This is a genomic window from Flavobacterium sp. P1_E4 (assembly GCF_056405915.1).
This window is the reverse complement of the sequence record NZ_JBFUBE010000003.1, coordinates 115344-173014: the sequence shown is the minus strand read 5'-3', so window position 1 is coordinate 173014 and position 57671 is coordinate 115344. Positions and strand designations below refer to the sequence as shown.

The window sequence follows — 57671 nt, the reverse complement described above, 5'->3', positions numbered from 1 at the left end:
CTTTAGCTTTAGCGACTGCATCTTCTACAAGTGCTTCCGCTTTTTCAACATGAGGAGTTGCAGTCTCTTTTGCTTTGGATATTGTCTCTTCAACAAAAGTTTCGGCTTTTTCTATTATTGGAGCTGCGGTTTCTTTTACTTTAGATACAGTTTCTTCAACAATTGTTTCAGCTTTTTCTATATATGGTGTCGCTGTTTCTTTTGCTTTTGCAACTGTTTCTTCTATAATTTCTTCCGCTTTTTCAATAAATGGTTCCGCCTTTGTTTTGGTTTCTTCAATAATGGTTTCTGCATGTTCTGCAATTTCGCTTGCTGTTTCCTTGGCTGTGCCAAATAAGTTTTTGAAAAATGATGATAGTCCCATGGTTTTTATTTTTAGTTAAGGAATCAAAAGTAACTATTTTTTTATAATTTCTAAATGAAATAAAATGTAAAATATTGAAAATCAATTAATTTTATGTCTGCTATTTGGGTTTAATTAAAAATGAGTGCAACTTAAATTTGTTCTTTTGCATAAAAAAAGCGTTTCCATTTTGGAAACGCTTTTAGATAAAACCTTTATAGTTTTTAAAATTAAACAGCTTCTACCTTAATTCCTTCATCATTTAGCATACTTTTCAGCATGTTTTCGATACCACTTTTTAAGGTAAAAGTAGAAGATGGGCATCCATTACAAGCCCCTTGCATAATTACTTTTACAGTTTTGGAGGATTCATCATACGAATCAAAAAGAATATTACCACCGTCTGCAGCTACAGCAGGTTTTACATATTCTTCCAAAATATTGATGATTTTTTGAGAAGTTTCGTCAAGTGAATCAAATGATTCGTCTTTGGTTTTCTCATCTTTAATAATTGATTGAATTAAAGTTTCGTCAAGAACAGTTCCGCCGTTTTCAATAAATTGTTTGATGAACGTTCTTAATTCCATCGTGATGTCTTGCCATTCATTGATGTCATATTTGGTAACCGAAATGTAATTTTCATCAATAAAAATTTCTTTTACATATGGGAATTTGAATAATTCGGTTGCCAGTGGAGACGGTGCACTTTGGTCAATGTTTTTGAATTCAACAGCGTTTTTTGTTATCATTTTATTGACAACAAATTTTAGCGCTGATGGGTTTGGAGTAGATTCTCCATAAACAGTAATAGGCTGTTTTTTGGTTTTGTTTTCATCAACATTGATTATAACCCCTCCTTTGTTTACATAGGATTCAATTTGCTCCGCTACTGCTTCTTTTACATCGTCCCATTCTACAATGCTGAACCTTTCGACAGCTATAAAATTACCGGAGATATAAACTGTTTTTACAAATGGTAAATAAAAAAGTTGTTGTGCGAGTGGAGATGATTTGGCTTCATCTATATTTTTGAATTCAAAACTTTCATTTTGAGTGATAAAATCTTGAAATTCAAATTTTATTATCGTTGGATTTTGAGTTTCCTTTATAGTAACTTTTGTCATGATTTTTGTGATTTTTTACAAATTTAGTAAAGTTATTTTCTACGTTTAACTATATTTGGTTTTTTAATGAATAAATTAACAAAAGTTTTTTTTTCGTGATTAATTTTATAAAATAGCCCCCCAAATGTATAATAAAATCAAGTTTGCAGTAGTTCTTTTTCTTATTACTTTTAATAGCTTTTCACAGGAGGGAATACCTGTATATTCTGATTATTTGTCGGATAATTATTATTTGATCTTCCCATCTATGGCGGGAGCTTCCAATTGTCATAAAGTAAGGCTTACAGCCAGAAAACAATGGTTCGATCAAACGGATGCACCTGCACTTCAAACCTTAAGTTACAATGGTAGAGTAGGAGAAAAATCTGGAGTAGGAGCTATTGTTTTTAATGATGTCAATGGGTATCATTCTCAATTTGGTTTTAAAGCTACTTACGCCCATCATATTATGTTTTCTAGAGATGAAGTTGATTTGAATCAATTATCTTTCGGTGTGAATGTAGGTGTCAACCAAAGTCAATTGGATGAGACGGATTTCAGGAATTCTGGCGATTACGACCCAGTTCTTGGGGATGTAGTTCAACATGCATCCTATTTTAATTTGGATATTGGAGCCTCATATAATTTACTTGATTTTAGTTTTAATGCTGTGGTTAAGAATGTTTTGGAAACGAGACAGACTATTTATACAGAATATGAAAGTGATAACTTGCGAAAATTTATTGTTAGCGGTGGTTATGTTTTTGGTAATGCCGACAAAATTTTATTCGAACCTTCGCTTTTGTATCAATTTGTTGACAAAACGAAAGAGAGCTCATTGGACATGAATATGAAAGTATATAAAAACTTGGATATGGGGCAATTATGGGGAGGTTTGTCTTATCGAAGAAGTTTTGACGGAGCAGAATACAGTAATGGAAGTGGGACTAATAGCCAGAAATTACAATATATTACACCAATTTTAGGATTTAATTATAAAAACTTTATGTTTGCCTATACTTATACACATTTATTGGGAGATGTTCAATATGAAAGTGGAGGATTTCATCAGCTTACTTTAGGAATTAACTTTTTGTGTAAACCTGAAAAATACGATTGTAATTGTCCAGCAATTAATTAGTTAAAAAGAAAATGATAATAAAGGCTGTTAACGGAAAATCACCGGCTATTCCAGAAGATTGTTATGTAGCCGAGAATGCTACCATTGTTGGTGATGTTACTTTTGGTTCACAATGTAGTGTTTGGTTTAATGCTGTTATTCGTGGAGATGTTCATTTTATTACAATTGGTAATAAAGTAAATATTCAAGATGGAGCGATTATACATTGTACTTATCAAAAACATCCAACCATTATTGGAAACAATGTTTCAATAGGTCATAATGCGATTGTGCATGGGTGTACAATTCATGACAATGTATTGGTAGGAATGGGGGCAATTGTTATGGATAATTGCGTCATTGGGAGCAATTCAATTATTGGAGCAGGATCTGTGATTACTCAAAATACAATAGTAGAACCTGGCACCATTTGGGCTGGTGTTCCTGCCAAAAAAGTAAAAGATATTGACCAGTCAAATTTTGCTGGAGAAATAGAGCGTATTTCCAATAATTACGTGATGTATTCGAGTTGGTTTAAAGAGGAATAAACCATTCAAAAATCGACGATTTAAAATCAAATGTTTATTTTTTCGAAGAAGGATGTTTTATAACTTTCGCTGATAGGAATTCTTTTTTCGGAGATTAAAACTTTATTTTTCTGAATGGATTTAACGTGTTTGATATTGATGATATAGGAACGATGAATTCTTGCAAAACCTTTGGAAGACAAAAGATTTTCTAGTTTTATTAAACTGATTAGGGTTAGCGTATATTTATTGTCGGTGGTGTATATTTTGACATAATCTTTCAATCCTTCGATAAATAAAATATCAGCAAAATTAATTTTTACATTTTCATATTCAGCTCGAACAAACATGAAATCATTTTCTATTTCTGGCGTATTTGCGGCTACAGTCTCTATTGGTAGGCTTTTTGGAGCAAAGATTTGTTGTGCCCGTAAAACAGATTTAAGAAAACGGTTAAAAGGAATGGGTTTTACCAAATAATCGACTGCGCCAAGATTAAATCCTTCGACTGCATAATTGGAATAAGCAGTTGTGAAGATGATTAAAGGTTTTTTCTCGATAGCATTGATGAAATCAATTCCAGAAAAATGAGGCATTTCGATGTCCAAAAAAATCAAATCAATCTGGGATTGGTTTATTTTGGATATAGCATCGATTGCGTTAGTAAATGTGGTAACTAGTTCAAGTGAATCGACTCTACCAACAAATTCAACCAATAAATCTACTGCTAATGGTTCGTCGTCTATAATGACACATTTCATATTTTCCTAAGTTATGATGTTGGTATAAAAGCTTAATTTGCTTGTAGTTGAATTTGATCCAATTGTAAAATCAAATGTACTGTATATTTCGTATCAGTAGCCGATAGATTTAGCTCATGTGCGTTTGGATAAAGCAAATTAAGTCTATTTTTAATATTTGACAATCCTATTCCTGAGTTTTCAGGATCTTTTTTGTTGTTTTCTATTTTATTTTCTACCCAAAAAGTCAATATATTTTCTTCAATTGTTATGATAATTTTTACATAAGCAGTTCCTTTATAATCGGTTCCATATTTGAACGCATTTTCAATAAATGAAATCAATAGCATAGGTTCAATAAACTTATTTTTAGTATCACCGTGAATATTTATACTAATGTTTTCAATGTTATTGAGTCTTAATTTTTGTAATTCAATATAATTTTTAATGTAATCGATTTCCTTTTCAAGTAAAACCGTTTTATTATCCGTTTCATAAAGCATATATCGCATCATTTCGGATAAAGTGACTATGGCATCGGGTACCAAATCAGATTTTTTATGAGCCAAAGAGTAGATACTATTCAGTGAATTGAATAAGAAGTGTGGATTTGTTTGTTTTCTTAAATAGTTTAGCTCGGTAGAAGTTCGTTGACTTTCGGCAATTAATTTGTTTTGTTGGTCATCGTAAAACTCAGATAATGTTTTGATTATGGTACTAATGGCGACGATTAAAATATAAAAGAAAGAAGGGACAATCTTAAAGAAAAAAGGTTGGTTTCTTCTATGCATTTGATGGTCTATATTTTTATCTGCAAGCGGTATTTTGAGATTATTTATTCCATTCGGTGGTCTCATTTCTCGAATTTCAGGCATAAAAAACTGAAATCTGAAGAACATAAAAATCACGATAAGAACAAGTAGAATTGCAATATAATATCCATATCTTTTTTGCAGAAGCAAATGGGGAACAAGGTATATATAATTGAGATAAAATAGTATTATTCCGGAAATCCATTGAATGTAGAAATCGGTATTGATGTGAAATGGACTTTGATAAAATTGAATAAGTGAGGTACTAATAAAAAAACACCAAATAATACTGTGGATAAGTATTTTGTTTGAGTCGTTATTTTTTATTGATACAATATCCATCTACAGTCTTATTTTTAATAAAATTAATTCATTTTTTGTAATTGTTGGCGATTTATTGGTGCTCAATTTTTTTATTACCAATTGCCCAACTGCAATAGCTTCTTTTTCTGTTTGAAAACTTTTGTATTCACTGATAACAGGGATAACTGTTTGTTTTATGATTATTCTGTCGTTGTTTGTAATAGTATATCCCCAACCTTGATTCACTTTTATAGTTTCTAGACTTAATCCTTTTTCCTTTTGACAAAAAATAAAAATTAAGAGTCCGATTAAAAATGAAATTATGAATAAATTGAATATATAAGACGAATTCTTCCGGAGTTGTTTCCGGAAGAATTTGCTTTTGCTGTTAGTTGTCATCGTCATTTTGTTCCTCGTTTGGTTTAAATTCCCATACATCATCAAAATACGAAGTTCCTGCTTTTCCTAGCATAACGAAACCTTTTTGTCCGCTGATTGTTACTCCTATCGCATCCGATCTTCCTGAACCCTCGAGGGCCGTTTTTTCTTTCCAAATGTCCGTTGTGGAATTGTATTCCCAAATGGTATTTCCGCTTTCACCACAAGTAACATATCCTAAACCATTTATTGAAAAACTTGATGCATTGGCTCTTTTAATAGAGTAGGTATCGTGATCACTCTCATCATCATCTAAATCTCTTTTTCTTGTCCAAACATCGGTGCTTGGGTCAAATGCCCAAAAATCAACTTGATTAACACCACTGTTTATACCTGTTCCTAAATAGGCTATGTCGTCAATAACGAAAACAGTTGCATTTCTTCTTTTGTTACCACTAAATCCATTGACTTGAGTCCAAGAATTATCGGTTGGGTTGTATTGGTAGAAATCTTTTAAATAATTACCATCATATCCTGTTCCCAGAAAGGCTTTTCCTCCTACTTGAAAACCTACGGCTCCATATCGGGCAGTTCCTGCAAAATCTGCCTTTTGTGCCCAAGTATTAGTATCTGGATTGTATTCAAAAAAGTCTTTTAATTTATTGGTTCCATCATAGCCAAGACCTACATACCCTTTTCCACCTAATTCAAATCCTGATCCTGAACTTCTGGCAGCACCTATAAAATCGGCTTTTTGTTCCCAATAATCTCCATCAGAATTGTAAGCCCAAAGATCTTTTAGATATTCGTCTCCAGTATAACCAGTGGTTACATAAGCATAAGTGCCAATAACGAAACTTGTCGCACTAGATCTTGCTGGCCCATCAAATGCTGATTTTTTTATCCAGTTTCCTAGTTTGTCTTCATCATCGTCATTGCTGCAGCTGATGCAAATTAAGGTAATAAGTAGAGTACTAAGAAATATTCCTTTTTTTAAATGTTTCATAATGTGCATGGTGTTTATTAAAGTTTGTATTTTATGCTTACGGAAAATACGCCTCCGTTTTTTAAAGATTGATTCATTTCATTCGTTCTGTTTTCATCAGAAAAATTAAATTCTTTGTTTGATGAATATCCTCCTTTGAGGCTGACGTACCAGGAAGTGTCCATATTCCTTTCAAATTGCAGTGTGGTTTCCATTTGAGAGAATCCAATTTTTGTTATAGTATTTAAATCATCTGTTACAATTGGTGAATTTAGATTGTAACTGCTTCCACTAAAGTCATTGTTTAGGCTGAATTTATTTCGAATTGAATTGGAGTAGGATAGTTCTGAATTTGGGAATCCTAATTTTAAATACGCTTCATTGTTGAATTGATGGTTAAATGAAAATGTTGGTAGTATTTCTGGTTTTCCAAAAACAGTCATTCTTTTTATTCCCAGATCAATGCTGTTTTTTTTGTTTAACGTTTGATTAAATTCAATGCCTCCTAAAATACTTATATTCGAAATTTCAAAATTACTTTCATAATTAGCTGTTGGTTCTATTGCAATATTCAGCTTTGTTTTTTCTGTCATTTGATGAGAAAATTCAAAAATGTTTTCAAAACTATTAAAGTGAGTGTTACTGTAATTCGTGACATAATTTTTTAATAAATAGGTTTCAATTTCATCAGTAACAGTCGTGTTTTTATATTTAAAAGTATTTGTCAAATTGTTTTTAGTTCCAATATCTTTAAAAAATAATACTCCAATCCCAGTTTGGTTTATGGAACCATTTTCTATAGGTTCTGTTTTTATGTTCAAATCAATTGTGAGCCCTTTTTGTGCATAAACACTGAATATTGGAATCAAAATCAAAAGCTTCGTAAAGGTGTTTATTCTCATTATTTAATTATTGGGCCAAAAGTAGTTGTGTTGCCAATGAATAAAAAAGAATATATATGCATGGGTTTATTCTATAGACAAACGGGCTATTATTAAGGGTGAATCTGGATTTGAAACTCTATAGTGAGTCATAGACAGTTTATCACTTTTTATAGATCGAATAACCCGAACAGTATATGTTGTTAGGACTGCAGCCACGAGCACTTATATATTTGCTCAAAAAATTAAGTATGTACAAGTTTTTGATTTTGATGTTTTTTGGTTTATTGATATTCTCCTGTGATTCTGATGTTGATGCTGGAGAATTTGTTGTAGGAGCAGATTATTTAGCCTTAAAAAATAAAGTGGTCTCAATAGATACAGTCACAATTGATGTTTCTACCATAAAGCTAGACTCTTTGGTTACTTCAAGTGAAAGTAGAATCTTGGTAGGAAATTATGATGACCCACTTTTTGGAAAAGTGAAATCGGACAGTTATTTCCAAGTTACGCCATCTTCATTTAATCTTTACAGTGAAAATTCAGATACTGATGCAACAGGATATGTGTTTGATTCTATTGCAATGATTTTAAGATATGACGATTACTATTATGCCGATACTACCAAAGTTCAGACTTTGAACATTAACAGGGTAATCAAAAAGTTCAAACCCAATGTTAATGATGATAGCTTTTATAATAATTCTACTTTGGATTATAATGGTACGAGTTTAGGTACGATAACTTATAGGCCAAAGCCAATAGGTAGAGATAGTATTAATGTTAAATTAGATAATGAATTTGGTTTGGAACTTTTTAATAAGTTCAAGAATAATGAAATCACTACAGCTAGCGAGTTTACAGAATACTTAAAAGGGTTTGTGTTAACATCAGCTTCCAATACTTCAGGGAGTATAGTTGGATTTAATTTGTCAAGTGTACTTCGATTATATTATTCTAAAGGGAAAGGTGATGCTGAAGATTATTATAAAAAGGATTTTACCATTTCCGATGCCACTAAGCAGTTTAACTCAATTTCATCAGATAGGACAGGAACTTTAATTAATGACTTGCCATTGTCTAAAATGAGTTTGTCCAGTTTGTATACCGGTAATGCAGGATTCATTCAATCTGGTACGGGAATAGTTTGTCGAGTGGATTTTCCAAATATAGAACAACTAAAATACCTCGCAGACAAAGGAGCCATAGTCGATGCAAAGTTAATAATGAAGCCCGTCAAGAATTCATATTCGAAAATGTTTCCATTGCCTGAGACATTAAGTGTTTATGTTGTTGACAAATTGAATCGAATAAAATCAACGCTTACAAATTCCAGTGGTACCAGTTTAGTTGCAACTTTAAATAATGCAAATGACGAATTTGATGAAAATGTGGAATATCAATTGTCTCTAGGTTCTTTTTTACAGAAAGAAATGTTGAAAGAATCGGATTCAAAGAGAGGCTTAATGTTTACGTTGCCAACTTTATCCAAAGTTGTAGATAGAGTTGTATTGGGTGACCAGACCAATAAAGAAAGTGAAATGAAATTACAAATATATTATATAACGTATTAAATGAAAAAGAGTCACCCTTTTTTGGTTTTAGTGTTTTTTGCTTCTTTTATAACCTACTCTCAAAGTATTGCTACTTCGCCATATTCACTTTATGGATTAGGAAGTTTGTATGAAGCAAATTTTGGATTAATACCATCACTTGGTACCGCAGGTATAGCATTGCCTTCGGATGATTTTATTAATAATAAAAATGCTGCCTCTCTTGTGAATATTCCAGAGAATAATTTCTTTTTTGAAGTTGGAGGTAAAGGGATTCAATCTTCTTTTGAAGATAATTTAAAAAAAGAAAACCGAAACAATTTTCAGTTTTCCCATTTTGCTTTTGCCTTTCCGATAAATAATAAATCGGCAGTTAGTGTAGCTATGATGCCTTATTCCAGTTCTTCTTTTAAAATTTCAGAATTAAAAATACCGATACTAGATAGTAGTAATGAGTATTATTATTTGGACGTAATGGGTACAGGTGGATTGAATAATTTAGATTTATCTTATGCTTATAAATTAAGTAATAAATTATCTTTGGGTTTTTCTGCCTCTGTTCTTTTTGGGAATACTACTGATGAAAGAACCTACGAAATCAATAACTCAGTTACTAGTATAGACAAAAAAGTAAATTATAGTGGTATTCGGCCAATTTTGGGGTCGCAATTCAAAATGAACCCATCATTGACTTTTGGGTTAAATGTAAAATCTCCAACACGAGTAAATGCTACCAAAATTCAATCTGTTACTGTTGTAAATGGTACAGATACATCTTCTTTGGAGACTGATGAAAAATCCGATACTGATGATTTTTATTTGCCTTTAGAAATAGGCTTAGGTTTCAATAAAGCCTTTAAAAACAAACTAAACATAGTTTTTGATTATGAGAAAAGATTTTGGGATGCTACCAATCAATCTGATATGTATGGTAATTTTTCCAATCAAGAAAAGTTTGCATTGGGATTGTCTTATCAAAAAGCAAAAACATCCAGAAGTTATTTTGATAGAATAAAATATGCGGCTGGTGTTAATTACGATACGGGTTATTTAGAAGTTGATAATAAAAAAATTGAGGATAAGAATTTTTCTATTGGAGCTTCATTACCCTTGGATCATTTATCTTCAGCTTTGTTTATTTCCTATACTTATGGGCAAAAGGGGCAAATAACGAATTCATTAGTCCAAGAGAATTATCATAAATTGACATTAAACCTTAATTTAGACGGGATCTGGTTCATTAAGAAAAAACTAGATTAATTTAGAAATCCTTTTCTTCAACGTTGTATTTATTTTCTAAAATTTCGGTTAAAACCTTTGGGTTGGTGTTTGTATAGAAAATTGGAGTGTTGGTTTTGGCAGTTGAGAAACCAACCTTGTCTCTAAGTATATTTTGGGTTTGTTTAGCAACAGCTTCTCCAGAATCAATAATATGAATATGTTCTGGAAGGATTTTTTTTATTTGTGGAATTAAATAGGGGTAATGGCTGCAACCCAATACGAGGTAGTCAATATTGGCTTCAATCATTGGGGTGAGATAAGAATAAAGCAATTGGGTCATTTCAAGAGAATTGATTTGACCATCTTCGATTAATTGAACCAATCCATGGCCTATTTGCTCGATGATTTTGATGTCTTGATATTTCTCCGTAGTCTTATTAAAAAGTTCACTGTTTAAAGTTCCTTTTGTAGCCAGGATTCCTATAGTTTGAGTTTTAGAATGCGTTGCTGCAGGCTTTATGGCAGGTTCTATTCCAATAAACGGAATGGAATATTTAGCTCTTAATTCCTGGATAGCGTTGGTTGTTGCGGTATTGCAGGCTATCACAATTAGCTTACAGCCCATTTCAATCAATAAATCTGTGTTTTTCATGCTTAAAGCAATGATTTCAGCTTTTGATTTTTGCCCATAGGGAGCATTTTTGCTGTCCGCTAGATAGATTGTTTGTTCATTTGGCAGTAAATCATGAATGGCTTTCCATATGGAGGTTCCTCCAATTCCAGAGTCAAAAACGCCAATTGGGCTATCGTTTGTCATGGTTGCAAATTTAAAATCTATAGTTTAAATGTACTATATTTTTTTTGGTAAAAAAAAACTGCTCACCCCAATATTTTGGAGGAGCAGTTTGTAATTGATTTATTTTAGATTAAAAACCTAAGTCTTTTTTCACGTCAACAGTGATGTTTGTTCCATCAGCAAGTAAAAGTGTAGATCCGTCAAGAACATATTGAAATCCTTTTGCTTTACCTACTTTTTGGATAGAAGCTTTTACTTTTTCCATAATTGGCTTAACAATTTCTTCTTGTTTTGTTTGTAATTCTTTTTGAGCATTGTCTCTAAAATCAACAATTCTTTTTTGCATATCTTGAACCTCTTTAGAACGTTCTTGATTTACTGCTTCAGTAACTGTTGCTGATTCAGCTTCGTACTTTTTTAATTTTGCTTGGTATTCTTCAACCATCTTTTTGTAGTCAGCATCATAAGTTCCACTCAATTTCTCTAATTGTTTTTGAGCATCAAGCATAGCTGGCAATTTAGACATGATTTCATTTACATCAACGTGAGCTACTTTAGTTTGAGCATTAGAAATTTGAGTTGCACCTAAAAATAGTATCGCAGCAATTAGTAAAGTTTTGAATTGTTTCATTGTTTTAAAATATTTAATAATTAGAATTTGTTTAGTTGTTTTCTTTTAATTTTTCTTCATTAGCTTTTTTCAAAGCTTCTCTATCTTGTATTTCCTTTAATCTTTTTTCTTCCGCTGCTTTTTTGGCAGCTTCTCTTTCTTCAAGTATTTTTTTTCTTTTTTCTTCTAAAGCTTTTTTGCGTTCCTCATATACGTTTGGTTTAACAGCTTCTGTTGTTGTTTTTGAAGTTTCTGTTTTTTCTGTTGTATTTGGGGTGAAAGTATTTGCTCCTTCGGTTTTAGCTGGTGCAACAACTGTGCCATTTTTTTTGGCCTCCCTTTCAGCTAGTAATTGTTTTCTTTTTTCTTCGTAATTTTTTTTAGCTTCTTCTTGTGCGGCTTTTTTATCGGCTACTAATTTTTCTCTAGCTGCCTTTTTATCTAATAATGCCTTTTCTCTTTCGGCTAGAACAGGATTCTCGTCTAATTCGTCTTCTTTGTTCTCTTTAGCTTCTTCTTCCTTTTGCTGTTTTTTTGTTAATTGTTCTCTTTTTTCTGTTCGATTTAATATCCGAATCACTTGATCACTAATATCAAATCTTTTTGCTGCAAAAAGAATGGTTAAATGTGAGGATTTATCAAATATAAAGTCATATTTTTTTGCTTCAGCTATATCTTGAACAGCTGTGAAAACTTGATCTTGAATCGGTTTAACTAATCCGGCTTTTTGTATTATTAAATCTCCATTAGGGCCAAACCTTTTTTGTTGATAATCTAATTTTTCAGATTCAAGGAACTTTATTTCCGTTTCTCTTTCTTCAATTAATTCGGCTGTCAATAATGGTTTTTCAGCTTTTAAAGCCTCAGTAAGTTTATTAATTTCTATTTTTTTTGCCTCAATTTCTTGTTTCCATTTCTGTGCTTTTTGCTCTAATTGAGCTTTAGCCTCAATATAGTCTGGTACATTTTGTAATATGTATTCCATATCAATGTAACCTACTTTATTTCCTTTGGTTTGAGCCTTTATTGTCGTTACAACAATAAGCGATAAAATTATAAATAAAAATTCTTTTCTCATAATTTTTAATTTTAGAAATTTAAACCAAATTTACTTAAAATTGTTGACCTATGATGAAATGTGTTTGCCATCCACTTGGTTGTATTGCTCCAGGAACAGCATCGAACCCATAACCAAAATCAATTCCTAATAGACCAAATGCCGGCATGAATACCCTTAAACCTACACCTGCTGAACGAGCCAAATTAAACGGTTGATAGTCTGATAATGATTCATACGATTGTCCCGCTTCTGCAAAGGTTAATGCATAAATAGATGCTGATGATTTCAACGTAATTGGATAACGTAATTCTAATGAAAACTTATTGTAAACAGTGGCACCATAAGCATCTCCAGTTGAACTTGCAGGTGTCAAAGCCCCATTTTCATATCCTCTTAGCTGTATATTTTGTCTTCCGTCAATCGAACTTCCAGCCATACCATCACCTCCTAGATAATACCTTTCAAAAGGAATAACACCTCTGTCTTGATTGTAAGCCCCTAAGAAGCCGAATTGCATTAAAGTACGTAATACTAATTTTTTATACAAAGAAGTAAACCAGTCTCCTGTAAATTGTACTTTGTAATATTCTAGCCATTTGTATTTTTCTTGATCTACTTTTGCAGGATCTGCAACAGCTTCTTGATAATTGTCTACTTTATTTGGAATTGTGCCGCTAGAAGGCAGTTTGTCTAAATAATCGCCGGACTTTACTTCCCTGTTGTTATTATCTGTATAGGAAGTTCCAGTGTAAATATATTTATATTTTTGTTGATCTCCTAACGTTGCATAATCTACACCATTAAAAAGGGAATATGGAAGTGTAAACTCACCGGTTATTCCAAATTCGGCGCCATAAGTTGGGAATATAGGATTGAATCCTTTACTGTTTCTTGTTAAGCCAACAGTATAGGATAAATTTCTAGATGTTCCATTTGCAAAGGTAAACAATCCGTAAAGATAATTATGCAAATCGTATTGTTGGTAACTGATCGATTGTGAAAGCGTGAAGAAATCATCAGGCACTGTTAACCTTTTTGCCATTCCAACAGACAACGAGGTGATGTTAATGTACTTTGATTTGTCTACTTTTTGCATTTGGTAGTTAGAACTATATTGCTGACTAAATGCGAATGAACTACTAAATTGGATTGGTTTTTTTCCTCCAAACCATGGTTCTGAAAATGATAAACTATAAGTTTTGTAGTAAGAACTCGCTTGAAGGCGTAAAGCTACTTTTTGGCCATCACCCATAGGTAGTGGATGATATGCGTCTTTATTGAATATATTCCTTGCCGAAAAGTTGTTGAAAGATAGCCCCAAGGTTCCTACAAAACCACCTCCACCATATCCTCCTTGAAGTTCAATTTGGCTAGCTCCTTTTTCTACTACATGATATTCGATATCTACAGTTCCAGCACCAGAATCAACATTTTTGAATTGGGGGTCAATTTTTTCAGGGTCAAAAAAGCCCAATTGTCCAATCTCTCTGATGGTTCTCACTAATTCTCCTTTGTTGTATTTCTCTCCAGGTTTAGTTCTTAATTCTCGGTAGATAACTTCATCGTTAGTTTTATCGTTTCCAACAACTGTGATCTTATTGAAATATGCAATGGGACCTTCGGTAACTCGGATTTCAAAATCAATTACGTTGTCAGCTGTTCTTGTTTCTACAGCGTTTATGTTTGAAAATAAGTATCCGTTATTTTGGTATAAATTTGTAATGTCATCCCCATCTGGTTTTGATTTGTCTGCAATTCTTTCTTGAAGAAGTACTCCATTGTATACATCTCCAGGGCGGATTCCGAGCATACTTCTTAACCCTTCGTCAGAGTAAACAGTGTTTCCGATAAATTTAATATTTCCAAAATAATATTTAATTCCTTCCTCAACTTTGATTTTTATGTATATAGCATTTTTTTCTTTGTTATATGCAACAGAATCCCCTAATATACGGGCATCACGATATCCAATTTTTTTATAATCATTAACTATTTTTTCTAAATCTTCTTGGTATTTATCTTCAATGTATTTTGATCTCTTCAAAAAGTTAATCGAATTTTTAACCTTTGTGTTTTTCATAGAACTAAGCAATTTGCTGCTTGGAACATTTTTATTGCCTTCGAAATCAATTTTGTAAATTTTGACTTTGTCGCCAATGTCAACTTTTACAAGCATATTTACTTGATTTGAAGTTAGAGTAGAGTCTTTAGAGGTAGTTATGTAAACTTTAGCATTGAAAAAACCATCTTTTTTGTATTTTTTTTCAATGTAGTTTTTTGTGGTAGTGATTAAGTTTTCAGTTACAATTTTACCATTGGTTAGTCCGTTGTCTTTAATAAAAGATTCCGTTTTACTTTTGGATACACCAACAAATTTTACTTCGTTGATTTTTGGTAATTCTTTAATGTTCAAGTCTAGGTAGATACTATCATTTTCTATTCTATTTACATAAAATGAAATTTCATCAAAAAGACCAAGTTTTCCTAATTTTTTTATTGAACTACTGATTTGTTCTCCTGGAATTGTAATTTCTTGTCCTTTTTCCAAACCAGCAAAAGTAACGACAGTTTGAGGGTTGAAGCTTATATCTCCAACTACTTTTACATCAGCTAATATGTATTTTTTACCTTGATCAAATGGTACTCTGTCTTGTGCTTTAATTTGAGTAAATGTTCCTAAAATTAAAAAGGTAAGGACTAGTTTTATGCTTTTATGTAACACTAAAAAATTATTTAATTTGTTCACTTGTTTTTCCAAATCGACGTTCTCTTTTTTGATAACTAATGATAGCCTCATGTAAATCTTGTTCTTTAAAGTCTGGCCATAATACATCAGTAAAGTATAATTCTGCATAGGCAATTTGCCATAGCAAAAAATTACTTATTCTATGTTCCCCACTAGTTCTTATTAATAAATCAACATCCGGTAAATTATGCGTGTAAAGATGCTCATTTATAATTGAATCGTCAATACTGTCTATTGAAATTATATTATTTTTAACTTTATTGCTTATTATTTTTACAACATTTACTAATTCTTCCCTAGATCCGTAGCTTAAGGCAAGAGTTAGTGTCATTTTCGTATTGTCTTTTGTTTTGTCCAGTACATCAAATAATTGCTTTTGAGCGTTCTTTGGTAGTTTTTCTAAATTACCGATAGCGTTCATCTTGATGTTGCCTTCCTGCATTGTTTTAAGCTCTTTCTTTAATGAGTTGATTAAAACTCTCATTAAAGTATCTACTTCAAGTTTGGGTCTATTCCAGTTTTCTGTTGAAAAAGCGTAAAGAGTTAAGTATTCTACACCTAAATCTAAGCACTCCTGGATGATTAATTTTACAGATTTTGAACCGCTTTCATGTCCAAGGGTTCTGATAAAGCCTTTTTGTTTCGCCCAACGACCATTCCCGTCCATAATAATGGCCAAGTGTTTGGGGATATTGTTTGTGTTTATTTTGTCTTTTAACATCTTATTTTAATCTGCGCAGTAACATGGTTTGTCTCCAAAAGTATACGTTAATGTTATACCGGTGAAAACATACCAATCATTATTATTTATATTACCAAATTTGGGTAAACTACTGTTACTTGGATTACTCCCGTCAATATTGTCAGTAAAAGTATATCGGGCTCCAACTTCTAAGCCTAAAACGAAATCCCTTAAGAAATTTGTTTTGACACCAACCGTCATTGGTATGGCAATACTACTGTTTGTGTTGTTTTTATGTGTAACTCCAGAAGTTACATATAATTCATCGTAAAGAAAATAGCTTAATCCTGAATATACATAAGGAGTGAATTTTGGTTTTTCCTCATGTAAATTGAAATCAAAAAAATTAAACTCTAATCCAGCAGAAAGCTCCTTTATATTGTTTACAAAACGATATCCTCTATTGTGTCTACCAGATTCTTTTGAATCATGGTCATTTCCTGAGATTTGCGATTGAGTATATGAAAATCTATAAGCATGTCTTGGACTTTTATTCCATTTGTATAGAATACCAAATGCAGGTTCATTTGGAGCAATGTAAGTTGTTGAACCCACATCTCCTATGTAATTACTGCCACCTAGAAAAACTCCTATTTCATTAATTTGGGAATGAATAGAAGAAAAGGTGAAAAAGCATAAAAATGAAATGAAAATTTTACTCATAAATTATAAAATTGCGTGCAAATATAATAATTATCAATAGGATTCAATACGTATCTTGGGAATACTGTCTTTTTTTAGACCAGCTCCCTTTTTTTATATACAAAGGATGTGTTATTAACGATTAAAAAGGGATAATTCGTATATGAAGTTTTAATTCCTTCTGTCCTCACCCCAAAGTAGTTTTGTTCTTAGGGTTTTCAAAAAAGTTTCTTCCGGAATCTCCACCATATTTATTTCGAAATTCGTTTTTTTTATGGTCAAAATCGAATCATTTGCCACACTTGTTATTCTAGAATCCAAGGATACTAAGTATTGCTGTTCTCTTCCAGAGACTTTTAGACGAATTTCGGTTGCATCTGGAACCACAAGAGGTCTTGCGTTTAGATTATGAGGAGCAATAGGTGTGATGACTAAGCTTTTTACGTCAGGTGTTAAAATAGGTCCTCCGCAACTCAAAGAGTAGCCTGTTGTCCCAGTTGGGGTTGCAATAATTAAACCATCTGCCCAATAGGAATTTAAAAACTCATCGTTCAAATAAGTGTCTATAGTTATCATCGATGTAGTCTCTTTTCGGCTCACCGATATTTCATTCATGGCAAAATTAAGACCTTCTATTGCTTTGTTTTCTGGTGAACAGGTAAGACTTAATAGGGTTCTCTTTGAGATTTTATATTTTTTATCAATGACAAGTTGCATGAATGCTGCTATGTTTTCTTTTTGTACTGTTGCCAAAAAGCCTAATCTTCCTGCATTTATTCCTAAAATAGGAACTCCCGAATTGCGAACCAGTGTGACCGCTCTGAGAATAGTTCCATCACCACCAATGCTAATCAACATATCATAACTGGAATCCAAATCATCATGAGAGGAAAAGGTGTTGTATTCGTTTTCTATGATTTTTTTTTCATACAGCATTTTCAAGAAATCGGATTCAATAACCATTTCTACATTATTATTGTTGAAAAACACAAAAATGTCTTTTATGATAGGTTCTGTGCTTACTAAATAATATTGGCCGTAAATAGCTACTTTCATTTCTTTTGGGTTTGATATTTTGTTATTGTTCTTTTGGGTTTTAAATGATTTAATCCAAAAAAATCACATATTCAAATATTTATCTAAATAGTCTGAACGTTCTTTTAAACTTTTGATGTAATTGTCTTCGTTGTGTTCTGAAACGATGTCGTAGTTATATCTTCTGAAAGTTTGAATTATCTCATTCAATGAACCAACACTAATTTTAATTGTGACTTCGACTGTATTTACATCTGAATTTGAAATGAAAAGACCTAAAAGTTTACCATTGTTGCTCTCTACAATTTGTACAATTTGACTCATCGAATAATCAATAGTGTTTTTACTCACTATTATGATGGCTCCCTGTTCTTTTAGAAAAGGAGTTTCATGAAAAAATTTAATGACATCTTCAATTTCATAATACCCAACATACTTGTTGTTTTCGTCCAAAATAGGAACTAAGTTAGTATGGTTTTTGGCAAAAACTTCCAAAACGTCTAACCAAATCATATCGGTTCTTGCAAAAAAATGTTCCAGAACATATTTATATTCATTGACTTTTTTATCACTGTCAAAAGTTTCAATGTCATCAGCGGCGATACTTCCAATGAAAATTTCCTCTTCGATGACAGGAAAGTGTGAAAAGGTTAAGTCACCAAAAAAATCTTGAACCGCGCCAATAGTTTCTTGAGCATCAATTGCTTTGTAGTCGTTTGTTATGTAGTCTTTTAAATCTGTCATAAATCTATCCTCAATAATCGATGCAAAATAATCAAAAATATACAAAATATGCTAGGTTTTACTTTGTATTTTTGTCTTATCAAATATAATAACTTACCTATTAATATCTATTCTATGACAAAACTTAGCGTTAATATAAATAAGATTGCCACTTTACGTAATGCTCGTGGAGGAAATGTGCCTGATTTGTTGAAAGTGGCTACTGATATTCAACGGTTTGGAGGCCAAGGAATAACGATTCACCCGCGTCCAGATGAGCGTCACATTCGCTATCAAGATGCAAGAGATTTAAAATCAATTGTCTACACGGAATATAATATAGAGGGTAATCCTCAGCATAATTTTATCGATTTGGTTTTAGAATGTAAACCAGATCAAGTAACCTTGGTTCCAGATGCTATTGGAGCAATTACTTCATCAGCAGGTTGGGATACTATAAAAAATCAATCTTATTTGTTGGAAGTTATTCAAGAGTTTCAACGAAACGGAATTAGGACTTCGATTTTTGTTGATCCAATTTCTGAGATGATTGAAGGTGCCAAAAAAACGGGTGCAGATAGAATTGAATTATATACCGAAGCTTTTGCGCATCAATACAGTTTAGGAAATGAAAAGGGAATTGATCCTTATGTGAAATCTGCCGTTTTGGCTAACGAATTAGGTTTAGGGATTAATGCGGGTCACGATTTAAGCTTGGATAATATTCAGTTCTTTAAACAAAACATTCTGGGATTATTGGAAGTGTCAATTGGTCATGCACTTATTTCTGAAGCGCTTTATCTTGGTTTGGATAATGTGGTAAATATGTATTTGCAAAAATTAAAATAGTTTTAAATTAAATTTTTTAGAGGATTGAAGAGTCAATAGTTAAAAGGATTGGTTTTGAATTATTCCTTTTGTTGCCTTAATAAATGTTGTATTTTGAAACCAATTCTTCTTCTTTTTTTATTTTGTTTTTCTAATTTAATAGCACAGTCAAAAGCGACAATTAATGGTTTTGTGAAGGATAATTTTGAAAAAATAATTATTGGTGCTAATGTGTCTTTCTTAACGAGTGAAAATCTAAAATTTGATATTGCAACAGATTCAATAGGAAGATACTCAATTGAGATTCCAATAGGATCTGTCAGAGTTGAAGTTAGTCACTTAGGTTTCGTAAATAAGTCATTTGATTTAGATTTAAAAAAAGACGTTTTTCTTTCTATTGTGTTAGACGAAAGTAATTTTGAATTGAAAGAGGTGGTTATTCAGAATGAGGAAAAGAAAGCGATGGCAATTGCTTTAGGAGGTAAATTGGCATTCAATCCTCAAAAAATCGGTAATGTCCCTACACTTACCGGAACTCCCGATATTATAAAATTGTTGCAATTAACTCCCGGGGTACAGAATTCTGGAGATGGTAATAGTTATATCTATGTGAGGGGTGGTGATCCTGGGCATAATCTAATGCTTTATTCCGATGCGACTGTTTATGGCATGGCTCATTTATTAGGTGTTTTTCCTTTTTATAATGCCGATCATATTACCGAAGTTCAATTTGACAGGTCAAATTCGAATTCAAAGTATGGTGGTCGTTTGAGTTCTACAGTTTCGGTTTTACCTTATCAAATGGCTCCCAAAGATTTTTCTGTAAAAGGAAATTTAGGTTTGTTATCATCTCAAATAACTTTTTCTGTTCCTATTACCGACAAAACAGGTTTTTATATTTCTGGAAGAAAAACTTATATTGACGAGATAGTGGGGCCACTTTTAAAATCAACGGAGGAAACTTCTAAGAAAGAATCTGAAGATTATAGATATGGGTTTTATGATAGTAATTTTACTTTTATTACTGAAATAAATAAAAAAAATAGTTTGATTATAGACTCCTTTTTGAGTGGAGATAAGTTCAGTGTCGAGGATTTAAAGACTTTCTTGAATATGGATTTGAAATGGAGTAATATGGTGGTTTCTTCAACTTGGAAGTGTTTGTTGTCTGATGCCATAACAATGAAAAATTCTGTTTTTTATACTCGTTATGAGAATAATTTAGAAATGAAACAGGCCGATGTTAATATTGGCTTTTCATCCTATATACGAGATTTAGGTTTTTCTAGTGCTATTCAATATTATGTTAGAAATATTCCTTTTGAGTCTGGATTTCAATATACAATGCATGATTTATTGCCCCAGAGATTTGAAGTTTCAAATCTAGGAACTATTGCATCTGAAGAAGAAGGGACAATTCACGCCAATAATGTTGCCGTTTTTGTAAATGCTAAACCAAAAATATCTGAAAGGTTTAGTGCGGATTTAGGTTTAAGGGTAAACTATTATGCAGCAGATTCTAATACTTCTTATCTGCATTTTGAACCTCGAGTGATGATTTATTATTTTCCTAAAAAAGATCTTTCTTTTTTTGCGTCATATACAAGGCAAAATCAATATATTGATTTAATTACTGCATCGAGTGTAGGTGTACCGACAGATTTTTGGGTAGCAGCTTCGGATGGAATTCCTTCTCAATCTTCTGATAATTTTTCGATAGGAAGTAATAAAGTAATTTCAAAACAAATCAGCACTTCTTTAAATGGATACTATCGTTCTATGAAAAATTTGACTGAATATCCATATGGGCTTACTCAGTTTAATGAGATTACTTCCTTGAAAAATGACATATTAACAGGCAATGGAGAGGCGTATGGGTTGGAATGGATGCTGAAAAAAGATAATGGAAAATTTAATGGGTGGATAAGTTATACGTTAAGTTGGTCTGTACGCCAATTTGATGGGCTAAATAATGGTGAGCCGTTTTATTCGAAATATGATAGACGACATAATCTAGCTTTGGTTGGGACGTATGATTTTAATGAGAAATGGAATGTTGGTTTGACTCAACTTTTTAGCTCTGGTAATCGTTTTACTTTGCCAACTTCGTGGTATTTTATCAATAATACGCCTGTAAGGGAGTTTGATAGTTATAATAATGCGCAGATTCCTAATTATATACGCACTGATGTTTCTGTCAATTATTCTTTTTTTAAAACATCCAAAAAAGAAAGTATATTGAATTTTTCAGTATTTAATGTGTTTAATATATCTAATCCGATTTATGTGGTGTTGCGGGTGACAGTTGATGGCAAAAAAATAAATGTTAATACCGATGAGAAAAAATTGTATTCAATTCTGCCTTCAATTAGTTGGCGATTTAAATTTTAAATTATGAAACGTTTTTGTGTATTATTAGTGTTTTTTTTGTCCATCTGCATGATTTCATGTAGTAGAGAGGATTATGTGAAGAGCGTTGATGGTGAATCAAAAATTGTTGTAGAAGGGTGGATAGAGCAAGGGGATGTTCCTCAAGTGATTTTGTCGAGAAGTATCCCGATTAATGCCGTTATTGACTCCACAACCATTTTTGATTATTTTATTCGGTCTGCAAAAGTAACAGTAACAGATGGTGTAAATGAGGAGGTCTTAAGTTTGAGGAGTGATAATGCCAGGGTGCCTCCTTATGTGTATTATGGATCTAAAATGATAGGTGAAGTTGGTAAATCTTATTCATTGAAAATAGAGTATTTGAATAAAATAATAGAGGCGAAAACGAGTATTCCCGCTGTGGTTTCCATAAAATCAGCTGAGTATAGAAAAGTGAATGTAAGCGACACAACAGGGTTTGTTTATTTGGAGTTTAATGATCCTGATTTTGAAAAGAATTATTATCAAATTGAGACAAGAGTGGATGACGTTGAGCCTATTTTTGTACCAGCATTATATGGGAATTTAAATGACGACAATTTTATTTCATCATCGGTTTCATTACAGGTAACTCGCGGTATTTATGTTTTTTCTAAAACTAAATATAAGCCTTATTTTACAGATGGCGATTTGATTTATGTAAAGTTAAGAACGATGAGTAAATCCGGTTTTGATTTTTGGAATAGCTGGCAAAATGAGATTGTTAACGGCAGAAATCCTATATTTCCAGCAAATACTAGTTTGAAGTCTAACATTAAAGGGGGGTTAGGTATTTGGGAAGGTTATGGACAAAGTACGGTTTCAATTCAGACAATAAAAAAATGAGGCTATCCCAAAAAGGTAGCCTCATTTTTTTGAAAATTTAAAATAGATTTAGTTTCTTTCAAATGATGTTAAGAAATCTTCGAATTTTGTGTTTAAATCATCAAATCCAGTCGAAAAGTAAGTGCTCATTTCAACTTCAGTATTGTCATTGAATTTCAAGTATAATACTTCGTCATATTCTTGTACTAAAGCCCCAGCAATACTGTAATCCCAATTCCAGTAGCCACCATAATCGGCTACAGTATTGTCGTCTACCCAAACACTATGAGAGTCATAAATATTAGCTTTTTGAGATTTTTGGATTACATCTGCAATTTTTGTTCCATCTTTTTTTGAAACAAGAATCATTTTTACATTTTTATTGTTTGCAAGAACATCACCCTCTGAAAAGTTTTTGTTATAAGTGCTTAAATCCGTATAATATGTTTTAGAGCTGTAATCTTCTGGGTATATTAATGATTGATCTAAAGATGCTTCATCATTAGCTAGTCCTTCAATATTTATATCAGATACTATAACAAAATTGTCCATCAACCTAATAAGGCCGTTAGCTTTGCCTCTATATGATACAAGTGCATCTTCTTTTAATAGTTCGTCTATATTAGCAGTGCTACCAGAATTAAATTCAATTATGTTGTTTCCGTTAAATGTGAATGCTGATTTAGCTTCTATAGGTGATTTTTTACCACTGATTTCCCAAGCGTAACCATCATTTAAAGCCATTTTGAAACCAGATTCATCTGGAGTATTTTTTCCGTTTGAATATTTTGAATTTACAACAAATGTAGCCGCTTGCGCATTGTCAATAGTTAAAATTGCAGAAACAGAGGTTGGTAGGTAGATCTGGTCTATATCGGAAAATGGTACTTTTATGTCAGATGAAGTACTATTAGATGATAAGCTTGCGTTATTTGTTGTTTGGCTCTTTTTTGCAGGGAAAACAAATTTCAACTCTTTCGTTGAGGGAGTTTTAATCCAAACTTGGTTTGCGTTGTCCCAAGTGTAGATGCCATATACCCCTGAAACATTTAGGATGTCTTCAATTTGATTGTCACTTTTTCCGTCAAAAATGTCAATAGAATTTATACTTAGTAAATCTCCAAGATTTTCAATAGCTTCAATAGCTCCAGATGTTTTTGATTTGTCCATTTGAAGCAACATGTCATTTGCTTCTGCTTCAAGTTTTACTTTTTGTTGTTCTGGTTTTAGTGAAGAATAAGGTAGCTTTACGATTTCCGCAATTTGAGTGTCTAAATTTTGTTCGCTAGGATCTGTCGGTGTGTCTTCTTTACTGCAAGAAATTGTAAGTTGAGAAATAACTACTGAAAGTAAAAGGAGTTTTTTAATCATTTTTTTAGATTTAATATTAATAATGTAAAGTTTTTGAATATTTATTTTTTTGTATATCTCTGTTTAATAGCTTGTTGTGTTTGAGAGTATTTTTTTGTTATTTTAATTTAAAAGAATGGGGCATTACCATCGATTTTTGGCTAAAATAGATTGTTTTATTTGGTTATGCAATACCCACTTTTAGTGATATTTTTCTTAAAAAACACATTAAAATTGTTAGTTGTTTGAAATTCCATTTTTTATATCTTTGCTTAGTCTTTTTGCTAATAAAATAGTTTTATAAATTGATTATTGAATTGGATCTGATGAAATCTAAATTCTATAATCTAAATCCTTAAATTATAATGCTCTACTCAAAAACAGAAGGTTCTGGAAAACCTTTACTCATACTTCATGGTTTTCTTGGGATGTCTGATAATTGGAAAACATTAGGAACTCAATTTGTTGCCGATGGTTTTCAAGTGCATCTGTTGGATTTGCGTAATCATGGACGCAGTTTTCATTCGAATGAATTTAGTTATGAAATTATGGTTCAGGATGTTTTTGATTATTGTGAAGCAAACGGCCTTGAATCGATTGATGTAATAGGTCACTCGATGGGAGGAAAAACTGCCATGCTTTTGGCAACATCTTATCCTGATTTAGTTGATAAGTTATTGGTAGCCGATATTGGACCTAAGTTTTATGCTCCACATCATCAGGATATATTGGCGGGATTGAATGCTGTAGATTTTTCGGTTAAACCAAGTCGGAATGAGGTTGAAGAAATAATGAAAAATTATATACCTGATTTTGGGACACGTCAATTCTTGATGAAAAGTTTATACTGGCAAGAACCGGGACAATTGGCTTTCCGATTTAATTTGGATGTTTTCAATAGAAAAATTGATGAAATCGGAAAAGCATTAGCTTCAGATTTGATTTTTGAAAAGCAAACACTTTTTATACGAGGTGGAAATTCCAATTATATACTTGATAGCGATTTTGATGAAATAAAAACTCATTTTCCGTCTTCAACAGTAGAGACAATTCCAAATGTTGGTCATTGGTTACATGCCGAAAACCCTACAATGTTTTATGAATTAGCAAGTGCTTTTTTAAAATAATTTAATATAGTATAGAAAATTTGTTATATTTATTGAAATTTTAAAAGACGAGACTATGAATTTGATTATTAGAATAATTGTTACTGCAGGATTAGTTTTTGGGATTGCTCATTTTTTGCCAGGTGTACATGTAGCTGGTCCTTTTACCGCAATGGTAGTAGCGGTTGTTTTGGGGCTACTTAATATTTTTATTAAGCCTATTATGGTACTACTAACTTTGCCTTTTACCATAGTGACTTTAGGACTGTTTTTGTTGGTGGTAAATGCTTTGATAATTTTATTATGCACCAAAATAGTAGGAGGATTTACTGTAGATACATTTTGGGTTGCTATGTTTTTTAGTATCATATTGTCGTTATCACAGTCTATTATTTATTCTATTATAGGTAATGATAAATAGGTTGGTTTTTTTAAAAACTGAAATATCGTTTCTTTTTCTGAAGTTAAAATAATGCAATTTTGTTCTAAGATTTTAATCGAATGAATATGAAATTCTTGATATAAATACTGACTGTATTTGGTTCCTTTGGAATACCAAATGCAGTTTTTTTTTATGGATTATTATTCAGATAAAGATTTTCAACTTCCAAACTAAAAAAATAATTCAAAAAATGTATAATCAAAAAATAAAATCATGAAAACATTAATTATTGCATTAACGGCATTCCTTGCTATGGGAGCCACTGTATCAGCTCAAACGACTGCTACAGCTCCTAAAAAAGAAGTTCAAAAAATAATGTATACTTGTCCTATGCATCCCAAAGAAATGAGTGACAAAAAAGGGAAATGCAGCAAGTGCGGAATGGATTTGGTTGCGAGTAAAGAAACTACGCATACTACAACTACAAAAGAAAGTAAAACTACTACTGCCGCAAAAAGCAAATACGTTTGTACTATGGATGGCTCTACATCTGATAAACCTGGTAAGTGCCCAAAATGTGGTATGGCTATGACAGAAAAAAAGAGTGAGAAAAAATAAATAAATCTATAAAAAGATTGATTTTAAAAACAGCCTTTTCTTAAGGCTGTTTTTTTTGTTTTAATTTTGGGAAACAACAATGAAAATGGTCTTATGAAGTACTCTTATTTAGTAATCAAGATTTTAAAGTAAATGAATAGTAATTTAAAGGAACTTGCTCGATTGTTTTTAAAATTAGGATTTGTTGGTTTTGGAGGGCCTGCTGTGCATATTGCAATGATGAAAGAGGAAGTAGTTGCCAAGAAAAAGTGGATGACCGAGCAGCATTTTTTGGATCTAGTAGGGGCTACCAATTTGATTCCGGGACCAAATAGTACCGAAATGGCCATTCATATTGGGCAAGAAAGAGCAGGTTGGAAAGGATTGTTAGTTGCTGGGCTATGTTTCATTTTTCCGGCGGTATTGATAACGGGATTTTTTGCTTGGATTTATAAAAAGTATGGACAGATTCCAGAAATTCAGCCGTTTATTTATGGGATTAAACCGGCAATAATATCGGTAATCTTTTTTGCTGTTTTTCCCTTGGCTAAAAAGTCATTAAAAACAGTTGAGCTTTATTGTATCGGAATCTTAGTTTTGATATTGTCATTATTGAAATTTAATGAGTTGTATTTGTTATTTGGTGCCGGTTTTTTTGCTCTGTTTGTTTTTGGAATAAAAAATAAACTGTTTCAAAATATTGATCAAAATTTACTGTCTATTGCAATATTTCCTCTTTCTCCTAATACTTCGATATCCAATGGGAGTTTGTTTTTGATATTTCTAAAAATTGGAGCTATTCTCTATGGAAGTGGTTATGTTTTGTTCGCTTTTTTGGATAGTGAGTTAGTTACAACGGGGTTTTTATCGCGCCACCAATTGATGGATGCGATTGCAGTGGGACAGTTTACGCCTGGTCCGGTGTTTTCTTCCGTTACTTTTATTGGGTATCAAATTAATGATTGGACAGGAGCTTTATTGGCAACTGTGGGAATCTTTTTGCCTTCGTTTTTGTTTGTCGCTTTGTTGAATCCGTTAGTGAAGAAAATGAGGAGTTCTAGACTATTCGCTGTTTTCTTGGATGCAGTAAATGTCGCGTCGGTGGCAATTATCTTGTCAGTTTGCGTAGATATGGGGATGACAACAATTTCGGATTGGAGAACAATTTGTATTGGTTTGACAAGTATTGTGATTGCTTTTTGGTTTAAAAATATCAATAGCAGTATTATCGTAATTGGTGGTTCTGTTTTGGGGTATTTATTGACTCTTATGTAAAAGTTTAATTTGTAGATTTGAAAAAAAATAATGTTATGTTGGAACTTTCAGAAATCTGGGTTTATCCTGTAAAATCGTTAGGCGGAATTTCAATGCAAGAAGCCCAAGTTACGGATCGTGGTTTGGAATTGGATCGTCGTTGGTTGTTGGTAGATGGCAGTGGACGATTTTTGTCTCAACGCGAATATCCTGAATTGGCTCTTTTTAGTCCGGATATTGTTGACGGATTTTTGACAATTACACACAGAGTTAATATGGAATCTGTCGATATAGAACTTCATCCTGTTTTTTCGGACGCGAATTCTAAAATTGAAGTTACAGTTTGGGATGATACTATTGATGCTTTTGAAGTAAGTTCGGCTATTTCTAAATGGTTTACAAGGCTATTGGGGTTTTCGGTTCGATTGGTTTATATGCCAGAAGAAAGTGAACGAAAATTAGATCCGGATTATGCGATTAGTGGTGATGAAATTAATTCTTTTTCGGATGCGTATCCTTTTTTGATTATAGGGCAAGCTTCGTTGGATGATTTGAACGGACGTATGGAGGTTAGGGTTCCGATGAATCGATTTCGACCAAATTTTGTTTTTACCAATGGTGATGCTTTTGAGGAAGATGCTTGGCGAGAACTCAAAATTGGTAACGTTTCTTTTGTTGGGGTGAAACCTTGCGATCGATGTGTGATGACGACAGTAGATCAAGAAAAGGGAGTGATCTCAGGGAAAGATCCATTAAAGACATTGGCGAAATATAGAAATTTCGGGAACAAAGTGTTGTTTGGTCAGAATTTAATAGGACTGGGATTGGGGACGGTGAAAGTTGGAGATACCGTTCGGGTTTTGAGTTTTAAAAAATAGATTGGACTTTTAGTTATTCCAGTATTATTTTGTCTATTTTCTTTATCAATAGATTTGTTTCTGATAATGCGAGTTTTATTTTTTGCTGATAAGTAATAGAATCTTTTGTTTTTAGATTTTCAAATAAATGAATTTGTTTGATTTGGGATCCTATTTCAGCTAATTTCCAAAAGATTTCAGCATTTTTTGGGTATGGAAAATTTGTTTTTAGGATTTTTTTTTCTGCAGAGCGGAAGTTAGATGAATGTAAAGTGGCATAAGCATAATCGAGAATATCGGTTGGGGTGAAAGTTTGTCTAAATTCGGGGCGAACTTCTTTGTTGTTTGCCATACAAACGTTGCCTTCGGGATCTTTTGCCAGTATAAAGTGTAAACCTGTTTTGTGGGCTATTTGATTGATTATTTCTTCGGTTAGATTTGGGATTTTCCCTTCATATAATTCAGTTGCAATACCGTCTTTGTACGCTGTGCTTATGCTGGCAAGATATTGGTCTAGAGTCATTGTGCTTTATTTTAAAGCATTGATTACTACAAAGATAAGGTTTATTTGCGTTTCTTATGATGTTTTTGTTTGGTAAATCGATTGCACAGTAGCTGGCAATGCTGTTGTATTGCATTATGTTTCTCGTTTTGCACATGCGAGAGGGATAGGAGCAAGCTACCGAAGTAGCGTGGATAGCCCGACCGGATTTTGGGAAGGGCCGTATAAGCGTAAAGTAGATTTGGCCCTTTCCAAAATGCGGTCTCGCCCATATAAAATTTAATGAATCTGATGAAGTAAATGTTTTTTTAATATAATAGGATTTGCTCTTGATTTCATTAAATAATTGTCTAAAATTCAAAATCTTAAAATACTTGTTTGGGTTGCAAAAATTTCATAATTTTGCAACCCAATTTTATAATGTAAATTAAAGAAGAAGATGGATATCAAAAGAGTAGCAATAGACGCTGTGAATGAAACGATTGTAATGACAGTTGTTCACATGGATTACAAAGGACAAGTAGCAAAAAGAATAAACGAAAAAATGCCTTTGGCAACTGTAAAAGGTTTTAGAAAAGGTGCTGTGCCTAAAGACCTTGTTGAAAAACAATATGGTAAGGCTATCAAACAAGAAGAAGTAAAGAAAGTTGTTGATTTGGCTTTGGAGCGTTTTGTGCAATCTGAAAGATTGAACCTTTTGGGAACTCCACTTCCTAAAGTAAACGAAGACTTCAACTGGGATGCTGAAGAATTGGTTTTTGAATATGAAATTGGTTTAGTACCAAGTTTTGAATTAGACCTTGAAGCTAAAAATGATATCGTAAAATATATCGTTACTGCCGATGATAAATTAATTGACGGTCAAGTAGCGCGTATCCAAAAACAATTTGGTACTCCAATTCCTCAAGACGTTGTTGTAGCTGACTCTGATATCACTGGAACTTTCTCTAATGAGGCTGAAGGAATCAACAATGCAACTACAATTGCTTTGGCAATTTTTAAAGATAAAGCAACTGCTGATAAATTCATTGGTAAAAAAGTAGGTGACGTTGTTACTGTAAACACTAAAGGTTTATTTGAAGATGACCACCAATTGATGGATTATTTGAAAGTAGGTCACGATAATGTTCACGGTTTAGAAGTAGATGTTGACTTCACTATTGAGGCTATCAACGGAGCTGAATTGGCTGAATTGAATCAAGAATTATTCGACAAATTGTTCGGAGAAGGAAAAGTAGCTTCATTAGAAGACTTGAAAGCAAAAATCAAAGAAGATGCTGAATCTCAATTTGCTCAACAAGCAGACCAAAAATTATTGGCTGATGTTCAAGAATTTTTGATTGAAAATACAAAATTCGATTTACCATCTGAATTCTTAATCAAATGGTTGCAAACTGTAGGAGAAAAGCAATTGACTCCAGAAGAAGCAATCGTAGAATATGCAAGATCTGAAAGAGGTTTGCGTTTCCAATTGATCGAAGGAAAAGCAATGGCTACAAGCAATATCCAAATTACTTTTGAAGATTTGAAAGCGTTTACAACAAATGCTATCAAAGGACAAATGGCTCAATTTGGACAAACAAATCCAACTGACGAAGAAGTTCAAGGAATTGTGGCTAGAGTATTGTCTAACCAAGAAGAAGTGAAAAGACTTTCTGACCAAGTTGTTGCAGCTAAATTACTTGAATTATTCAAGGAAAAAGCGAATCCAGCTACTAAAGAAGTGACTTACGAAGAATTTATTGCTGCTTCTTACGGAGAATAATTTATAAAAAAATAAGTATATTTGAGCGTCAAACATATTTGTTTTGACGCTCTTTTGTTTGAATTGGGTACTGATAAATGGAAATGATTTAAAAAGAGAGTTGTATTTGTCCATTAAAGGATGAAAAATGAGACAGTTTGTCACAAAAAACAAAAAGGAACAACCTTTGCTTTACCATTTAGACAGAAAAACATTAGAAACTATACCTTATAAACTTATAAACTTTTTAAAATGGACTACGGAAAAGAATTCAAAAAATTTGCTATTAAGGGTCAAGGGGTAAATGCAATGTACTATGATAAAATAGTGGCTGCAATGAATCCAAAAAATATGACTCCTTATATTATAGAAGAGCGTCAATTGAATATTTCACAATTGGATGTTTTTTCGAGATTAATGATGGATAGAATTATTTTCCTAGGTACAGGAATTGATGATCAAATTGCAAACATCGTTCAGGCACAGTTATTGTTCTTGGAAAGTGCTGATGCTTCCAAAGATATTCAGATTTATTTGAATTCACCAGGAGGAAGTGTTTATGCAGGTTTAGGAATTTATGACACAATGCAATACATAAAACCAGATGTAGCTACAATTTGTACAGGAATGGCCGCTTCTATGGGAGCAGTTCTTTTGTGCGCGGGTGCTGCAGGAAAACGTTCGGCTTTGCCTCATTCACGTGTTATGATTCACCAACCATCTGGAGGAGCACAAGGTGTTGCTACCGATATGGAAATCAACTTACGCGAAATGTTGAAATTGAAAGATGAGTTATACCAAATTATTTCTCATCATTCAGGACAAACTTTTGAAAGAGTTCACAAAGACAGTGAGCGCGATTATTGGATGATTGCTGACGAAGCCAAAGAATACGGAATGATTGATGAAGTTTTAAGAAGGGTTTAAATTAGTTTAAAGTTTCATGTTTTAAGTTGTTAGAATTGACTTGAAACCTGAAACTTGAAACTTGAAACATGAAAAATGGCAAAACAAGTATTACAATGTTCTTTCTGCGGAAGGAAAAAACCGGAAACCAATTTATTGATTGCAGGAATCGATGCTCACATTTGTGATAAATGCATCGAGCAAGCGCATGGAATTGTTCTGGAAGAATTAAAAACGAATAGAGGTTCTAAGTTAGTTGGTGATTTAATTTTAAAGAAACCAAAAGAGATCAGAGCTTTCCTTGACCAATACGTTATAGGACAGGAACAAACCAAGAAAGTGATGTCCGTTGCGGTTTACAATCACTACAAACGTTTGATGCAACAGCAATTGGACGATGAGGTAGAGATTGAAAAAAGTAATATCATCATGGTAGGGCAGACTGGAACAGGAAAAACATTGGTAGCCAAAACAATTGCCAAAATGTTAGACGTGCCACTTGCTATTGTTGATGCAACAGTACTTACCGAAGCCGGTTATGTGGGAGAAGATGTAGAAAGTATTCTAACTCGTCTTTTGCAAGCTGCCGATTATGATGTAACCAAAGCTGAAAGAGGAATTGTTTTTATTGATGAAATTGATAAAATTGCCCGTAAGAGCGATAATCCTTCTATCACTCGTGATGTTTCGGGAGAAGGAGTGCAACAAGCTTTGTTGAAATTATTGGAAGGAACTGTTGTTAATGTGCCGCCAAAAGGAGGTCGTAAGCATCCTGACCAAAAATTTGTTGAGGTAAACACGCAAAATATTTTGTTTATTGCTGGTGGTGCTTTTGATGGAGTGGAACGTATTATTTCAAAACGTTTGAACCGTCAGGCAGTAGGTTATTCTACTTCTAAAAATGTAGATAATATTGACAAGGACAATTTGTTGCAATATATTATCCCAAAAGACATCAAAGATTTTGGATTAATTCCTGAAATTATTGGCCGTTTACCCGTTTTGACACACATGGATCCATTGGATAGAGAAACATTGCGTGCCATTTTGACTCAGCCTAAAAATGCTTTAATCAAGCAATATCAAAAATTGTTTTTGATGGATGAGGTTGAATTCACTATTACTGATGAAGCTCTTGATTTTATTGTAGAAAAAGCATTGGAATATAAATTAGGCGCTCGTGGATTGCGTTCGTTATGCGAAGCTATCCTTACTGATGCGATGTATGAATTACCAAGCTCCGATGATAAAAAATTGGAAATTGATATGGAATATGCCAAAGAAACATTGAACAAAAATTTATTGAAGCGTCTGGAGATAGCTTCTTAAGTTTAATTAAAAATAATTGTATAAAACCTGTTCGGTCATTCGAGCAGGTTTTTTTATGAACAAAAAGGAAAAATCTGCGTAAATCATTTTGAATCTGCGAGCCGTTTTTCTTTAGGTTCAATATTTATTTTCAGCATAAAATTGTCCATTGATTTTAAATAAATTGTAATTTTAAGTTTAAAAAAAATTAGATAAAATGATAACAGTGCAAACTACAATAAATGTTCCAATAAAAATAGTTTGGGCATGTTGGACAGGTCCGGAACATATTACAAAATGGAACAATGCTTCAGATGATTGGCATACGCCCTATGCCGAAAATGATTTAAGGATTGGGGGTAAATTCAAATCCACGATGGCTGCTAAAGATGGATCGATGAGTTTTGATTTTGAGGGAGAATACACTTTGGTGGAACAAAATAAAGCGATTAAATATGCAATGGCCGACGGCAGAAAGGTTGATGTATATTTTACAGAAACTCAAACTGGCGTTGAGGTTATCGAAAGTTTTGATCCGGAAACAGTAAATCCAGAGGAAATGCAGCGTGATGGCTGGCAGGCAATTTTGGATAATTTTAAAAAATATGTGGAGAGTCTTTATGTCTAAACATAGAAAGGATTTTTTTTAACTTTATATAATCTCCTAAAATCTTATTAACTTAGTTTCTTAGAATCTTAGTAACTAAAAAAATCAAAATATTATGGCAACAATTAATCCGTATTTAATTTTTAATGGAAACTGCGAAGAAGCTTTTATGTTTTATCAGTCGGTTTTTGGGGGCGAATTTCCTTATGTAGGAAAGTTTAATGATATGCCCGCTGATGCAGCTGGTGGAGATTCAATATCTGAAGAGGATAAAAACAAAATCATGCATATTTCCCTGCCGATAGGAAAAGATCATGTCCTAATGGGAAGTGACAGTAATGAAGCTAGTGGTGCGGTTGCAATTGGTTCGAATGTTTCGATTTCGATTAATGCCGAAAGCAGGCAAGAAGCTGATAAGCTTTTCAATGGACTATCCGCGGGAGGAAATCCTTTTATGCCTATGAGCCAAACTTTCTGGGGGGCTTATTTCGGAATGTTTGTGGATAAATTTGGAATCCACTGGATGGTTAATTTTGATGAAACCCCTAATAAATAATCTGATATTTTATGAAAATACTAAAATTTATAGGTTTAGGAATCGTTAGTCTGATAGTATTATTGCTAATCATCGCACTTTTTATCCCAAATGATTATACGGTTTCGGTTTCAACGACCATAAACAAACCAAAACAAGTGGTTTTTGACTATGCAAAATTGATTAAAAACCAGGAAAATTATAGTATTTGGGTCATGCAAGATCCAAATGTAAACATGGACTATAAAGGTGTGGATGGGACTGTTGGGTTCAAAGCTTCTTGGGACAGTAAAGATGATAATGTAGGAGCGGGGTCGCAACAGATTACAGCTGTTTCAGAAGATAGAATCGATGTCAATTTGCATTTTGAGCGACCGATGAAAGGGGAGGCTAAGGCAAGTACTTTATTGGAATCAATATCGGAGAACGAAACAAAAATTACCGCTGAGTTTTATGGGAATTCGTCATATCCAATGAATTTGATGAACTTTATGGGAGCAAAATTTATTACTGATGCCGAAACTAAAAATCTGGCTAACCTGAAAAAGATATTGGAAAAATAGTGTGAGTTGTCACTTAAGGTGATGATGAAATAAAAGTAAAAGTCATTCAAAAATCTAATTTGAATGACTTTTACTTTTATATAGAAATAGAAACTTGTTTCTAGGTGTCAAGAACTTTATTGATATTTGTTTTAGGAGTAGTTTTGACGCATGTTTTTCCACCACTTCCGCCGCAAACATGACTGGAGGAGCTGCAAGAAGTAATCATTATAACAGTTAATAGAAGTAATATTCTTTTCATAGTGGTTTAGTTTTGCATTTTTTTCAATTGTTCAAGATAATCTCTTTTGTTGGATAATCTAGGAATTTTGTGTTGACCTCCTAGTTTATCACTTTCTTTAAGCCAATCATAAAACAATCGTTCTCTAGCTACGTTAATCACAAGTGGATTAAGAGTCATATTGTTGTAGCGTTTGGCTTCGTAATCGGAGTTTAAAGACTGCAGGGTTTCATCCAGTGCTTTTTGAAAAGCAGCAATGTCTTTTGGTTTTTTCTTAAATTCAATCATCCATTCGTGGCCACCTTTTTCTTTGTCTTTCATGAAAATTGGGGCAACGGTATAATCGACAACTTCAGTTTCGGTGATTTGGCAGGCTTTGGCAATTGCCTGATCGGTATTTTCAACCATTAATTCTTCTCCAAAAACATTGATATGATGTTTGGTACGACCCGTAACTCGGATGCGGTAAGGACTTAAAGATGTAAAACGAACGGTATCACCTATTAAGTACCTCCACAAACCACCATTGGTAGTAATCACCATAGCATAATTCTTGAACAATTGCACATCCGACAATCGAACGGCTTTTTGGTCAGGAGTGCCAAAAGTATCCATCGGGATAAATTCGTAAAAGATTCCGTAATCCAACATTAGTAGCAAGTCACTGGAATTATTCAAGTCCTGAATGGCAAAAAAACCTTCAGAGGCGTTGTAAATTTCGTAGTATTTAAATTGATTATGTGGCAGTATTTTTTGGTATTGTTCCCTGTAAGGATCAAAACTTACGCCACCATGAAAATATACTTCCAGGTTAGGCCAAACTTCCATTAGGTTTGTTTTTCCTGTTTCTTCCAGTATTTTGTTCAACAAAACCAACATCCAAGAAGGAACGCCGGCAAAACTGGTTACATTTTCATTTTTGGTTTCATTGATGATAGCACCTATTTTGGTTTCCCATTCGCTCATCAAAGAAATTTTGCTACTGGGAGTACTGCTGAATTCTGCCCAAATTGGCATGTTCTCTATCAAAATAGCCGATAAGTCGCCAAAAAAAGTATTGTTGTTTTCATAAATCTGTGAACTTCCTCCCAAACGAAGGCTTTTACCCACAAACATTTCAGATTCCTCATTGTTGTTCAAATACAGACACAATAAATCTTTGCTTCCTTTGTAATGACAATCTTCAAGCGCTTCGTTACTTACTGGTATAAATTTACTCTTGGCATTTGTGGTGCCACTTGATTTGGCAAACCATTTTATAGGGGTTTCCCAAAGCACGTTTTGTTCGCCTTTTCGGGTGCGTTCTATCAAGGGTTCCAAGTCTTCGTAGGTCGAAATCGGAATTCTTTCGGTAAAGGTTTGGTATGATTTTATGGATGCATAATCGTATTGTTTGCCAAAAACCGTTTCTTCAGAAGAACGGATTAAATTCATCAATAATTCTTCCTGAACCTCATTTGGGTACTTCAAGAAAAGTTCAATCTGGTGAATTCTTTGTTTTAAAAACCAAGAAGCGATGGAATTTACAATTGATAAAGGCATGGGCTTTGATTTTAATTGATGATTGCTGATTTAAGATTTGAAAATAGATTCACAAATACTAACTTTGCAATAATACCAAAAATAGTGTTTTTTTATAAAAAAGATTCAATTTGGCTCAAATATTCTTACTCTGAGATTACTTTACCAGTTGAAATCCATAATCTAAAATCTGCAATCTAAAATGATTTACCAAGGCGTACTTTCTAAAATGCAAACCGAATTTGGAGATCCCATTCAATATTATTTGGTTTTCGAAAAGAGTTTTTTGAACATGAACCAAGTATTGAACAAAGAGTTGGAAATTAGTTTCGAAGGATATCAATGTTTGAATTGCGGTAAAAAGAAAAAAATATACCGTCAAGGATTCTGTTACGATTGTTTCTATTCGAGTCCAGCGGTGGGTGATTGGATTATGAAACCTGAGTTGAGTACTGCCCATCTTGGGATTGAAGACCGTGATTTGGCATACGAGGCGCAAGTGCAATTACAACCCCATATCGTTTATTTGGCATTGTCGAGCGAAGTCAAAGTAGGGGTGACCCGAAAAACTCAAGTACCTACGAGATGGATTGATCAAGGTGCGAGCCAGGCAATATCTATTGTTGAAGTGCCTAATCGTTATTTGGCTGGAATTACCGAGGTGGCTCTCAAAAGCCATTATACCGATAAAACCAATTGGCGCAAAATGGTTCAAAATGACCTTTCTCATGCTGATTTAGTCGCTGAAAAATTAAAACTGGAAAAACTAATCCCTGCTGAGGTACAGGAATTTTATCATCTGGAGAAAAATGACGTTTACCAAATGCATTTCCCGGTATTGAATTACCCCAAAAAAGTAAACAGTTTAAATCTTGACAAAGAACCTAATTTCAAAGGGAAGCTAGTAGGAATCAAAGGGCAATACCTCATTTTTGAAGACGGAACCGTTTTCAATGTCCGAAGTTTTGAGGGGTATGTAGTATCAATCAATATATAAAAATGATTAGTATTTGGCCGTGCCATCTACACAAAAAAAAGGGCTATCTGTTTTTGCGGGTATTGCCCTTTTTCTTTGTGGCTGTCGGGCTATTCATTGCTATCCCTCACTCGGTTTAGGTAATAACTAGATTTTTTGTAGGAATAAATTAATATATTTGGAGGTAATAAGCGGAATAAATCTACATGAAACCACTCTTTTTTTGATATACACGAGAAATTTTTTGTGTATAAACAAATTGAAAATAAGCAAAAAAATATAAAAATAATGATAATGCATCTCCAAAATAAGTTGAAAAATACAATTGTACTTCTGATTTTTTTGTCTTTTCAATATATAAATGCCCAACTAACTCTGACCAATAATGTCGGGGCAACACTTGTAAAGACTGATATGTTGTCATGTGATGAAACTGAAGGTTGGTCAAGATTATTTAAACTATCGGATTTTGGCATAAAGCCAAATGAACAATTTATTATTAAATCAGGGCAGATAGGAATTAGTAAGTCGAATATTGAGACAGAGTTATATATTACAGTTGCCAGTGTTGATGTAGATTATCCGGAATTTCTCACTACTCCCTATCATACAAAAGTATTAGGGACAGGTAGTCTAGGGAAAACCCCAATTATTAATGGTGCTCCTCAAATTGTTCAGGCTGAATTTGATACGCCAATAGTTGTTCCTGCCGGGACTGATAGAATCTTGGTCAGTGTATCAAAATATAAAGACATTTATAACTCAACATTTGCAGAAGTTCTTGTTGCAGGAACTGAAGTAGATAAAGGAGAATCTATGTATTATGGTTGCAGTACACAATATACTACAGTTTCTACTAAAAATTTAGCTATTCCTGTTCCAAATGCCAATTTTTTTATAACTCTAACTGGTGATGCTTTTGATATAAAAAATTCAGGATCAATAACGAGATTGTCACATAATGTATGTGATGATCCTTTTGAAACAGGTATTCATACTTGTTCGGGAGGCGGATCATATTGGGCAAGGGATTTTAATTTAAAAGATTTCCGTATATCTAACAACGAAGAATTTGTAATTACTTCTGGACAAGTAGGATTGAATGGCACAAGCTGGGGAACAGAAGTTACCTTTTATGTTTATAAAATAGACAATAATTTTCCAGCTTCTTTTTCTACTGCAGATTTAATAGGAAGCAGTCAAGTGCAAAGTGTTCCCTATATAGGCAGCGACAGAAGTACTCGAGTTATACAAGTAGACTTTAATACTCCGATAGTTGTTCCAGCGGGTGTAGAAAGGATCTTGGTAGAAGTTTATAAAGGACTTGTGCCTAATTCACTAGGAATAGCATTTATATCCGGCTCAACTCAGGATAACGGTGTTTCATGGCAGAGGGGATGCACAAATGTCGCGGGTGGTCCAACATTTAGTAGTGATGAATATGTTAATACAGTCGCATTTGGAAAACCCGATGCAAATTTTTACATCAACGTAACAGGGAATGTGAAAAATGTTTCTAACCATTTTGAAATGAATTTTTCAAATATATGTTCTGAATTTTTAAAGGAATTTAGTGTCGATGATCAATCAAAAGTAGCTTCAATTGCATGGGATTTTGGCGATCCAGCTTCGGGAGTCAATAATACATCTACAGATTTATCTCCGTTTCATGATTTTTCTACAGATGGAGCATATACAGTTATCGCTATAGTTACTGCAATAGATGGAACAGTTGAAACGTTAACTGAAACAATTGATGTAAAAGAACCGCCAAAAGCTTATGGTATTAACAATATTTATGCATGTGAAAGTGATGCTGGTACAGGGATTTCAAAATCATTTGATGTTTCTTCGATTACACAGCAGGTTTTAGGAGGACAAACGGATAAGGATGTTACTTTTATAGATGGAAAGGGGAATAAATATACGTCATTACCAAATCCTTTTACCAATACTATTAAAGATAGAGAAACAATTACGGTAAGAGTAAGTCATAAAGATAACCTTTGTTGCTATTCTGAAACCACTTTTGATTTAATTGTAAATCCAATGCCAAATTTATCGGCTGTTTCTGATTTAATTGTCTGCGATAATGATACTGATGGTTTTGGGCAATTTAATTTAAAGCCATTAGAAACATTAATTATAGGAGCGTCAATAGATATAAAAGTTGAATTTTATCATCAAAACGGGCAAAAAATAGTAACTTCATTAAATGCAATTACGAACCTAATTGCTAAGGAAGAAATAGTAAAACTAAAAGTAATAAATACAAATACAAACTGTTACAACGAATCAACTTTTAAATTAATAGTAAGTGCATTGCCAATAGCATACCCTTTACAAGAACTTCTAGGATGTGATAACAACAATGATGGGATTTCAGAATATTTTGATACTTCAAATATTGAGTCGACTGTCTTAGGAAATCAAACGGGAATGAAAGTTTCTTATTACAATGCTATTAGAAATCAATTATCAAGTCCCTTACCCAATCCTTACACAAACACTACCAATAGTAAGGAAACAATTACCGTTAGAGTAACAAATAATTTAACTAATTGTTATGCAGAAACGTCATTAGTTTTAAAAACAGCTTCACAACCACAAATTAATAAACCTGCTAATAGGTATGCTTGTGACGAAGGTAATGGTTTTGCTAGTTTTGATATGTCTAATATAGAAACTGAAATTATAGGAAATCAATTAGGTCTTAAAATAATGTATTTTGATAGTAATGGAAATCATTTATCTAGTCCTTTACCGACTTTATTTAAAAATACGCAATCAAAATTCCAAACTATAAAAGTAAAGGTAGAGAACGAAATAAACAGTCTTTGTAATGCTGAAACAAGTTTCGATATAATAGTAAATGACTTGCCAAGTGTAAAAATCGATAAAACTTATATTTTATGTGATTTGGAGACTTCATTACATGTAAACGTAGATAATAATTTAGATGATTATAGTTGGAAATTTCAAGATGGCAGTATTATTTCAAGTGCTTATCAGGCGGATTTGGTTAATGCTGGAAATTATGTACTTACAGTTAGCAAATTTCAAAATAATATTTCTTGTGAAAATAGTTTTGAATTTGAATTAATTCGGTCTGTCCTTCCAACTATTGCAGAAATAAAATATAAAGAATTATCAGAAAATAATTTTATTGAAATTATTGTAACAGGAGATGGTAATTTTGAATACTCTCTAGACGGCATAAACTATCAAGATAGTAATTATTTTTATAATATTCAAGGAGGAAACTATATTKCTTTTGTGAGAGATAAAGAAGGTTGTGGTGAAGATAATAAAGAAGTTACTATAATCGATTATCCAAAGTTCTTTACACCAAATAATGATGGATATAATGATTTTTGGCAGATAAAAGGCATAAGAAAATATCCGAATTCTAAAACGTCGATCTTTGATAGATACGGGAAGTTATTGATAGTATTATCTTCTAATGATTCAGGATGGAATGGTTTTTATAATGGAAAAGAATTGTCATCTGATGATTATTGGTTTAAAACCAATCTTGATGATAAGGCTGTTCTTTCTGGGCATTTTACACTAAAACGATAAAAGTGAGTTGTCAACGATGGCATAAAAAATAATGCCTATAATTATTCAAAAAATAAATACTATAGTAATTTAATTTTTTGTGGAAAATAAAGAAGGAGACGAATAAAAATAGTACGTAAAATTCATTTAAAAGTATTCATATTATTGCAGACAATAATTAATATATGATATTTCTCTAGGGGTAAAACCCATATTCAAGAAATAAAACAGAATAAGCAAATAAAAGGAAAAACTTTATGGATGATTCAAAAAACAAAGCAAAGAATGAAGTTTCGCCAAATGATGCAATGCCAAACGTGACAGGAATCGGCGGAATTTTCTTTTTTTTCAGACAATCCAGCTGAAACCAGAGAATGATTGCTAAAAACTTAGGTCTTGATATTAATGAAAGGGGATCAACTTTTAAATTCAGAAATATTGATGAACCTAGCGAAATAAATTATCTGCAATGGAGTACCTTTAAAAGCGGAAGCGAATATTTTGCGCCATCTAAAAGGAATTCATAGTTAATTACAGAGTGAAGAATATTGAAGGACTTGTGGAAAATCTCAGAGAAAATGGAGTAACTATTCTTGATGACATTGAAATAGTTGAATATGGAAAATTTGTTCACATCATGGACTCCGAAGGAAATAAAATAGAACTTTGGGAACCTGTTAAAGAGGCCTTTACAGAATTGGAAAAGAAAGACAGTGAAGAGGAATAAATCGAACTATTGTTAAATTAAAAAGCCGTTTCTTGATGAAACGGCTTTTTAGTTTAAGAATTTATGGCATTGTAGGTTCTGCAGGTTTCTTCTTTTTGAACAGCCCGTTGATTAAACTGCTGGCTTTCTGTTTTATGTCTTCTTTTTGGGCACTGGTTTTAGTTGTGTCAGTACCTGGTTTAGCGTTAGTATTTAGGTATTTATCTAATGCTGTTCCTCCCTTTTTAAGCAATTTATCGGATTGTTGTTTGGCCAGTTGCATTGTTAAGTTGGTCACTGCCGCTTTCATATCCGATGAAATTTTTGGATTGCTGAATGTCCCGGTCATTAATGCCGTTACAGGAATGTTCTCAAATTTAGCCGCATCAGCAGGTGACATTTTCGAGATATAGGCATTGGCTTCTTTGCCAAGGTATTTGGCAGGAACATTAAATTTGATGTTGTAGTCCATATTTTGGTCAAAACCATGTGAACCACTTACAACCGCTTTGATGTCTTGGTATTTGATTTCAAAAGGTTTTACGTTTACTTTCCCGTCTTTGAAAGTAAGTGCCGCTTTGATATCATTAAGGTTTACTTTGTTTAAATCAACAAATTTTAAATTGGAAGTCAACGCTGTTAACAAAGTCGAGTTGCTTGAATTTATGGTTGTAGAAAGCAATTGTCCAACCAAATCACCCGAAAGTGTTTTTAGGTCTGGGGTCATTTCAGTGGCATCCAAATTCCCGTTCAATTTGATGTTGGTGTTGATTTTTCCATTTACAATACCTGCAATTGGAGCAATTTTTTTCAACATATCCAATTGGGTGAAACTTTGTTGAATGTCAACTTGGTTTAAGTTAAGATTCATGTCAAAAACCGGTGTTTTTCCTTTGGTGGAAACTGATCCGCTGGCACCTATATTTCCTCCAAAAATGGATGTTTTTACATTCTCCAAAGTAACTTTCTCGTCTTTGATAATCATTTTCCCTGAAACATCTTTTAATGTTAGGTTATCATACAAAACCGTATTGGCTTTTGCGGTAAGCGTACAATTCAAGAAAGCAGGGATTTTCAATGGTTCTGATTTCTTAGTTTGTGCAGGTTTTGCTTCAGTTGCGCCAGCTGTGGCAGGAGCAGTGCTGGTTGTCATAAAATCATCGACTGCCAATTGGTTGGAAGTCATATTGAAATTTCCTTTCAGCTCTTGCTTTCTGAACATAAAACCATAAAAATTATCCAAAACTCCTGTTACGCTAAGGTCGCTTTTTCCTGTTTTGGCATTGAATTGTTTCAAATGAACTTGGCTAGGATTGAATTGTACCAATGCATTGCTGATGGTCATATTCTTTCCATTGGCGTCAGCATAATTAAATCCTGTCAAACCGATGGTTCCTGCATTGTTTATGTTTTGGTACTGACTTTTCTCTACCGAAGCCATATCGAATTTGGTTGTCACATCCGCTTTCAAAATTCCTGTAAGCGGTTTGTCCAGTTTTACAGGATAAGCTTTGGAAAGATTGGCCAAGTTGATGGTTCCTTTCAAAGCGGCATCAACCAAAGCATTGGTGCTGATGTTTTTGATATTGGCTTTGGCACTGAAAACATCTTGGTCTATTCGGAATGATAGTTTGTCAAGATTAACGTAAGTGTCATTCATTATCCCCGTTTCGTTTACAATCTTAGTGTCGATCACAATGCTTTGAACTGATTTTGGTAAGTTCGGATATTGGAAAGAACCGTTGTTGGAAGCAATGGCAATGTTGAATTTTGGAATCGTGGTATCTGTAAGCATACCTTTGGCAAACCCACTAACCGTAAAGTCTCCTGTTGTTTTTACACCTTCCAAACTGGAAGAATAAGCAGCAGGAATCAACCCCAAAAAGTTTTTGAATGAGGAAGTCGGAGTTTTAAATTTTAAATCATATACTTGTCCTGCATCAACCATTTGAATGAAACCGTCAAATTCCAACGGCAATTGATTGATTAAGGCTTTATTTTCTTTAAAAGTATATTTGCTTTTCTCTAAATCAATTCCAAGAACTGCATCCAATGACAGGGAAACATTCTTCATGTAATTGATTTTGCCCATATCAAACGATACTTTGGCAGTTGACTTGGTGTCCAAGTCCAATTTTGAGTTATTAAAATCGCCTGTTCCTTCGTGGTTCAAACTGTCAATGACCATTCTCATTTGCGAAGCTTCGTCAAAGTATTGGAACTTAAAATTCTCGATTTGGTATTTCTGGATTTTCAATGACATTGGCTCGCTTTTGCCTTCCTCTTTAGGTTTGTTGTCTTTCAAGGCGATATCAAAATTCCCGATTCCGTCTTTATTGAAAATAATATTGATGAAACCGTTTTTGGAAGTGATTCCTTCGATTTGCATGGCTTCTTCTTTGCCCTTAAATAATTCTTTGATGGACATTTTCAGGTTCAATTCACCCAAAGAAACTAAGGTGTCTCCTTCAAAAGGGGCTTTGTTGATGATCAATAATTTATCCAAAGTTACTGTCGCTTTTGGGAAGTTTTTGAATAAGCTCAAATCGGCATCCGAAAAGGAAACTTTGGCATCTACTTTTTCGTTGATGGCCTCGGCAATTTTGGCTTTAATTTGATCTTTAAAGAAATACGGAATAGCAAATAGGGAAGCGGTTAGCACGACCAATACAATTCCAACGATTTTTAAAATTTTCTTTAACATAGGTAGATAGGTTGGGTTATTTTTACAAAAATAAGAGTTTATTAATTAGTTGTTTTGTAAAATCTTCCTACGAAGATAATATTTGTTTTTTAATGGAATATGCTATCACCATTCTTTAATCTTATTTTATGATTTTGAAATCATTAGGATTTTACAAAAAAAAGAAACCCTTTCAGTTTTTTAATCTGAAAGGGTTTATGATAGATGATAAAAAAATTAATGGATTGAAATTTCAAAAGGCAGTCGAGCCTGAATTCCTTTTTGCATTTGTATTTTTTTAATTTGTTGCAAAACAAAATAATTTTCTTCTCCTAATTCTTCTTTGATTAGCGCTTCTTTTGATTTTGCAAAAGGAAATTTAGAAAAGAGATCGCTGAAGTTTTTTTCATAAACCGGGAAGTTTTGAGTAGAATAGTCTTTGATTTTTGCCAATGTTGCAGCTTCATTCAAAGCATCATTTAGGTTTCCGATTTTATCCACCAATCCAATTCTTTTGGCTTCAGTACCTGTCCAAACGCGACCTTGGGCAATAGAGTCTACTTGTGCAAATGTCATTTTTCGTCCTTCGGCAACGTGAGTTACAAATGTTTTGTAAACTCTTTCTATTCCTTCAAGGGTTACTGCTTTGAATTTTTCATTCAAAGGAACGAATGGACTGTAACTGGCATTTTCATTGGTCGTTACTTGTTCTGTGTTGATTCCAATTTTGGTGGAAAGTTGGTTGAAGTTTGGTAGAATTCCAAAAACTCCAATTGAACCTGTTATAGTATTTTTTTCGGCAAAAATGGTGTTTGCGTTACAGGCAATATAGTATCCTCCCGAAGCAGCATAATTCCCCATAGACACTACTACTGGTTTCACTTTTTTGGTCAATTCGATTTCTCTCCAAATTAAATCAGATGTCAAGGCACTTCCGCCCGGACTGTTAATACGAAGTACAATTGCTTTGATGTCTTTGTTTTTTCTGGCTTCTTGGAATGAACGACGCATAGAACCTTCTCCAATTACATTGGCATCTCCTTCACCGCTCTGAATTTCGCCTTGTGCATAAATTACGGCAATTTGATCATCTGATTCTGAAATTATAGATGTTGTTGCTACTTTTTGTGCATAATCAGTTATCGATACTTTGTTGTAATCTTCATCGCCAGATACTTTCATCGCTTTTTTGATAGCATCATGATACACGTCTTCATAGGCAACAACGTCAATAAGTTTATTTGCTTTGGCCATTTCTGGGGTACGAGCTAATAATCCAGTGGCTATTTCATTTAGCCTCGCAGTAGATATGTTACGGCTTGCTGAAATATCGGCAAGAACGGAACTCCAAACAGAGTTTAATAAAGCAGTAGTCTGCTCTCTATTGGCGTCACTCATTTTGTTCTCAAGGAATGGTTCAACGGCACTTTTGTATTTTCCGTGACGAATAACTTCCATTTTAACTCCGGATTTTTCTTGTAAATCTTTAAAGAACATTATTTCGGTAGACAATCCTTTAAAATCAAGGTCTCCTGCAGGGTTCAAATAAATAGTGTTGGCAACAGAGTTTAAATAATAATCTTTTTGTGTGTAATTATTGGCGTAGGCCATAACAAACTTTCCTGATTTTTTGAAATCATTCAAAGCTTCTCTTAATTCTTTGCTTTGGGCCAATCCTAATGATGAATCTTGATTCAAAATAGATATTCCTTGAATATCACTGTCTGTTTTTGCAGTGGCTATGGCATTAATGATATCGGTAAGTCCAATGTTCTTTTTCTCAGAAAAGATATCCAACCACGGGTCTTTGTATTTGCCGGCATAATCATTGGAAATGTCCTCTAAGTTCAATTCTATAACCGAATTGTTTTTGACCTCAATCCCTTCTGACTCTTCACCAAATAATGTTCCTATGATTACTATCCCGAAGAAAAACAACATGAAAAAAATAAAAATACCAATAATGGTAGCCATTACATTTCCTAAAAATCTCATATAGTATACTTTTTTAATAAGTTGCAAAAAGTGCAGATTTGTTACAGTTAATGCTGAAAATAAATTGAAACACTCTGGGCAAATATACTGCTATTCTAAAATTCTTTTGCTTAATTTGTGCCTAATATGGAATTACAGCATCAAGTTATTTTATCTCTAGGGAGCAATCAAGGCAATCGTTTGAAAAACATTGAATTGTGTCTTGAATTGATTCATCAGGAAATCGGTACTATTATAAAAGTTTCAAAATTGTACGAAACTCCCGCTTGGGGTTTTGAAAGTGAGGCGTTTTATAATTGTGCTTTGGTTTTGCATACTTCTTATTCTGCTCAGAAAATATTGGAGTTGGTTTTGCAGGTAGAAAAAAAGTTGGGACGTATTCGCAATGAAAATGCAGGATATCAATCCAGAATAATTGACATTGATTTGATTGCTTTTGATGATGAAATTCTTGATTTGGATCATCTTCAAATTCCGCATCCGCTAATGCAAAACCGAAAATTTGTTTTGTTGCCTTTTCATGATTTGAATGTAGATTGGATACATCCTGTTCTGAAAAAAACAATTTCGGAACTCATCCAGATAACTCCAGATGACAGTATTTGCGAAGTAGTGCAAAAATTAGAAAGTCCTTTAGATAAAATAATATTAAATCAATATAATTACATTGCGATAGAAGGGAATATTGGTGCGGGAAAATCGACTTTGGCTCTAAAAATGGCAGAAGATTTTAATGCCAAAACTGTTTTGGAGCGTTTTGCCGATAATCCATTTTTGCCTAAATTTTATGAAGATCAAAGCCGTTATGCATTTCCACTTGAAATGTCTTTCCTTGCAGATAGGTATCAGCAATTATCAGATGATTTGTCTCAATTTGATCTTTTTAAAGATTTTATTATAGCCGATTACCATATTTTTAAATCGTTGTTGTTTTCTAAAATTACTTTAGAAGAAGATGAATTTAGATTGTATCGTGCGTTATTTGATATCATTTATAAAGAAATGCCAAAGCCTGATTTATATATTTATCTCTATCAAAATACAAATCGATTGTTGAAAAACATAAAAACCCGAGGGAGAAGCTATGAGCAAGATATCACAGCGGAATATTTGGAAAAAATAAATAAAGGATACTTGGAATACATCAAAACCCAAACCGATTTGAATGTTTTAATTATTGATGTTTCTGATCGAGACTTTGTAAATAAACAAGAAGATTATCTCTTTATTTTGAATAAAATTCAAGAAAAGGATGCTTCGTAATTACCTCTTTAATGAAAAATGACCTTTCACTTCAGGACTATTTGAATCTAATTTTAAAACATACCAATAATCAGTTGCAGGCAAAATATTTTTGTTAAAAGTACCGTCCCAACTGAGATTTAAATCATTAAGTCTAGTAATTGTTTTTCCATAACGATCAAAAATAGTTATCTCGGCTAAAGGATAATTGACCAATCCTTTTATTTCCCAGACATCATTAAAGCCATCGTTATTTGGAGTGAAATATTTGGGTGCAATTAATACAATGAAATTCTTTGTAATTGGATTTTCACATGAATTTGTTTCTCTTACATAGGCAGTTTGGTATCCGCTCGAAACGTTTGTAAATACATTGGAACTTTGATAATTGTTTCCATCTATTGAGTATTCAAAATAATTTTGTGGATTTTTTAAACGAATAATAACCTGTGATTCATTTGTCTCAATTGGGTCTATAATTTCAGGTATTGGATGCTCAAAAACCGTAATTGTTTTTGTAACTGTACAGCTTTCAGGCTCAGGAGTTTTAATTTTTACGGTATAGATACCACTACTGTTAGGATTTATTGTTTTAGTAATTTCACCAGTTGACCATAAGTAAGAGATTCCGTTTAAAGTTGCATCTAATGTTATTTTATTTTTTGTACACCAAAGAATCTCCTCGTCTTCAACTTTTGGTAAGTCATATACGATAACACTGATTTTTATCCTGCTACCATTAGTGCAGCCATTACTTACGGCTTCGACATAATAATCGGTGTTTTTTGAAAAATTCCTAGTGAAACTTGTTCCGATTCCAACAAGGCTATTATTAGTAGGTCTTTCATACCAATAGGTTTCTCCTTCGCTTGAAAGTACTGATAAAGTTGCTTCACCCGGTCCACATGTTGTAAATGTGGTTTGTGGTGTTGTAATGATTGGAATTGAATTTATAGTTGCTGTTATTGGAGTACGTTCTGATGTTTTTGCACAGGAGTTGTATAAGGTTTCGATGTAATAAATGGTTGTGTTTAGTAATTCTGGCGTCGTGAATTGATTTCCAGAAGCAATTGGGTTTCCTCCAGTTTCCTTTTCATACCATTTAATTTCACCTAAATTAGTAGTGCCTTCTAGAGTTACTTCGCCTACATCACATCTAGAAGCAGGTTTGGTATTTGTAATCTGTGGTATGGTTAAAGAAGTGCTTGTTGCAATTTGAAGTTCTGGATCTGAAGGCATTCCTCCGTACTCTACGATATAACCTCTCGATTTCATTGGGCCATTAGTTTTTCCGTCGTAGGTTAAATCAATCCAAGCGCCTTTTATGCCAAGACCTGGATCTCGGTCTAAAATATGAGCAAAATGTTCTAGACCTGTGCCATTATCTGGTTCGTTATTGTTGCCGTTTTTTCTATTCCAATAAGCGAAATTAGGAGTATAACCCTGTCCGAAAATATTGGAGTATTTGACGCCACCAGGTCCTACTTCTAGATTGCTCCAGAATAAGGTTCCGTTTTCGGGGCCTGTTAGCCATCTCCATTCTCCTTCTAATTTATAATCAGCCCCGCCAATCCAACCATTTCCAGGTAATTGATCTCCTATTATTTGTTGTTCTTCGGCTGATAAAATTGTCGCTAAATATCCTTTTAAGCCAAAATAAGTTTTTGTTTCGGCTGCCGTTTTTGCATCTCCCCAAGTAATTCCTGGTGCTTCAAAGTACTCATAAAAATGATTATTGGTTGGTAAATAATTAGCGTTATCGACACTGATTGAAAAGATTCTGTTTCCTGTTGGTTTATTAGACGAATTGGTGTAGACAACATCTTTTATTGCAGCAATAAATTCTGTGTATGACGTCAGAATTCCATTTATGGGAGCCGATAGTTTTAATTTACCCAGATTGGAATCCCAATCTGAAACAATCGAAGGATGATTCCCTGTAAGAGTTAATAAATCTTGTTTGTCATTATATCCAACTGAGATTTGGATATAAATAGATTGAGTACTAGTATCATCAGGATCGGTAATATTCATATCAGTTACAATAGGAATACTGGTTTGTGGACAGTAAATTTGGTTTCCAGTGGCTTTTAGAGTAGGGGGTATGTTGTCTAATATAGATTTCTTATTGGCTATAAAATGGATGTGTGCACTTTCTTTTTTTCGTAAACATATATCATTTGCATAGCTTATTTTTGAAAAAACTAAAAGCAATGATGTTAGTATAAAAAAAGCAGTTACTCTTGTCATTTTATAAAAGTATTCATTTTTTTTAAAATAAAAGAAAACTTGTTTAAAATGAATGTTTGTAATTGGTATAAAGTCAGTGTTTTATCTCTTTAAAGAGAAATGACCTTTCACTTCAGGACTATTTGAGTCTAATTTTAATACATACCAATAATCAGTTGCAGGTAATGGTTTTTTGTTAAAAGTACCGTCCCAACTATGATTGAAATGATTTAGTTGTGTGATTAATTTTCCATAACGGTCAAAAAGAGAAACTTCAGCCAAGGGGTAATCAATCAATCCTTTTACTTCCCAGATATCATTAAATCCATCATTGTTTGGAGTGAAATATTTTGGAATAATGATGACTATGAAAGGTTCATTGTCGCTATTGCATTTGTTGATATTGCGCACATATGCGGTTTGTAATCCGCTGGGCGCATTGGTGAAAACATTGGAGCTTTGATAGTAAATATTATCTATTGAGTATTCAAAATAATCTTCGTTTTTTACCAGTTCTATGGTAACGCTTGTTTCGTCAACTTTCACATTCTTTATTTCGGGTTTATTATACTCAAATACGGTAATCGTTTTTCTGCTAGTGCAATTTTCTGGAGCAGGACTTGTTACATCTACAGTGTAGGCTCCAGTTGTTGGTACATTAATCGTTTGTGAGGTTTCTCTAGTTGACCATAGGTAAGTCATGTTTGGGATAGATGCGTCTAATAGTACTGAACCAGGAAGGCATATGGGAACTTGTTGGTCGGTAACTGCAGGTAATGGGTAAACAATTAATTCAACTGGAATTTTGTTGTTGTTTGTGCAACCGTCGTTTATTGCTTCGGCATAATAGGTTGTATTAGCACTAATGGTTGTTGTGGTGTAGGACAATCCAGTGCCTACAACAGTTCCTCCAATTTGAGAATACCAATTTATGGTTCCTACAGGGGGTGTTGCTTTTAAAGTGAATAATCCAGGTCCGCAATTGGTTACGGGTGAGTTTGTGTCTGTTACTGTGATTGTTGGGGTGATGCTTATTTTGGCTTCTACAGCGGTTCTGTTGCTAGTGCAACTGGCGGTTTCAACATAATAAGTGGTGGTTGTATTTATATTCGGAGTGGTAAAATTAGGACCAGTTCCTATAGAGTTAATTGCAGTCACTGTATCATACCAATTGATAGTTCCAGCTGTAGCTGTAGCTTGTAGAGTAACAGTTCCTGCGTCGCATCTTGATGCTGGTGTAATACTTGTTATGGATGCAACGGTCAAAGTAGTGCTGGCCGAAAGTTGTAAAACAGGATCTCCTGGAGTTCCTCCATATTCTACAATGTATCCTTTGGGTTGGTAATCACCACTTGGATTTCCGGCATCTGCCAAATCATTCCAAGAACCTGCCTTTCCAACTCCCGGAGCTGTGATATGGGCATAATCTTCATCTCCTGCCTGATTTGGTTCGTTAGTGTTCCAAAAAGCAAAATTAGGAGTTGAACCATTCGAAAGTCCATTCCAGAAAATAGTGCCAGCTTCTGGACCAGTTACCCATTTCCAAACACCTTCTGTTTCTTTATCTGTGCCACCAATCCAACCAGCTCCGGGTGCTTGCTCTCCAGCTAATTGTGCTTCGTCTGCAGCAGTAAGTGTGGCTAGATAGCCTTTTAGTCCATAGTAGGTTCTGATTTCTGCAGCTGCTTGGGCGTTGGTCCAAGTAATTCCTATGTGAGGTACGTATTCATAATAATGTCCATTTCTAGGTAAGTAATTGGCCTGTCCTATGCTGATTGAAAATTTTCTAGTCCCTGAAGGTGTGGAGGAAGAATTGCTAAACTGAATGTCTTTTATGGCGTTTTCAAAATCGGTATAGGTTACAGGTGTTCCAGGTATGGAGCTTTTTAATGTTAGTTTTCCTTCACTTTGTTCCCAATGTTCTACAATAGTGGGGTGTGATGAAGCATTATTAAGAGATAATTTATCTTTACCATTCACATAGCCTGATGAGATCTGAATATAGATAGCATCGGTACTTGTGTCTCCAGGGTCTGAATCTGTAATAGAAATAGTGGTTACTATGTTGACAAAACTTAAGGGACAATAGGTATTATTTCCAGTAGCAGTAATCACGGGAGCGGTATCGACGAGAGAATGAACTGATTTATTTGGTTTTACTGATAAAGCAGTAAAACTTTTTTTAGGAGGATTGTTAGTGTAATTTGCGTAGCCAAAATTATAAATTGAAAATGCAAAAAATAATAGCATATTGATGTGGAGTCTAATTTTCATTTTATAAAAATAAGCTTTTAAATCAAAATGCAAAAGTTTGTTTAGAAGTTTATTAGATTAAAAAAGAGTAGTTACAAATTGACTTTTAATTGTTGAATTGCTTAAATAAATCCCAAACCACTATACCAGCACTTACTGAAATGTTTAAAGAATGTTTGGTTCCCAATTGTGGAATTTCAATACAGCCATCGCATAAGGCTACAGCTTCCTGTGCTACGCCATAAACTTCATTTCCGAATATTAAAGCATACTTTTGGTTTTTGTCTACTTTGAAATCCTGAAGAAAAACAGAGCTTTCTACTTGTTCAATGGCAAGGGTAATGATGTTTTCTTCTTTTAAATTTGTAATAACTTCCAATACATTTTCATGATGTTCCCAAGTTACAGTTTCTGTTGCGCCAAGAGCTGTTTTGTGAATTTCCTTGTTTGGCGGAGTGGCGGTTATACCACATAAAATTATTTTTTCGATCAAAAAAGCATCGGCCGTTCTGAAGACAGATCCTATGTTGTGTAAACTGCGAATGTCATCCAAAACTAAAATCAATGGTGTTTTTTCAGATTTTTTAAAATCGTCAATTGATTTCCTCTCTAGTTCGCTGTTTTCAAGTTTTCTCATTTTTGGGCAATTGGTTTTATAAAAAAAGCTTCCCAAAAATCAGGAAGCCTTTCTTTATTTGATAAAAAAGTAATATTAGCTTTTTGTTGCAGCAGGTGCAGCATCAGGTAAAACAGTTCCTTTTATAGTAAGGGTTTTTGTCGGTTGTCCTTCAGCATTTGAAGTTACAGTTACAGTTTTTGTAAATGGACCTACTCTGTCTGTTGCATATCTTACTCCGATAACTCCTTTAGCTCCTGGAGCAATCGGTTCTTTTGGTGTAGTTGGTACAGTACATCCACAAGATCCTTGAGTATTTGTGATAATTAATGGTTTGTTACCATTGTTTGTGAATACAAATTGACGGTTTGGTTCTGCATTGTGAGCGATAGTACCGTAATCAATAGTTTCATTTTCAAAAACCATTCCTGCACCATCTACTTTTGGTAATGCAGCAACTGCAGTTGTTTTTGCTTTTTTAGTTTTTTTTGAAGTCTCTTGAGCGTTAGAAATCGTTGTTCCTAAAACGGTTAGCATAGCTAATAGAAGTATTTTTTTCATAGTCTTTTTAGATTTGAATGACAAATTTATACAAATTAACAAAATTGTATTGTAATTTTTTCTTAAAACTAATTTAATTTTTTTCACCTTAGTTTTTTGCGGTATAAAATTATAAATTCGCTGAGTTTTTTATTCACTCAAATATAACAATTTTGGCAGCAAAAGATAAGATAGTTAAAGAAACTCCATTAATGAAACAATACAATGAAATCAAGAGGAAATATCCTGATGCTTGCTTGTTGTTTCGTGTTGGGGATTTTTATGAAACTTTTGGAGAAGATGCCGTTCGGGCTTCAAAAATTTTAGGGATTACATTGACCAAAAGAGGAGCGGGTTCTGAGACTGAGACTGCGCTGGCTGGTTTCCCCCATCATTCTATCAATACCTATTTGCCTAAATTAGTCAAAGCAGGACTTCGAGTGGCTATTTGTGATCAATTAGAGGATCCAAAAATGACCAAAACAATCGTTAAGCGTGGGGTTACAGAACTTGTAACACCTGGAGTTTCGATGAATGATGAGGTTTTACATTCCAAAACCAATAATTTTCTGGCGGCAGTTTATTTTGCGAATAAAATGATTGGCGTTTCATTTTTGGATGTTTCTACAGGTGAATTTCTTACCGCTCAAGGGAATGCTGAGTACATAGATAAATTGCTTCAGAATTTCAATCCAAGCGAGGTCTTGGTTCCTAAAAATAATAAAAATGAATTCCGTGAAACTTTCGGTGAGGATTTTCATAATTTCTATTTGGAAGATTGGATTTTCAAAGAAGATTATGCTGTCGAAACGCTAACTAAGCATTTTCAAACTGTTTCTTTAAAAGGTTTTGGAGTTGAGGAGCTGAGAGAAGGAATCATTGCATCGGGTGCTATTCTTTATTATTTATCCGAAACACAACATAATAGAGTGCAGCATATTACGGCTATTCATCGAATTGCTGAGGATGCTTATGTTTGGATGGATCGATTCACGATTCGTAATCTGGAATTGTACCACAGTTACAATCCAAATGCTGTTACGTTATTGGATGTGATTGATAAAACGCTTTCGCCAATGGGTGGGCGTCTATTAAAGCGTTGGTTGGCACTGCCGTTAAAAGACAGCAATAAAATTAAAAGCCGTCATCAGGTGGTTTCTTATTTAAACGAAAATCAAGATGTTTTAAAAAACATTCAAAATCAAATCAAGCAGATTTCTGATCTGGAGCGTTTGATTTCTAAAATTGCCACAGGTAAAGTTTCGCCTCGTGAGGTGGTTTATTTGAAAGAATCATTGGATGCCATTATTCCAATCAAGACATTAGCTTTGTCAAGTCCGCAAGAAGCAGTAAAAGTAATTGGAGACAGTTTACATAGTTGTGATTTGTTGCGTGAAAAAATACAAATTACCTTAAATCAAGATGCTCCTGTGGCAATTGCCAAAGGGAATGCTATTGCGAAAGGAATCAATGCAGAATTGGATGATTTACGCGCGATATCTACTTCAGGTAAACAGTTTTTGGAAGGAATTGAGAAAAGAGAGTCTGAACGTACTGGAATTTCTTCATTAAAAATTTCTTTTAATAATGTTTTTGGGTATTATATTGAAGTTAGAAATACGCATAAAGACAAGGTTCCTGCAGAGTGGATCAGAAAGCAAACACTTGTAAATGCAGAGCGCTATATCACGGAGGAGCTGAAAGAATACGAAACTAAGATTTTGGGTGCCGAAGAGAAAATTCAAAAAATTGAAAACGATTTATTTGAGCAACTAGTGAGTTGGGTGGCTACATACATCAAACCGGTTCAGATGAATGCTAATTTGGTTGCTCAATTGGATTGTTTGTGCTGCTTTACACAATTGGCAATAGAAAATAAATACGTTTGTCCTGAAATTGACGATACGTTTGAACTTGAAATTAAAGAGGGAAGGCATCCTGTAATTGAAAAGCAATTACCTGTTGGAGTCCCATATATTACAAATGATGTTTTCCTAGATAGGGAAGCACAGCAATTGATAATGATTACTGGGCCAAATATGTCGGGTAAGTCGGCAATATTACGTCAAACGGCTTTGATTGTATTGCTTGCACAAATGGGAAGTTTTGTTCCAGCAGAAAGTGTTAGGATGGGGATTGTGGATAAGATATTTACCAGAGTGGGAGCTTCGGATAATATTTCGATGGGAGAGTCTACTTTTATGGTTGAGATGAATGAAACGGCTTCTATTTTGAATAATATATCTGATAGAAGTTTAGTATTGTTAGATGAAATTGGAAGAGGTACGAGTACTTATGACGGAATTTCAATCGCTTGGGCTATCGCCGAGTTTTTGCACGAGCATCCATCTAGACCTAAAACATTGTTTGCGACGCATTATCATGAATTGAATGAGATGAGTGAGACGATGCCTCGAATTCAGAATTACAATGTTTCTGTAAAAGAATTAAAGGATACAGTACTTTTTATTCGAAAATTAGTAAAAGGCGGAAGTGCACACAGTTTCGGTATTCATGTAGCTAAAATGGCGGGGATGCCTCAACTTGTTATTTCAAGGGCTCAGAAAATGTTAAAGAAGTTGGAGAAGAACCATTCGAGTGATGTATTGAACGGCATAAAATCCGAAAAGGAAGAAATGCAAATGAGCTTTTTTAACCTCGATGATCCTTTATTGGAGGAAATCAAAGAAGAAATTGTTAATTTGGATATAAATGCTATTACTCCTGTTGAGGCATTGATGAAACTCAATGAGATTAAAAGGATGTTATCTAGGAAATAGTTTTTGGATTTAAAGTTATAGCTGTCAGAACGTTAAATTTTATCTTTGTTTTTTTTAAAAAAAAGGTTTGCGTAATTGAATAAAAGTTCTAAATTTGCAACCGCAATATGAAACAAGTATTGCGGTTCTTTTTAAGAATGAAATGCGAAAATAGCTCAGTTGGTAGAGCGCGACCTTGCCAAGGTCGAGGTCGCGGGTTCGAGCCCCGTTTTTCGCTCCAAAATCGCATAATGCTCGGATGGTGAAATTGGTAGACACGCTGGACTTAAAATCCAGTGAACAGCAATGTTCGTGCGGGTTCAAGTCCCGCTCTGAGTACAAGAAAGCTTCAAACTATGTTTGAGGCTTTTTTTATTTGTGTAAATTATGATGACAAACTAGTTTGTGTGTCAGTGATTTAATCTTTTGTTTGAAATCAGTAATCTAAATTCTAAAATCAAATGGGTGCTTTTGTAGTTAGTAAAAGATTTGATGATCAATATAAGTTTGTGTTTACTTCAAGAAAAGGAAAAGTTATTTTTACGAGTATGAAGTATGAGCTTAAGTTTGAATGTGAGGAGGCGATTGAATATTTTAAAAGTAATATTGGTCTGGCGACTTTTGATAACCACAAGTCAGCTGGAGGGAAATATTTTTTTAAACTGTTTTTGGATGGTGCTCCTTTTGCTTTAAGTAGAAAATACACAACTGAATTGAGGGTTCAGAAGGGAATTGATGAAATCATGAAGTATGCGTCAGCTTCTGAAATCTTGGATTTTTCGGATAATGATCTAATTTTTTTGGATTGATTATTGTAGTTGGAAAACGTAAAAAAAACCATCATGATTTCGTGATGGTTTTTTTATATATATCTTCTGTATAGTGTCGAAACGATGTTTTCGTGAGATATAGTCATAAAAAAAAGCTGCATTGAATGCAGCTTATTTTTTCTAGCGTAATTTGAAATTACTTAGCTGGAGCAGCAGCAGGAGTTGCAGCAGGTGCAGCAGCAGTTGTATCAGCAGCTACAGCAGCAGTTGTATCAGCAGCTACAGCAGTAGTATCAGCAGGAGCAACAGCAGTAGAATCTACAGCAGTAGTTTCTTCAGCAGGAGCGTCAGCTTTTTTACAAGATACAACAGTTAATACAGCAACAACAGCTAAACTTAAAAATACTTTTTTCATCTTAATTTAATATAAAGGTTAATTATTAATTCGTGGCAAAGATATAAAATTTTTAATATGTAAAATATTTTTTCATTTATTTTTTAAAAATAATTTTCAATCAGAGGGTTAGCTTTTTCTTTTAGGGAATATAAAATAGGCAAATAATTACAAATTGTAAAAATAGCGTCCTGTTTTATGAGGTTTTATGCTTTCTTTTTACACGCCTAAAATAGTTGTAATTCTTTTATTTTGAGCTTTTCTTGTGAGTTATTTTTTCTAAAATACTGTTAGTGGCTCCTTTATTTTTTTGTACAAAAGTGCTACAAATTTCACCTTTTTGACGTCTTGTGACAGGGTCTTGGATCAATGTTGAAAATGCAATTTCGAGTTCTTTGGAATCGTTTATTGAAATACAACCTTCAATTTTTACTAAATTAATAGCTTCGTCAAAATGAGAATAATTTGGGCCAATTACGATAGGGATTCCAAAAGTCGCTGGTTCCAACAAGTTGTGCACTCCTGGATTTCCAAAACCACCTCCTACATAGGCAATATCTCCATAGCTGTAAATTCTGGTCAATATACCAATAGTGTCAACTATAAATACATCAAATTGTGATAAATCTTTATTTTCTTTTTCTGAAAACAGCATTGTTTTTTTAGTGATGCTGTTTTGCAGTTGTTTGATTTGTTCAGGTTTTATATTGTGGGGTGCGATAATGAATTTGACATCGTGAGCGCATGAGTTGATGTATTCTGAAATTATTGTTTCGTCTTTAGGCCAAGAACTTCCTATTACGATTGTTGTTTTGTTGTTTTTAAATTGGTCTATAAAGTCCAAAGTGTTGTTTTTTTCTAAGATTGCAACAACTCTGTCAAATCGAGTGTCGCCAGAAACAATGACGTTTGTTTTTCCTAACCGGGTGATGAGTTTTTTTGAGTTCTCATTTTGCACAAAGAAATAGGTAAATGTGTCTAATGCTTTTCTGTAAAAGCCACCGTACCATTTGAAGAATAATTGCTTTTCTCTAAAAATTCCTGAAATCAAATAAGTGGGAATGTTTTGTTTTTGCAATTGGTCTAAATAATTAATCCAAAATTCGTATTTAA

At 33.5% G+C, this 57671-nt stretch carries 51 protein-coding genes and 2 tRNA genes (2 of these 53 cut by a window edge); 26 read left to right on the top strand and 27 right to left on the bottom strand.

Features of this window, described 5'->3' with window-relative positions; translation table 11 throughout:
- Together AC1DY0_RS04420 and AC1DY0_RS04415 are read right to left on the bottom strand one after the other, a co-directional pair.
- Positions 1-364 carry the 5' portion of a YtxH domain-containing protein gene (locus AC1DY0_RS04420; protein ID WP_477187455.1) on the bottom strand. The gene continues 155 nt to the left of window position 1, outside the view, so 364 of the gene's 519 nt are visible here — the first part of the coding sequence; the start codon lies at positions 362-364; the stop codon falls past the left edge of the window.
- Positions 365-573: 209 nt separating this feature from the next.
- Positions 574-1467 carry a NifU family protein gene (locus AC1DY0_RS04415; RefSeq protein ID WP_477187454.1) on the bottom strand — a complete coding sequence of 298 codons (894 nt, stop codon included), beginning with the start codon at positions 1465-1467 and terminating at the stop codon, positions 574-576.
- 124 nt (positions 1468-1591) lie between these two features.
- Here AC1DY0_RS04415 and AC1DY0_RS04410 point away from each other — a divergent pair, with 124 nt between their 5' ends.
- Both AC1DY0_RS04410 and AC1DY0_RS04405 read left to right on the top strand, forming a co-directional pair.
- Complete coding sequence (locus tag AC1DY0_RS04410; RefSeq protein ID WP_477187453.1) at positions 1592-2587, top strand: PorP/SprF family type IX secretion system membrane protein; 996 nt, start codon at positions 1592-1594, stop codon at positions 2585-2587.
- A gap of 11 nt (positions 2588-2598) precedes the next feature.
- The gene (locus AC1DY0_RS04405; RefSeq protein WP_477187452.1) at positions 2599-3114 is read left to right on the top strand and encodes a gamma carbonic anhydrase family protein; all 516 of its coding nucleotides are present in this window, start codon (positions 2599-2601) and stop codon (positions 3112-3114) included.
- Between the two features lie 26 nt (positions 3115-3140).
- On the opposite strand, the gene AC1DY0_RS04400 is transcribed toward AC1DY0_RS04405, so the two are convergent.
- From AC1DY0_RS04400 to AC1DY0_RS04380, 5 genes are all read right to left on the bottom strand, one after another.
- Entirely contained in the window at positions 3141-3854 is a 714-nt protein-coding gene (locus tag AC1DY0_RS04400; protein ID WP_477187451.1) for a LytR/AlgR family response regulator transcription factor, read from the bottom strand.
- A 32-nt stretch (positions 3855-3886) separates the two neighbouring features.
- Positions 3887-4708: a sensor histidine kinase gene (locus tag AC1DY0_RS04395; RefSeq protein WP_477187450.1), complete on the bottom strand. Its 822-nt coding sequence runs from the start codon at positions 4706-4708 to the stop codon at positions 3887-3889.
- Positions 4709-4987: 279 nt separating this feature from the next.
- A complete protein-coding gene (locus AC1DY0_RS04390) occupies positions 4988-5194 on the bottom strand; it encodes a DUF4907 domain-containing protein (RefSeq protein ID WP_477187449.1) in 207 nt (68 codons plus the stop codon).
- A gap of 142 nt (positions 5195-5336) precedes the next feature.
- Positions 5337-6332 (bottom strand): Kelch repeat-containing protein, encoded by a 996-nt coding sequence (locus AC1DY0_RS04385; RefSeq protein WP_477187448.1) that lies wholly within the window; start codon positions 6330-6332, stop codon positions 5337-5339.
- A 17-nt stretch (positions 6333-6349) separates the two neighbouring features.
- Positions 6350-7213 carry a DUF6268 family outer membrane beta-barrel protein gene (locus AC1DY0_RS04380; protein ID WP_477187447.1) on the bottom strand — a complete coding sequence of 288 codons (864 nt, stop codon included), beginning with the start codon at positions 7211-7213 and terminating at the stop codon, positions 6350-6352.
- A 230-nt stretch (positions 7214-7443) separates the two neighbouring features.
- On the opposite strand from AC1DY0_RS04380, the gene AC1DY0_RS04375 reads away from it, so the two are divergent.
- Both AC1DY0_RS04375 and bamG read left to right on the top strand, forming a co-directional pair.
- Positions 7444-8766, top strand: coding sequence for a DUF4270 family protein (locus tag AC1DY0_RS04375; protein ID WP_477187446.1), 1323 nt, complete (start codon positions 7444-7446; stop codon positions 8764-8766).
- Complete coding sequence (gene bamG, locus AC1DY0_RS04370; protein ID WP_477187445.1) at positions 8767-10005, top strand: BamG family beta-barrel-assembly machinery protein; 1239 nt, start codon at positions 8767-8769, stop codon at positions 10003-10005.
- A 1-nt stretch (position 10006) separates the two neighbouring features.
- Here bamG and murI read toward each other — a convergent pair whose 3' ends face one another.
- From murI to AC1DY0_RS04330, 8 genes are all read right to left on the bottom strand, one after another.
- Positions 10007-10783 (bottom strand): glutamate racemase, encoded by a 777-nt coding sequence (gene murI / locus AC1DY0_RS04365; protein ID WP_477187444.1) that lies wholly within the window; start codon positions 10781-10783, stop codon positions 10007-10009.
- 109 nt (positions 10784-10892) lie between these two features.
- Positions 10893-11393, bottom strand: coding sequence for an OmpH/Skp family outer membrane protein (locus AC1DY0_RS04360; protein WP_116796157.1), 501 nt, complete (start codon positions 11391-11393; stop codon positions 10893-10895).
- 31 nt (positions 11394-11424) lie between these two features.
- The gene (locus tag AC1DY0_RS04355; RefSeq protein ID WP_477187443.1) at positions 11425-12450 is read right to left on the bottom strand and encodes an OmpH/Skp family outer membrane protein; all 1026 of its coding nucleotides are present in this window, start codon (positions 12448-12450) and stop codon (positions 11425-11427) included.
- A 34-nt stretch (positions 12451-12484) separates the two neighbouring features.
- A complete protein-coding gene (locus tag AC1DY0_RS04350; RefSeq protein WP_477187442.1) occupies positions 12485-15229 on the bottom strand; it encodes a BamA/OMP85 family outer membrane protein in 2745 nt (914 codons plus the stop codon).
- Positions 15162-15899: an isoprenyl transferase gene (locus AC1DY0_RS04345; RefSeq protein ID WP_477187441.1), complete on the bottom strand. Its 738-nt coding sequence runs from the start codon at positions 15897-15899 to the stop codon at positions 15162-15164. The genes AC1DY0_RS04350 and AC1DY0_RS04345 overlap by 68 nt, the downstream gene beginning before the upstream one ends.
- A 6-nt stretch (positions 15900-15905) precedes the next feature.
- Entirely contained in the window at positions 15906-16583 is a 678-nt protein-coding gene (porG, locus tag AC1DY0_RS04340) for a type IX secretion system protein PorG (protein WP_477187440.1), read from the bottom strand.
- A 150-nt stretch (positions 16584-16733) separates the two neighbouring features.
- Entirely contained in the window at positions 16734-17618 is an 885-nt protein-coding gene (locus AC1DY0_RS04335; RefSeq protein WP_477187439.1) for an NAD kinase, read from the bottom strand.
- A 63-nt stretch (positions 17619-17681) separates the two neighbouring features.
- A complete protein-coding gene (locus AC1DY0_RS04330) occupies positions 17682-18341 on the bottom strand; it encodes a CBS domain-containing protein (RefSeq protein WP_477187438.1) in 660 nt (219 codons plus the stop codon).
- Positions 18342-18455: 114 nt separating this feature from the next.
- Between AC1DY0_RS04330 and AC1DY0_RS04325 the strand changes: the two genes are divergently transcribed.
- The 3 genes from AC1DY0_RS04325 (at position 18456) to AC1DY0_RS04315 (ending at position 22403) form a co-directional block, all read left to right on the top strand.
- A complete protein-coding gene (locus tag AC1DY0_RS04325) occupies positions 18456-19169 on the top strand; it encodes a pyridoxine 5'-phosphate synthase (protein WP_477187437.1) in 714 nt (237 codons plus the stop codon).
- 93 nt (positions 19170-19262) lie between these two features.
- The gene (locus AC1DY0_RS04320; protein WP_477187436.1) at positions 19263-21539 is read left to right on the top strand and encodes a TonB-dependent receptor; all 2277 of its coding nucleotides are present in this window, start codon (positions 19263-19265) and stop codon (positions 21537-21539) included.
- Between the two features lie 3 nt (positions 21540-21542).
- Positions 21543-22403, top strand: coding sequence for a DUF4249 domain-containing protein (locus AC1DY0_RS04315; protein ID WP_477187435.1), 861 nt, complete (start codon positions 21543-21545; stop codon positions 22401-22403).
- A 48-nt stretch (positions 22404-22451) separates the two neighbouring features.
- Here the strand turns inward: AC1DY0_RS04315 and AC1DY0_RS04310 are convergent, their stop codons facing one another.
- A complete protein-coding gene (locus AC1DY0_RS04310) occupies positions 22452-23753 on the bottom strand; it encodes a hypothetical protein (RefSeq protein WP_477187434.1) in 1302 nt (433 codons plus the stop codon).
- A 344-nt stretch (positions 23754-24097) separates the two neighbouring features.
- Here AC1DY0_RS04310 and AC1DY0_RS04305 point away from each other — a divergent pair, with 344 nt between their 5' ends.
- The 5 genes from AC1DY0_RS04305 to AC1DY0_RS04285 all read left to right on the top strand — a co-directional run bounded on the left by AC1DY0_RS04305 (position 24098) and on the right by AC1DY0_RS04285 (position 27949).
- On the top strand, positions 24098-24859 hold the full coding sequence (locus AC1DY0_RS04305; protein WP_477187433.1) for an alpha/beta fold hydrolase: 762 nt from the start codon (positions 24098-24100) through the stop codon (positions 24857-24859).
- 55 nt (positions 24860-24914) lie between these two features.
- On the top strand, positions 24915-25259 hold the full coding sequence (locus AC1DY0_RS04300) for a phage holin family protein (RefSeq protein ID WP_326402922.1): 345 nt from the start codon (positions 24915-24917) through the stop codon (positions 25257-25259).
- Between the two features lie 234 nt (positions 25260-25493).
- On the top strand, positions 25494-25838 hold the full coding sequence (locus AC1DY0_RS04295) for a heavy metal-binding domain-containing protein (protein ID WP_477187432.1): 345 nt from the start codon (positions 25494-25496) through the stop codon (positions 25836-25838).
- Between the two features lie 132 nt (positions 25839-25970).
- The gene (gene chrA / locus AC1DY0_RS04290; RefSeq protein WP_477187431.1) at positions 25971-27092 is read left to right on the top strand and encodes a chromate efflux transporter; all 1122 of its coding nucleotides are present in this window, start codon (positions 25971-25973) and stop codon (positions 27090-27092) included.
- A gap of 35 nt (positions 27093-27127) precedes the next feature.
- Entirely contained in the window at positions 27128-27949 is an 822-nt protein-coding gene (locus AC1DY0_RS04285; protein WP_477187430.1) for an MOSC domain-containing protein, read from the top strand.
- 13 nt (positions 27950-27962) lie between these two features.
- On the opposite strand, the gene AC1DY0_RS04280 is transcribed toward AC1DY0_RS04285, so the two are convergent.
- Positions 27963-28451 (bottom strand): type ISP restriction/modification enzyme, encoded by a 489-nt coding sequence (locus AC1DY0_RS04280; protein WP_477187429.1) that lies wholly within the window; start codon positions 28449-28451, stop codon positions 27963-27965.
- Between the two features lie 418 nt (positions 28452-28869).
- Between AC1DY0_RS04280 and AC1DY0_RS04275 the strand changes: the two genes are divergently transcribed.
- The 6 genes from AC1DY0_RS04275 (at position 28870) to AC1DY0_RS04250 (ending at position 34093) form a co-directional block, all read left to right on the top strand.
- Complete coding sequence (locus tag AC1DY0_RS04275; protein ID WP_477187428.1) at positions 28870-30195, top strand: trigger factor; 1326 nt, start codon at positions 28870-28872, stop codon at positions 30193-30195.
- A gap of 231 nt (positions 30196-30426) precedes the next feature.
- Positions 30427-31101, top strand: a complete 675-nt coding sequence (clpP, locus tag AC1DY0_RS04270) for an ATP-dependent Clp endopeptidase proteolytic subunit ClpP (RefSeq protein WP_477187427.1) — start codon at positions 30427-30429, stop codon at positions 31099-31101.
- 75 nt (positions 31102-31176) lie between these two features.
- Complete coding sequence (clpX, locus tag AC1DY0_RS04265; RefSeq protein ID WP_077371265.1) at positions 31177-32409, top strand: ATP-dependent Clp protease ATP-binding subunit ClpX; 1233 nt, start codon at positions 31177-31179, stop codon at positions 32407-32409.
- A 196-nt stretch (positions 32410-32605) separates the two neighbouring features.
- Positions 32606-33016, top strand: a complete 411-nt coding sequence (locus AC1DY0_RS04260) for an SRPBCC family protein (RefSeq protein ID WP_477187426.1) — start codon at positions 32606-32608, stop codon at positions 33014-33016.
- A gap of 94 nt (positions 33017-33110) precedes the next feature.
- The gene (locus AC1DY0_RS04255) at positions 33111-33551 is read left to right on the top strand and encodes a VOC family protein (RefSeq protein WP_477187425.1); all 441 of its coding nucleotides are present in this window, start codon (positions 33111-33113) and stop codon (positions 33549-33551) included.
- Between the two features lie 11 nt (positions 33552-33562).
- Positions 33563-34093: an SRPBCC family protein gene (locus AC1DY0_RS04250; protein WP_477187424.1), complete on the top strand. Its 531-nt coding sequence runs from the start codon at positions 33563-33565 to the stop codon at positions 34091-34093.
- A gap of 100 nt (positions 34094-34193) precedes the next feature.
- On the opposite strand, the gene AC1DY0_RS04245 is transcribed toward AC1DY0_RS04250, so the two are convergent.
- Together AC1DY0_RS04245 and AC1DY0_RS04240 are read right to left on the bottom strand one after the other, a co-directional pair.
- Positions 34194-34334 (bottom strand): hypothetical protein, encoded by a 141-nt coding sequence (locus tag AC1DY0_RS04245; RefSeq protein ID WP_477187423.1) that lies wholly within the window; start codon positions 34332-34334, stop codon positions 34194-34196.
- Between the two features lie 6 nt (positions 34335-34340).
- Positions 34341-35855, bottom strand: a complete 1515-nt coding sequence (locus AC1DY0_RS04240; RefSeq protein WP_477187422.1) for a GH3 auxin-responsive promoter family protein — start codon at positions 35853-35855, stop codon at positions 34341-34343.
- A 181-nt stretch (positions 35856-36036) separates the two neighbouring features.
- Here AC1DY0_RS04240 and AC1DY0_RS04235 point away from each other — a divergent pair, with 181 nt between their 5' ends.
- The 3 genes from AC1DY0_RS04235 (at position 36037) to AC1DY0_RS04225 (ending at position 41098) form a co-directional block, all read left to right on the top strand.
- The gene (locus tag AC1DY0_RS04235) at positions 36037-36831 is read left to right on the top strand and encodes a DUF2797 domain-containing protein (RefSeq protein ID WP_477187421.1); all 795 of its coding nucleotides are present in this window, start codon (positions 36037-36039) and stop codon (positions 36829-36831) included.
- Between the two features lie 291 nt (positions 36832-37122).
- Positions 37123-40392, top strand: coding sequence for a T9SS type B sorting domain-containing protein (locus tag AC1DY0_RS04230; RefSeq protein ID WP_477187420.1), 3270 nt, complete (start codon positions 37123-37125; stop codon positions 40390-40392).
- 517 nt (positions 40393-40909) lie between these two features.
- Positions 40910-41098: a VOC family protein gene (locus tag AC1DY0_RS04225; protein ID WP_477187419.1), complete on the top strand. Its 189-nt coding sequence runs from the start codon at positions 40910-40912 to the stop codon at positions 41096-41098.
- A gap of 61 nt (positions 41099-41159) precedes the next feature.
- Here the strand turns inward: AC1DY0_RS04225 and AC1DY0_RS04220 are convergent, their stop codons facing one another.
- Complete coding sequence (locus tag AC1DY0_RS04220) at positions 41160-43781, bottom strand: AsmA family protein (RefSeq protein WP_477187418.1); 2622 nt, start codon at positions 43779-43781, stop codon at positions 41160-41162.
- 216 nt (positions 43782-43997) lie between these two features.
- The gene (gene sppA, locus AC1DY0_RS04215; RefSeq protein ID WP_477187417.1) at positions 43998-45755 is read right to left on the bottom strand and encodes a signal peptide peptidase SppA; all 1758 of its coding nucleotides are present in this window, start codon (positions 45753-45755) and stop codon (positions 43998-44000) included.
- Between the two features lie 126 nt (positions 45756-45881).
- Between sppA and folK the strand changes: the two genes are divergently transcribed.
- Positions 45882-47018, top strand: a complete 1137-nt coding sequence (folK, locus tag AC1DY0_RS04210) for a 2-amino-4-hydroxy-6-hydroxymethyldihydropteridine diphosphokinase (protein ID WP_477187416.1) — start codon at positions 45882-45884, stop codon at positions 47016-47018.
- On the opposite strand, the gene AC1DY0_RS04205 is transcribed toward folK, so the two are convergent.
- The 4 genes from AC1DY0_RS04205 to AC1DY0_RS04190 form a co-directional block, all read right to left on the bottom strand.
- Positions 47019-49247 (bottom strand): T9SS type B sorting domain-containing protein, encoded by a 2229-nt coding sequence (locus tag AC1DY0_RS04205; RefSeq protein WP_477187415.1) that lies wholly within the window; start codon positions 49245-49247, stop codon positions 47019-47021. It lies immediately after the preceding gene.
- Positions 49248-49328: 81 nt separating this feature from the next.
- The gene (locus AC1DY0_RS04200) at positions 49329-51500 is read right to left on the bottom strand and encodes a T9SS type B sorting domain-containing protein (RefSeq protein ID WP_477187414.1); all 2172 of its coding nucleotides are present in this window, start codon (positions 51498-51500) and stop codon (positions 49329-49331) included.
- Positions 51501-51585: 85 nt separating this feature from the next.
- Entirely contained in the window at positions 51586-52116 is a 531-nt protein-coding gene (locus tag AC1DY0_RS04195; RefSeq protein WP_477187413.1) for an RNA methyltransferase, read from the bottom strand.
- A gap of 75 nt (positions 52117-52191) precedes the next feature.
- Positions 52192-52656: a DUF1573 domain-containing protein gene (locus AC1DY0_RS04190; protein WP_477187412.1), complete on the bottom strand. Its 465-nt coding sequence runs from the start codon at positions 52654-52656 to the stop codon at positions 52192-52194.
- Positions 52657-52808: 152 nt separating this feature from the next.
- Here AC1DY0_RS04190 and mutS point away from each other — a divergent pair, with 152 nt between their 5' ends.
- The 4 genes from mutS (at position 52809) to AC1DY0_RS04170 (ending at position 56203) form a co-directional block, all read left to right on the top strand.
- Positions 52809-55415, top strand: a complete 2607-nt coding sequence (gene mutS / locus AC1DY0_RS04185) for a DNA mismatch repair protein MutS (protein WP_477187411.1) — start codon at positions 52809-52811, stop codon at positions 55413-55415.
- 144 nt (positions 55416-55559) lie between these two features.
- Positions 55560-55635 (top strand) — tRNA-Gly (locus tag AC1DY0_RS04180).
- A 12-nt stretch (positions 55636-55647) separates the two neighbouring features.
- A tRNA-Leu gene (locus AC1DY0_RS04175) sits at positions 55648-55733 on the top strand.
- Between the two features lie 122 nt (positions 55734-55855).
- Positions 55856-56203: a YegP family protein gene (locus AC1DY0_RS04170; protein ID WP_477187410.1), complete on the top strand. Its 348-nt coding sequence runs from the start codon at positions 55856-55858 to the stop codon at positions 56201-56203.
- 157 nt (positions 56204-56360) lie between these two features.
- Here the strand turns inward: AC1DY0_RS04170 and AC1DY0_RS04165 are convergent, their stop codons facing one another.
- Together AC1DY0_RS04165 and AC1DY0_RS04160 are read right to left on the bottom strand one after the other, a co-directional pair.
- Positions 56361-56579, bottom strand: coding sequence for a hypothetical protein (locus AC1DY0_RS04165; RefSeq protein WP_477187409.1), 219 nt, complete (start codon positions 56577-56579; stop codon positions 56361-56363).
- 226 nt (positions 56580-56805) lie between these two features.
- Positions 56806-57671: the 3' portion of a 3-deoxy-D-manno-octulosonic acid transferase gene (locus AC1DY0_RS04160; RefSeq protein ID WP_477187408.1), read on the bottom strand. 382 nt of this gene lie beyond the right edge of the window; 866 of the gene's 1248 nt are visible here — the last part of the coding sequence; its start codon lies off the right edge, out of view; its stop codon occupies positions 56806-56808.

What these genes read in the sequence shown, in the direction of transcription:
- AC1DY0_RS04335 (WP_477187439.1), bottom strand. Translation starts at nt 17,618, where the DNA reads ATGAAAGTAGCTATTTACGGCCAATATTATTTAGTAAGCACAGAACCT.
- sppA (WP_477187417.1), bottom strand. Translation starts at nt 45,755, where the DNA reads ATGAGATTTTTAGGAAATGTAATGGCTACCATTATTGGTATTTTTATT.
- AC1DY0_RS04330 (WP_477187438.1), bottom strand. Translation starts at nt 18,341, where the DNA reads ATGACAGATTTAAAAGACTACATAACAAACGACTACAAAGCAATTGAT.
- AC1DY0_RS04410 (WP_477187453.1), top strand. Translation starts at nt 1,592, where the DNA reads ATGTATAATAAAATCAAGTTTGCAGTAGTTCTTTTTCTTATTACTTTT.
- AC1DY0_RS04235 (WP_477187421.1), top strand. Translation starts at nt 36,037, where the DNA reads ATGATTTACCAAGGCGTACTTTCTAAAATGCAAACCGAATTTGGAGAT.
- AC1DY0_RS04310 (WP_477187434.1), bottom strand. Translation starts at nt 23,753, where the DNA reads ATGATTAAAAAACTCCTTTTACTTTCAGTAGTTATTTCTCAACTTACA.
- clpP (WP_477187427.1), top strand. Translation starts at nt 30,427, where the DNA reads ATGGACTACGGAAAAGAATTCAAAAAATTTGCTATTAAGGGTCAAGGG.
- porG (WP_477187440.1), bottom strand. Translation starts at nt 16,583, where the DNA reads ATGAGTAAAATTTTCATTTCATTTTTATGCTTTTTCACCTTTTCTTCT.
- AC1DY0_RS04280 (WP_477187429.1), bottom strand. Translation starts at nt 28,451, where the DNA reads ATGACTCTAGACCAATATCTTGCCAGCATAAGCACAGCGTACAAAGAC.
- AC1DY0_RS04245 (WP_477187423.1), bottom strand. Translation starts at nt 34,334, where the DNA reads ATGAAAAGAATATTACTTCTATTAACTGTTATAATGATTACTTCTTGC.
- AC1DY0_RS04415 (WP_477187454.1), bottom strand. Translation starts at nt 1,467, where the DNA reads ATGACAAAAGTTACTATAAAGGAAACTCAAAATCCAACGATAATAAAA.
- AC1DY0_RS04395 (WP_477187450.1), bottom strand. Translation starts at nt 4,708, where the DNA reads ATGCCTGAAATTCGAGAAATGAGACCACCGAATGGAATAAATAATCTC.
- AC1DY0_RS04195 (WP_477187413.1), bottom strand. Translation starts at nt 52,116, where the DNA reads ATGAGAAAACTTGAAAACAGCGAACTAGAGAGGAAATCAATTGACGAT.
- AC1DY0_RS04385 (WP_477187448.1), bottom strand. Translation starts at nt 6,332, where the DNA reads ATGAAACATTTAAAAAAAGGAATATTTCTTAGTACTCTACTTATTACC.
- AC1DY0_RS04190 (WP_477187412.1), bottom strand. Translation starts at nt 52,656, where the DNA reads ATGAAAAAAATACTTCTATTAGCTATGCTAACCGTTTTAGGAACAACG.
- AC1DY0_RS04300 (WP_326402922.1), top strand. Translation starts at nt 24,915, where the DNA reads ATGAATTTGATTATTAGAATAATTGTTACTGCAGGATTAGTTTTTGGG.
- clpX (WP_077371265.1), top strand. Translation starts at nt 31,177, where the DNA reads ATGGCAAAACAAGTATTACAATGTTCTTTCTGCGGAAGGAAAAAACCG.
- AC1DY0_RS04165 (WP_477187409.1), bottom strand. Translation starts at nt 56,579, where the DNA reads ATGAAAAAAGTATTTTTAAGTTTAGCTGTTGTTGCTGTATTAACTGTT.
- AC1DY0_RS04260 (WP_477187426.1), top strand. Translation starts at nt 32,606, where the DNA reads ATGATAACAGTGCAAACTACAATAAATGTTCCAATAAAAATAGTTTGG.
- AC1DY0_RS04240 (WP_477187422.1), bottom strand. Translation starts at nt 35,855, where the DNA reads ATGCCTTTATCAATTGTAAATTCCATCGCTTCTTGGTTTTTAAAACAA.
- folK (WP_477187416.1), top strand. Translation starts at nt 45,882, where the DNA reads ATGGAATTACAGCATCAAGTTATTTTATCTCTAGGGAGCAATCAAGGC.
- AC1DY0_RS04255 (WP_477187425.1), top strand. Translation starts at nt 33,111, where the DNA reads ATGGCAACAATTAATCCGTATTTAATTTTTAATGGAAACTGCGAAGAA.
- AC1DY0_RS04295 (WP_477187432.1), top strand. Translation starts at nt 25,494, where the DNA reads ATGAAAACATTAATTATTGCATTAACGGCATTCCTTGCTATGGGAGCC.
- AC1DY0_RS04400 (WP_477187451.1), bottom strand. Translation starts at nt 3,854, where the DNA reads ATGAAATGTGTCATTATAGACGACGAACCATTAGCAGTAGATTTATTG.
- AC1DY0_RS04220 (WP_477187418.1), bottom strand. Translation starts at nt 43,781, where the DNA reads ATGTTAAAGAAAATTTTAAAAATCGTTGGAATTGTATTGGTCGTGCTA.
- AC1DY0_RS04325 (WP_477187437.1), top strand. Translation starts at nt 18,456, where the DNA reads ATGACAAAACTTAGCGTTAATATAAATAAGATTGCCACTTTACGTAAT.
- AC1DY0_RS04170 (WP_477187410.1), top strand. Translation starts at nt 55,856, where the DNA reads ATGGGTGCTTTTGTAGTTAGTAAAAGATTTGATGATCAATATAAGTTT.
- AC1DY0_RS04355 (WP_477187443.1), bottom strand. Translation starts at nt 12,450, where the DNA reads ATGAGAAAAGAATTTTTATTTATAATTTTATCGCTTATTGTTGTAACG.
- bamG (WP_477187445.1), top strand. Translation starts at nt 8,767, where the DNA reads ATGAAAAAGAGTCACCCTTTTTTGGTTTTAGTGTTTTTTGCTTCTTTT.
- AC1DY0_RS04250 (WP_477187424.1), top strand. Translation starts at nt 33,563, where the DNA reads ATGAAAATACTAAAATTTATAGGTTTAGGAATCGTTAGTCTGATAGTA.
- AC1DY0_RS04275 (WP_477187428.1), top strand. Translation starts at nt 28,870, where the DNA reads ATGGATATCAAAAGAGTAGCAATAGACGCTGTGAATGAAACGATTGTA.
- AC1DY0_RS04345 (WP_477187441.1), bottom strand. Translation starts at nt 15,899, where the DNA reads ATGTTAAAAGACAAAATAAACACAAACAATATCCCCAAACACTTGGCC.
- AC1DY0_RS04405 (WP_477187452.1), top strand. Translation starts at nt 2,599, where the DNA reads ATGATAATAAAGGCTGTTAACGGAAAATCACCGGCTATTCCAGAAGAT.
- AC1DY0_RS04285 (WP_477187430.1), top strand. Translation starts at nt 27,128, where the DNA reads ATGTTGGAACTTTCAGAAATCTGGGTTTATCCTGTAAAATCGTTAGGC.
- AC1DY0_RS04305 (WP_477187433.1), top strand. Translation starts at nt 24,098, where the DNA reads ATGCTCTACTCAAAAACAGAAGGTTCTGGAAAACCTTTACTCATACTT.
- AC1DY0_RS04375 (WP_477187446.1), top strand. Translation starts at nt 7,444, where the DNA reads ATGTACAAGTTTTTGATTTTGATGTTTTTTGGTTTATTGATATTCTCC.
- murI (WP_477187444.1), bottom strand. Translation starts at nt 10,783, where the DNA reads ATGACAAACGATAGCCCAATTGGCGTTTTTGACTCTGGAATTGGAGGA.
- AC1DY0_RS04380 (WP_477187447.1), bottom strand. Translation starts at nt 7,213, where the DNA reads ATGAGAATAAACACCTTTACGAAGCTTTTGATTTTGATTCCAATATTC.
- chrA (WP_477187431.1), top strand. Translation starts at nt 25,971, where the DNA reads ATGAATAGTAATTTAAAGGAACTTGCTCGATTGTTTTTAAAATTAGGA.
- AC1DY0_RS04350 (WP_477187442.1), bottom strand. Translation starts at nt 15,229, where the DNA reads ATGAGGCTATCATTAGTTATCAAAAAAGAGAACGTCGATTTGGAAAAA.
- AC1DY0_RS04315 (WP_477187435.1), top strand. Translation starts at nt 21,543, where the DNA reads ATGAAACGTTTTTGTGTATTATTAGTGTTTTTTTTGTCCATCTGCATG.
- AC1DY0_RS04360 (WP_116796157.1), bottom strand. Translation starts at nt 11,393, where the DNA reads ATGAAACAATTCAAAACTTTACTAATTGCTGCGATACTATTTTTAGGT.
- AC1DY0_RS04205 (WP_477187415.1), bottom strand. Translation starts at nt 49,247, where the DNA reads ATGACAAGAGTAACTGCTTTTTTTATACTAACATCATTGCTTTTAGTT.
- AC1DY0_RS04200 (WP_477187414.1), bottom strand. Translation starts at nt 51,500, where the DNA reads ATGAAAATTAGACTCCACATCAATATGCTATTATTTTTTGCATTTTCA.